The organism is Streptomyces sp. NPDC086147 (assembly GCF_040702165.1).
Lineage (GTDB): Bacteria > Actinomycetota > Actinomycetes > Streptomycetales > Streptomycetaceae > Streptomyces.
In genome coordinates, this window is sequence record NZ_JBFBJO010000013.1 from 1 (window position 1) to 54,775 (window position 54,775).

56 protein-coding genes and 1 pseudogene (1 of these 57 cut by a window edge) are annotated in these 54,775 nt (G+C 72.8%); 30 read left to right on the forward strand and 27 right to left on the reverse strand.

Annotation, left to right across the window (positions count from 1 at the left end):
* Window positions 1–250: 250 nt before the first annotated feature.
* A complete protein-coding gene (locus tag AB0398_RS24730) occupies window positions 251–1,054 on the reverse strand; it encodes an SGNH/GDSL hydrolase family protein (RefSeq protein WP_366377807.1) in 804 nt (267 codons plus the stop codon).
* A 799-nt stretch (window positions 1,055–1,853) separates the two neighbouring features.
* Between AB0398_RS24730 and AB0398_RS24735 the strand changes: the two genes are divergently transcribed.
* Together AB0398_RS24735 and AB0398_RS24740 are read left to right on the forward strand one after the other, a co-directional pair.
* The gene (locus AB0398_RS24735; RefSeq protein WP_366377808.1) at window positions 1,854–2,765 is read left to right on the forward strand and encodes a S1 family peptidase; all 912 of its coding nucleotides are present in this window, start codon (window positions 1,854–1,856) and stop codon (window positions 2,763–2,765) included.
* 162 nt (window positions 2,766–2,927) lie between these two features.
* Window positions 2,928–4,295, forward strand: a complete 1,368-nt coding sequence (locus AB0398_RS24740; RefSeq protein ID WP_366377809.1) for an N-acetylmuramoyl-L-alanine amidase — start codon at window positions 2,928–2,930, stop codon at window positions 4,293–4,295.
* Between the two features lie 70 nt (window positions 4,296–4,365).
* Here the strand turns inward: AB0398_RS24740 and AB0398_RS24745 are convergent, their stop codons facing one another.
* The 3 genes from AB0398_RS24745 to AB0398_RS24755 form a co-directional block, all read right to left on the reverse strand.
* On the reverse strand, window positions 4,366–4,857 hold the full coding sequence (locus tag AB0398_RS24745) for a hypothetical protein (RefSeq protein WP_366377810.1): 492 nt from the start codon (window positions 4,855–4,857) through the stop codon (window positions 4,366–4,368).
* A 48-nt stretch (window positions 4,858–4,905) separates the two neighbouring features.
* A complete protein-coding gene (locus AB0398_RS24750; RefSeq protein ID WP_366377811.1) occupies window positions 4,906–5,709 on the reverse strand; it encodes an MBL fold metallo-hydrolase in 804 nt (267 codons plus the stop codon).
* A 174-nt stretch (window positions 5,710–5,883) separates the two neighbouring features.
* Entirely contained in the window at window positions 5,884–6,621 is a 738-nt protein-coding gene (locus AB0398_RS24755; protein ID WP_366377812.1) for a 3-keto-5-aminohexanoate cleavage protein, read from the reverse strand.
* A gap of 200 nt (window positions 6,622–6,821) precedes the next feature.
* On the opposite strand from AB0398_RS24755, the gene AB0398_RS24760 reads away from it, so the two are divergent.
* The gene (locus AB0398_RS24760) at window positions 6,822–8,249 is read left to right on the forward strand and encodes a lamin tail domain-containing protein (RefSeq protein WP_366377813.1); all 1,428 of its coding nucleotides are present in this window, start codon (window positions 6,822–6,824) and stop codon (window positions 8,247–8,249) included.
* A gap of 123 nt (window positions 8,250–8,372) precedes the next feature.
* Here the strand turns inward: AB0398_RS24760 and AB0398_RS24765 are convergent, their stop codons facing one another.
* Complete coding sequence (locus tag AB0398_RS24765; RefSeq protein ID WP_366377814.1) at window positions 8,373–9,296, reverse strand: serine hydrolase; 924 nt, start codon at window positions 9,294–9,296, stop codon at window positions 8,373–8,375.
* Between the two features lie 197 nt (window positions 9,297–9,493).
* Here AB0398_RS24765 and AB0398_RS24770 point away from each other — a divergent pair, with 197 nt between their 5' ends.
* A complete protein-coding gene (locus AB0398_RS24770; protein WP_366377815.1) occupies window positions 9,494–9,724 on the forward strand; it encodes a hypothetical protein in 231 nt (76 codons plus the stop codon).
* Between the two features lie 67 nt (window positions 9,725–9,791).
* On the opposite strand, the gene AB0398_RS24775 is transcribed toward AB0398_RS24770, so the two are convergent.
* From AB0398_RS24775 to AB0398_RS24790, 4 genes are all read right to left on the reverse strand, one after another.
* Window positions 9,792–11,153 (reverse strand): carotenoid oxygenase family protein, encoded by a 1,362-nt coding sequence (locus tag AB0398_RS24775; protein WP_366377816.1) that lies wholly within the window; start codon window positions 11,151–11,153, stop codon window positions 9,792–9,794.
* A gap of 81 nt (window positions 11,154–11,234) precedes the next feature.
* Entirely contained in the window at window positions 11,235–11,675 is a 441-nt protein-coding gene (locus AB0398_RS24780) for an SRPBCC family protein (protein WP_366377817.1), read from the reverse strand.
* A gap of 78 nt (window positions 11,676–11,753) precedes the next feature.
* Entirely contained in the window at window positions 11,754–12,995 is a 1,242-nt protein-coding gene (locus AB0398_RS24785; RefSeq protein ID WP_366377818.1) for an MFS transporter, read from the reverse strand.
* A gap of 559 nt (window positions 12,996–13,554) precedes the next feature.
* Window positions 13,555–15,555, reverse strand: coding sequence for an ATP-binding protein (locus tag AB0398_RS24790; RefSeq protein WP_366377819.1), 2,001 nt, complete (start codon window positions 15,553–15,555; stop codon window positions 13,555–13,557).
* A gap of 526 nt (window positions 15,556–16,081) precedes the next feature.
* On the opposite strand from AB0398_RS24790, the gene AB0398_RS24795 reads away from it, so the two are divergent.
* The gene (locus AB0398_RS24795; protein ID WP_366377820.1) at window positions 16,082–16,369 is read left to right on the forward strand and encodes a hypothetical protein; all 288 of its coding nucleotides are present in this window, start codon (window positions 16,082–16,084) and stop codon (window positions 16,367–16,369) included.
* 78 nt (window positions 16,370–16,447) lie between these two features.
* Here AB0398_RS24795 and AB0398_RS24800 read toward each other — a convergent pair whose 3' ends face one another.
* Window positions 16,448–16,615: a hypothetical protein gene (locus tag AB0398_RS24800; RefSeq protein WP_366377821.1), complete on the reverse strand. Its 168-nt coding sequence runs from the start codon at window positions 16,613–16,615 to the stop codon at window positions 16,448–16,450.
* A 367-nt stretch (window positions 16,616–16,982) separates the two neighbouring features.
* Between AB0398_RS24800 and AB0398_RS24805 the strand changes: the two are divergent.
* From AB0398_RS24805 to AB0398_RS24815, 3 genes and pseudogenes are all read left to right on the forward strand, one after another.
* Window positions 16,983–17,371: pseudogene (locus tag AB0398_RS24805) on the forward strand (DUF2199 domain-containing protein).
* A gap of 110 nt (window positions 17,372–17,481) precedes the next feature.
* Window positions 17,482–18,576 (forward strand): barstar family protein, encoded by a 1,095-nt coding sequence (locus tag AB0398_RS24810; RefSeq protein ID WP_366377822.1) that lies wholly within the window; start codon window positions 17,482–17,484, stop codon window positions 18,574–18,576.
* A gap of 36 nt (window positions 18,577–18,612) precedes the next feature.
* The gene (locus AB0398_RS24815) at window positions 18,613–18,777 is read left to right on the forward strand and encodes a hypothetical protein (protein ID WP_366377823.1); all 165 of its coding nucleotides are present in this window, start codon (window positions 18,613–18,615) and stop codon (window positions 18,775–18,777) included.
* A 332-nt stretch (window positions 18,778–19,109) separates the two neighbouring features.
* On the opposite strand, the gene AB0398_RS24820 is transcribed toward AB0398_RS24815, so the two are convergent.
* Together AB0398_RS24820 and AB0398_RS24825 are read right to left on the reverse strand one after the other, a co-directional pair.
* A complete protein-coding gene (locus tag AB0398_RS24820; RefSeq protein WP_366377824.1) occupies window positions 19,110–19,640 on the reverse strand; it encodes a hypothetical protein in 531 nt (176 codons plus the stop codon).
* Between the two features lie 95 nt (window positions 19,641–19,735).
* Window positions 19,736–19,987 carry a hypothetical protein gene (locus tag AB0398_RS24825; protein ID WP_366377825.1) on the reverse strand — a complete coding sequence of 84 codons (252 nt, stop codon included), beginning with the start codon at window positions 19,985–19,987 and terminating at the stop codon, window positions 19,736–19,738.
* Window positions 19,988–20,734: 747 nt separating this feature from the next.
* On the opposite strand from AB0398_RS24825, the gene proP reads away from it, so the two are divergent.
* The 5 genes from proP to AB0398_RS24850 all read left to right on the forward strand — a co-directional run bounded on the left by proP (window position 20,735) and on the right by AB0398_RS24850 (window position 25,844).
* Window positions 20,735–22,273 (forward strand): glycine betaine/L-proline transporter ProP, encoded by a 1,539-nt coding sequence (gene proP / locus AB0398_RS24830; protein WP_366377826.1) that lies wholly within the window; start codon window positions 20,735–20,737, stop codon window positions 22,271–22,273.
* Window positions 22,274–22,443: 170 nt separating this feature from the next.
* The gene (locus AB0398_RS24835) at window positions 22,444–22,776 is read left to right on the forward strand and encodes a hypothetical protein (protein WP_366377827.1); all 333 of its coding nucleotides are present in this window, start codon (window positions 22,444–22,446) and stop codon (window positions 22,774–22,776) included.
* A complete protein-coding gene (locus AB0398_RS24840) occupies window positions 22,773–23,978 on the forward strand; it encodes a cupin domain-containing protein (RefSeq protein WP_366377828.1) in 1,206 nt (401 codons plus the stop codon). Before AB0398_RS24835 ends, AB0398_RS24840 begins: the two co-directional genes overlap by 4 nt.
* A 10-nt stretch (window positions 23,979–23,988) precedes the next feature.
* On the forward strand, window positions 23,989–24,885 hold the full coding sequence (locus AB0398_RS24845; protein WP_366377829.1) for a sucrase ferredoxin: 897 nt from the start codon (window positions 23,989–23,991) through the stop codon (window positions 24,883–24,885).
* A gap of 224 nt (window positions 24,886–25,109) precedes the next feature.
* Window positions 25,110–25,844, forward strand: coding sequence for an alpha/beta hydrolase (locus AB0398_RS24850; protein WP_366377830.1), 735 nt, complete (start codon window positions 25,110–25,112; stop codon window positions 25,842–25,844).
* A gap of 186 nt (window positions 25,845–26,030) precedes the next feature.
* Here the strand turns inward: AB0398_RS24850 and AB0398_RS24855 are convergent, their stop codons facing one another.
* The 6 genes from AB0398_RS24855 to AB0398_RS24880 all read right to left on the reverse strand — a co-directional run bounded on the left by AB0398_RS24855 (window position 26,031) and on the right by AB0398_RS24880 (window position 30,266).
* Window positions 26,031–26,354 (reverse strand): hypothetical protein, encoded by a 324-nt coding sequence (locus AB0398_RS24855; protein ID WP_366377831.1) that lies wholly within the window; start codon window positions 26,352–26,354, stop codon window positions 26,031–26,033.
* On the reverse strand, window positions 26,351–26,968 hold the full coding sequence (locus tag AB0398_RS24860; RefSeq protein ID WP_366377832.1) for a sigma-70 family RNA polymerase sigma factor: 618 nt from the start codon (window positions 26,966–26,968) through the stop codon (window positions 26,351–26,353). Before AB0398_RS24860 ends, AB0398_RS24855 begins: the two co-directional genes overlap by 4 nt.
* Window positions 26,969–27,189: 221 nt before the next feature.
* On the reverse strand, window positions 27,190–27,762 hold the full coding sequence (locus tag AB0398_RS24865; protein WP_366377833.1) for an antibiotic biosynthesis monooxygenase: 573 nt from the start codon (window positions 27,760–27,762) through the stop codon (window positions 27,190–27,192).
* Window positions 27,759–28,265, reverse strand: coding sequence for a hypothetical protein (locus AB0398_RS24870; RefSeq protein ID WP_366377834.1), 507 nt, complete (start codon window positions 28,263–28,265; stop codon window positions 27,759–27,761). The genes AB0398_RS24865 and AB0398_RS24870 overlap by 4 nt, the downstream gene beginning before the upstream one ends.
* A gap of 136 nt (window positions 28,266–28,401) precedes the next feature.
* Window positions 28,402–29,304: a serine hydrolase gene (locus AB0398_RS24875; RefSeq protein ID WP_366377835.1), complete on the reverse strand. Its 903-nt coding sequence runs from the start codon at window positions 29,302–29,304 to the stop codon at window positions 28,402–28,404.
* Window positions 29,286–30,266 (reverse strand): LysR family transcriptional regulator, encoded by a 981-nt coding sequence (locus AB0398_RS24880; protein WP_366377836.1) that lies wholly within the window; start codon window positions 30,264–30,266, stop codon window positions 29,286–29,288. The genes AB0398_RS24875 and AB0398_RS24880 overlap by 19 nt, the downstream gene beginning before the upstream one ends.
* Before the next feature lie 182 nt (window positions 30,267–30,448).
* Between AB0398_RS24880 and bla the strand changes: the two genes are divergently transcribed.
* Window positions 30,449–31,390: a class A beta-lactamase gene (gene bla / locus AB0398_RS24885; protein ID WP_366377837.1), complete on the forward strand. Its 942-nt coding sequence runs from the start codon at window positions 30,449–30,451 to the stop codon at window positions 31,388–31,390.
* 55 nt (window positions 31,391–31,445) lie between these two features.
* On the opposite strand, the gene AB0398_RS24890 is transcribed toward bla, so the two are convergent.
* Window positions 31,446–31,844: a VOC family protein gene (locus AB0398_RS24890; RefSeq protein ID WP_366377838.1), complete on the reverse strand. Its 399-nt coding sequence runs from the start codon at window positions 31,842–31,844 to the stop codon at window positions 31,446–31,448.
* Between the two features lie 96 nt (window positions 31,845–31,940).
* On the opposite strand from AB0398_RS24890, the gene AB0398_RS24895 reads away from it, so the two are divergent.
* Together AB0398_RS24895 and AB0398_RS24900 are read left to right on the forward strand one after the other, a co-directional pair.
* Window positions 31,941–32,336 (forward strand): helix-turn-helix domain-containing protein, encoded by a 396-nt coding sequence (locus AB0398_RS24895; RefSeq protein ID WP_366377839.1) that lies wholly within the window; start codon window positions 31,941–31,943, stop codon window positions 32,334–32,336.
* A gap of 320 nt (window positions 32,337–32,656) precedes the next feature.
* Entirely contained in the window at window positions 32,657–33,265 is a 609-nt protein-coding gene (locus tag AB0398_RS24900) for a response regulator transcription factor (protein ID WP_366377932.1), read from the forward strand.
* 7 nt (window positions 33,266–33,272) lie between these two features.
* On the opposite strand, the gene AB0398_RS24905 is transcribed toward AB0398_RS24900, so the two are convergent.
* Complete coding sequence (locus tag AB0398_RS24905) at window positions 33,273–35,135, reverse strand: histidine kinase (protein WP_366377840.1); 1,863 nt, start codon at window positions 35,133–35,135, stop codon at window positions 33,273–33,275.
* A 131-nt stretch (window positions 35,136–35,266) separates the two neighbouring features.
* Between AB0398_RS24905 and AB0398_RS24910 the strand changes: the two genes are divergently transcribed.
* Both AB0398_RS24910 and AB0398_RS24915 read left to right on the forward strand, forming a co-directional pair.
* A complete protein-coding gene (locus AB0398_RS24910; RefSeq protein ID WP_366377841.1) occupies window positions 35,267–37,231 on the forward strand; it encodes a serine hydrolase domain-containing protein in 1,965 nt (654 codons plus the stop codon).
* Window positions 37,232–37,370: 139 nt separating this feature from the next.
* Window positions 37,371–37,781 (forward strand): hypothetical protein, encoded by a 411-nt coding sequence (locus AB0398_RS24915; RefSeq protein WP_366377842.1) that lies wholly within the window; start codon window positions 37,371–37,373, stop codon window positions 37,779–37,781.
* Between the two features lie 76 nt (window positions 37,782–37,857).
* Here AB0398_RS24915 and AB0398_RS24920 read toward each other — a convergent pair whose 3' ends face one another.
* Window positions 37,858–38,799 (reverse strand): AraC family transcriptional regulator, encoded by a 942-nt coding sequence (locus AB0398_RS24920; protein WP_366377933.1) that lies wholly within the window; start codon window positions 38,797–38,799, stop codon window positions 37,858–37,860.
* Window positions 38,800–38,903: 104 nt separating this feature from the next.
* Here AB0398_RS24920 and AB0398_RS24925 point away from each other — a divergent pair, with 104 nt between their 5' ends.
* From AB0398_RS24925 to AB0398_RS24935, 3 genes are all read left to right on the forward strand, one after another.
* Window positions 38,904–39,593, forward strand: coding sequence for an NAD(P)H oxidoreductase (locus AB0398_RS24925; protein ID WP_366377843.1), 690 nt, complete (start codon window positions 38,904–38,906; stop codon window positions 39,591–39,593).
* Window positions 39,594–39,966: 373 nt separating this feature from the next.
* Window positions 39,967–40,536 carry an EF-hand domain-containing protein gene (locus AB0398_RS24930; RefSeq protein WP_366377844.1) on the forward strand — a complete coding sequence of 190 codons (570 nt, stop codon included), beginning with the start codon at window positions 39,967–39,969 and terminating at the stop codon, window positions 40,534–40,536.
* A 191-nt stretch (window positions 40,537–40,727) separates the two neighbouring features.
* A complete protein-coding gene (locus tag AB0398_RS24935) occupies window positions 40,728–41,261 on the forward strand; it encodes a DoxX family protein (RefSeq protein WP_366377845.1) in 534 nt (177 codons plus the stop codon).
* Window positions 41,262–41,344: 83 nt separating this feature from the next.
* Here the strand turns inward: AB0398_RS24935 and AB0398_RS24940 are convergent, their stop codons facing one another.
* Window positions 41,345–41,962: a LysE family translocator gene (locus AB0398_RS24940; protein ID WP_366377846.1), complete on the reverse strand. Its 618-nt coding sequence runs from the start codon at window positions 41,960–41,962 to the stop codon at window positions 41,345–41,347.
* A gap of 249 nt (window positions 41,963–42,211) precedes the next feature.
* Between AB0398_RS24940 and AB0398_RS24945 the strand changes: the two genes are divergently transcribed.
* A complete protein-coding gene (locus AB0398_RS24945; RefSeq protein WP_366377847.1) occupies window positions 42,212–42,793 on the forward strand; it encodes a hypothetical protein in 582 nt (193 codons plus the stop codon).
* Here the strand turns inward: AB0398_RS24945 and AB0398_RS24950 are convergent.
* Window positions 42,735–43,523, reverse strand: coding sequence for an aldo/keto reductase (locus AB0398_RS24950; RefSeq protein ID WP_366377934.1), 789 nt, complete (start codon window positions 43,521–43,523; stop codon window positions 42,735–42,737). The genes AB0398_RS24945 and AB0398_RS24950 overlap by 59 nt on opposite strands.
* A gap of 340 nt (window positions 43,524–43,863) precedes the next feature.
* On the opposite strand from AB0398_RS24950, the gene AB0398_RS24955 reads away from it, so the two are divergent.
* Together AB0398_RS24955 and AB0398_RS24960 are read left to right on the forward strand one after the other, a co-directional pair.
* Window positions 43,864–45,120 carry an extracellular solute-binding protein gene (locus AB0398_RS24955; RefSeq protein ID WP_366377848.1) on the forward strand — a complete coding sequence of 419 codons (1,257 nt, stop codon included), beginning with the start codon at window positions 43,864–43,866 and terminating at the stop codon, window positions 45,118–45,120.
* 37 nt (window positions 45,121–45,157) lie between these two features.
* The gene (locus AB0398_RS24960) at window positions 45,158–45,559 is read left to right on the forward strand and encodes an NTP pyrophosphohydrolase (protein WP_366377849.1); all 402 of its coding nucleotides are present in this window, start codon (window positions 45,158–45,160) and stop codon (window positions 45,557–45,559) included.
* 25 nt (window positions 45,560–45,584) lie between these two features.
* Here the strand turns inward: AB0398_RS24960 and AB0398_RS24965 are convergent, their stop codons facing one another.
* The gene (locus AB0398_RS24965; protein WP_366377850.1) at window positions 45,585–46,271 is read right to left on the reverse strand and encodes a TetR family transcriptional regulator; all 687 of its coding nucleotides are present in this window, start codon (window positions 46,269–46,271) and stop codon (window positions 45,585–45,587) included.
* Between the two features lie 117 nt (window positions 46,272–46,388).
* Here AB0398_RS24965 and AB0398_RS24970 point away from each other — a divergent pair, with 117 nt between their 5' ends.
* Both AB0398_RS24970 and AB0398_RS24975 read left to right on the forward strand, forming a co-directional pair.
* Complete coding sequence (locus AB0398_RS24970) at window positions 46,389–47,582, forward strand: cytochrome P450 (protein ID WP_366377851.1); 1,194 nt, start codon at window positions 46,389–46,391, stop codon at window positions 47,580–47,582.
* Window positions 47,579–47,803, forward strand: coding sequence for a ferredoxin (locus AB0398_RS24975; RefSeq protein WP_366377852.1), 225 nt, complete (start codon window positions 47,579–47,581; stop codon window positions 47,801–47,803). Before AB0398_RS24970 ends, AB0398_RS24975 begins: the two co-directional genes overlap by 4 nt.
* A gap of 150 nt (window positions 47,804–47,953) precedes the next feature.
* Here the strand turns inward: AB0398_RS24975 and AB0398_RS24980 are convergent, their stop codons facing one another.
* The 3 genes from AB0398_RS24980 to AB0398_RS24990 all read right to left on the reverse strand — a co-directional run bounded on the left by AB0398_RS24980 (window position 47,954) and on the right by AB0398_RS24990 (window position 49,601).
* Window positions 47,954–48,328: a hypothetical protein gene (locus AB0398_RS24980; RefSeq protein ID WP_366377853.1), complete on the reverse strand. Its 375-nt coding sequence runs from the start codon at window positions 48,326–48,328 to the stop codon at window positions 47,954–47,956.
* A gap of 129 nt (window positions 48,329–48,457) precedes the next feature.
* A complete protein-coding gene (locus AB0398_RS24985) occupies window positions 48,458–48,793 on the reverse strand; it encodes a metalloregulator ArsR/SmtB family transcription factor (RefSeq protein ID WP_366377935.1) in 336 nt (111 codons plus the stop codon).
* A 262-nt stretch (window positions 48,794–49,055) separates the two neighbouring features.
* Complete coding sequence (locus tag AB0398_RS24990; protein ID WP_366377854.1) at window positions 49,056–49,601, reverse strand: EF-hand domain-containing protein; 546 nt, start codon at window positions 49,599–49,601, stop codon at window positions 49,056–49,058.
* A gap of 312 nt (window positions 49,602–49,913) precedes the next feature.
* Between AB0398_RS24990 and AB0398_RS24995 the strand changes: the two genes are divergently transcribed.
* The 4 genes from AB0398_RS24995 to AB0398_RS25010 all read left to right on the forward strand — a co-directional run.
* The gene (locus AB0398_RS24995) at window positions 49,914–51,395 is read left to right on the forward strand and encodes a hypothetical protein (protein ID WP_366377855.1); all 1,482 of its coding nucleotides are present in this window, start codon (window positions 49,914–49,916) and stop codon (window positions 51,393–51,395) included.
* A 245-nt stretch (window positions 51,396–51,640) separates the two neighbouring features.
* Window positions 51,641–52,915, forward strand: a complete 1,275-nt coding sequence (locus AB0398_RS25000; protein WP_366377856.1) for a MoxR family ATPase — start codon at window positions 51,641–51,643, stop codon at window positions 52,913–52,915.
* A gap of 212 nt (window positions 52,916–53,127) precedes the next feature.
* Window positions 53,128–54,330 (forward strand): VWA-like domain-containing protein, encoded by a 1,203-nt coding sequence (locus tag AB0398_RS25005; protein WP_366377936.1) that lies wholly within the window; start codon window positions 53,128–53,130, stop codon window positions 54,328–54,330.
* 128 nt (window positions 54,331–54,458) lie between these two features.
* On the forward strand, window positions 54,459–54,775 hold the 5' portion of the coding sequence (locus AB0398_RS25010; RefSeq protein ID WP_366377857.1) for a ClpX C4-type zinc finger protein. 55 nt of this gene lie beyond the right edge of the window; 317 of the gene's 372 nt are visible here — the first part of the coding sequence; the start codon lies at window positions 54,459–54,461; the stop codon falls past the right edge of the window.

A 54,775-nucleotide genomic window follows, 5' to 3' on the forward strand; every position in this document is an offset into this window, starting at 1 on the left:
GAAGCGCTGAACATCGACGTGGCGGTGGAGTGGCTGATCTTGGTGACCGCGTGGGCCTCCCCGGCGGAGGTGAGGGCGCCGACGCCGGGCGCGAAGAGCGCGCCCAGGACGAGGGCGAGGGCGGTCAGGACGGAGCGGAGCTTCATCGGGGGTTCCTCCGGTGGTGGGTCGGACGGCGTGGCCGCGCCCGTTGCGCTACGCGCGTCACAGGAGGGCGCGGCCGCGCCTCGTGGAGTTTCGTGCGGGTGGGTCAGGCGACGGAGCGGAAGGCCGGCAGGTATCCGCCGGAGTGACCGGCGGCGGTGGGGTGGTAGCTGTTGGAGACGGGCACCGTGACGCTGTGGAGCCAGGCGTTGCCGGAGCAGATCTCGTGCCCGGTGAACTCGTCCACGACGCTGGAGTAGACGAAGCCCGCGTTGGCGGCCTGCTTGGCGAGCATGGAGTTGAGGGCGTCGCTGCCCCGGTTGATCGCGGTGCGTTCGGTCTCGCTCAGGCCGGCGATGCAGCTGCCGTTCAGCTGGTAGAAGCGCGGGTAGCCGAGGACCACGACGCGGGCCTGGGGCGCGCGGCTGCGGATGGCGCCGTAGAGCGACGAGAGGCTGCCGGGAAGGGTGCCGTTGACCTGTGCGATGGCGTTGTTCACCGCGTTGACGCAGGTCGCCTCGCTCTGCAGCACACAGGTCTGCATGACATTGGCGAAACCGACGTCGTTGCCGCCGGCGGTGACGCTGACGAGTGTGGTGGAGCTGTTGAGCGGGGCCAGCTGACCGCTCTTCACCGTGCCGGTCGTCGCCCCCGAGCAGGCGGTGAAGGCGAACGAGGCCGGGGCGTTGGCCGCCGCCCACAGGGACGGGTAGGCCTTGCTGCTGCGCTGGCAGCTGCCGCTGTCGGACAGGTAGCTGCCGGCGCCCACCCCGGAGGAGTAGGAGTCGCCGAGCGCGACGTAGCGCGCCCCGGCCGCCGCGGTGGCGGAGGCGGGTTGGACGAGGCCCACGGTAGCGGCCGTCAGAAGCAGAAGCGTCAGCAGACCGGACCTGAAGTGAGATGTGGACATGACAAGCGACTCCTTGAGGATGAGGGGCGACACTCTTTTAGCAGGCCACTTGGCTCAAGGGATAGATGTGCGGAGTAGTTTGCTCCTGTTCAGACCCTCCAGAGGTACAGACCACTCACCCTCCATGACGATCGCTCAGGAGCCTCGCTTCGCCCACGTTCGCCCGGACGGGCGAACGCTTCCTGTACGCACGGCGGACACCGGCGGTCGCACAGGGAAATCCAGCCCCGCCGCACCCCGATGCGCATGAATCCGGCCACTCGGCAGATCGGGTGAATGACCATCATTGCCGCGCTCCCGTGGAGTTCGAACCACCTCCGTCACCGACGCCCGAAGCCTTGAACAGGAAACCTTCACGGAGACCCAGGGGGATCACGCGGAGCGCCGGCCATCCGTCCACCGGCGCCCCGTGGTTGCACCAGCATCTTTTCGGATTCGACCACGGCAGATGGCGGGCCGGGGCCCATCCCCGGCCAGGACCGCACTTCCCGCCCGTTCGAGTCGGGCCGGGGCGGGGCAGGGGACGGAGAGGAACTTCCTTTCCGCAATCACCTTCTGCAACTTTCTGACGAACTTTCAGTGATGGGCGGAAAGATCGCTTCTCATTTGTTCGATCTTGTTGGGTGCGCTCCACGGTCCGGACGCGCGTAGAGCGGCCGAAAGGACACCTTGCGGCACCTCGGCACGGAGTCAAGGATTCCCCCAAGTAGTTGACAGGTTCATGGCGGCAACCACCGCCGACCCGTGCTCCAGCGGGCCCCTCACCCAAGCGGCCCGACCACCCCCACCGGAGGATCAAGTGAACCGATCGTCCCGTCGCGTCAGGATCACCCGAGGAAGCCGGCTGATCGCCGTGCTCGGCGCCTTCGTGGCCGCCTCGGCCCTGACCGCCCCCACCTCCTCGGCGCAGCAGGCCGACACCACGCGGGCCACCTCCGCGGCACTGGCCACCACCAGCAGCGCCGTCCTCCAGGCCGACGTGGCCGGCACCGCCTGGTACACCGACCAGGCCACCGGAAAGGTCGTCGTCACCGTCGACTCCACGGTCTCCCAGGGCGAGATCGCGACCCTGCGCGAGGCCGCCGGCGACAACGCCGGGAACCTGAGGATCGAGCGGACCGCCGGGAAGATCAACAAGCTCATCGCCGGCGGCCAGGCCATCTACGGCGGCGGCGGCCGCTGCTCCCTCGGTTTCAACGTGCGCAGCGGCAGCACCTACTACGCCCTGACGGCCGGCCACTGCACCAACGGCGGCAGCACCTGGTACACCAACTCCTCCCAGACCACCGTGCTCGGTTCCCGGGCCGGGACCAGCTTCCCCACGAACGACTACGGCATCATCCGTCACTCCAACGCCTCCGCCGCCGACGGACGCGTCTACCTCTACAACGGCAGCTACCGTGACATCACCGCCGCCGGCAACGCCTACGTCGGACAGTCCGTCCAGCGCAGCGGCAGCACCACCGGCCTGCGCGGCGGTACCGTCACGGGTCTCAACGCCACGGTCAACTACGGCGGCGGCGACATCGTCTACGGTCTGATCCAGACCAACGTCTGCGCCGAGCCCGGCGACAGCGGCGGCGCCATGTTCTCCGGGACCACCGCCCTCGGCCTCACCTCCGGCGGCAGCGGCAACTGCTCCAGCGGAGGCACCACGTTCTTCCAGCCCGTCACCGAGGCGCTCAGCGCCTACGGGGTCAGCGTCTTCTGATCCCTGACCCCTGATCCGGCAGCACCGGGGCGGTCCCGTTCGCGGGGCCGCCCCGTCCCGGCGGACAAGGGCAACGGCGTTCCCGCTCCCTCGCGTCCCGACACCCCTTCTCGTCCCGCAGCACCGTCTCCCCCAGGCACCGAGAAAGCGAGGATCCACCTCATGACTTCGCCCACTCGTTTCAGACGGGCGCGTACCGCGCTGTACGGCACGGCCCTGGCCGTCGTCGTGGCGCTGACCGGTCAAGCGCTGCCGGCAGCCGCGCACTCCGCAGGCGCACCCGCCACCGCGGTCGATCCGGTTTTCGCGCGGGCTGCCGCCGCCTACGACGTGCCCCGGGACCTCCTGGTGGCCGTCGGATACGGCGAGACCCGACTCGACCACCACGGCGGTCTGCCCAGCCAGGACAACGGCTACGGCATGATGCACCTGGCCAGCAACCCGATCCAGCACTCGCTGGAGAGGGCCGCCCGGCTCACCGGCGCGACCGTCACCGCGCTCAAAGAGGACCCCGCCGCCAACATTCGCGGAGGCGCCGCCGTCCTGCGGGCGCTGGCCGACGACGCGGGTCTGGGCCCCGCCGACAGGCGTCGCGTCGACGCCTGGTATCCGGTCGTCGCCCGCTACGGCGCGCCCCGCAGCGACGCGGCGGCCCGTTCGTACGCCGATGCCGTCTACGACATCCTCAACCGGGGCGCCCGTGCCCGCACGGCCGGCGGCGAGGAGATCGGCGTCGCTCCGCGACCGGTCGCGCCCGAGCGGGGCAGGTACGCCGACCTCGTCCCCGAGGGCCTTCAGGCCTCCACCGACTACCCGCCGGCCCTGTGGGTCCCGGCCTCCTCCAGCAACTACAGCGCAGGGCGCACCTCCGCCGTCACGAAGGTGGTCGTCCACGTCACGCAGGGGTCGTACGCGGGCTCGATCAGCTGGTTCCAGAACCCTTCCTCGCAGGTGAGCGCCCACTACGTCATCCGCTCCTCCGACGGTCAGGTGACCCAGACGGTGCGCGAGCGGGACACCGCCTGGCACGCCCGCTCCGCCAACGCCTCTTCGGTGGGCGTGGAGCACGAGGGGTACGTCAGCAATCCGGCGTGGTTCACCGATGCCATGTACCGCTCGTCCGCCGCGCTGACCCGCCACCTGACGAGCAAGTACGGCATCCCGCGCGATCGCGCGCACGTCGTCGGCCACAGCGAGGTCCCGGGCAACGACCACACCGATCCCGGTCCGAACTGGAACTGGAACTACTACATGAGCCTGGTGCGCGGCGAGACCGGTACGGGGAAGTCGTTCCCCACTTGGGGAACGGACGTGAACATACGGCAGCAGGCCACCAGCGCCTCCACCCGCGTGGCCACCCTGCCCGGCCCCACGACCGTCCGCGTCACCTGCCAGGTCCGCGGCCAGAGCGTCACCTACAACGGCCACACCAATGACGCCTGGTCCTACCTCCCCGACTACGGCGGCTACATCTCCAACCTCTTCATCGACGTGCCCGAGGCATGGCTCCCCGGGGTGCCCACGTGCTGACTCCGCCGGGGCGGCGGGACCACCGCCGCCCCGGTGGGTCTGCCGGACGTCTGCGGTCGCACGATGCCGGTCAACGGGGCGGGAAGGGCGCGAGGGCGAGCTCCCACTGGTCGGCGGCCCGGAGCAGGGCGTCCTTGTCCGTTCGTACTTCCACGGCGTACTGGTAGATGCCCGCGCTCTCGTCGCTCTGCCGCCATGGAGGTGCGGCCTCCAACGGCAGGTGAACGCGGATCACTGCTCCGCCCTCGCTTCGATCGCTTCGATCGGCGAGGCTGAAGGCCAGGACCGGCTCGATGAACCAGGTGTCCGGGGACAACTCGCCCTCGGGGTCGCGGCCGGTCACGGACACCGTCTCCGCCGCCATCGCGCGCAGCCAGGCGCCCACCTCACGCGCCTCGTCGGTCAGCAGACAGGGATCGGCGAAGGACCAGTCGCCCTCGGGAGTCGTCACCTTTCCACCGATGACCAGCCAGTTGTCGTCGTACGGATCGCCCGGGGCGGCCGGGAACCGGTAGCGGAGGGGGTGGAGTTCGACACTGCTCGTGTGATCGCTCAGAAGCACTGCCACAGGATGCCAGATCCTGCCCGGTGAGCCCGGGTCACGGGTGGATCAGCGGACGATGAACGGCTCGGTCAGGTGCGGGGTCGCGAGGTAGAGGGTGTCGGCGGTACGGCCGTGCAGCACCTGCCGCCTCGATGCCCTTGCCCGCTCGGGGTCCGTCTCGTGGACGTAGGCGATCTCGGGGTGGAGCAGCTGGATCGCGTGCACGAGCAGGTCGCCGGTGACGGCGACCAGTTCGCGCCCGGACTCGACGAGCACGCTCTGGTGTCCGGGCGTGTGACCGGGCGTGGCGAACACGCGCTCGCCGCTGCGCAGCGGGGTGTCGCCGTCGAGCAGCCGCAGCTGATCGGCCCTGCGGAGCGGTTCGATCACGGTGGACCGCAGCTGCGGGTTGACCTCCGCGACCGCGTCGAGTTCGGCCCGCTGCAACAGGTACTCCGCGTTCGGGAAGAACGGCCGTGCCTGCTCGCCGCCGACGACGGCCCAGCCGACGTGGTCGGTGTGGAGGTGCGTGAGCACCACGGCGTCCACGTCGGCCGGTTCGATGCCCGCGGCGGCCAGCGACGCCGGGAGTGCCCCGGGCACGGGCGCCCATGAGGCCGCCGGGCCGTCGGCCGGACCGATCCCCGCGTCGACCAGCGTCACCCCCCGGTCGCTGCGGATCGCGAACGTGCGGAACTGGAGCCGCCAGCGTCCGTCGGCGTCGAGCGCGCCGGGATCGAATCGGTCGGCCGCCGCCCACTGCTCGGTGGTGGCATCGGGGAACGCTTCCCCTCGGGGGGAGAAGAAGGGACCCGCGCCGTCGGCGAGCGCGATGATGGTGTAGGGACCGATCCGAAGAGAAGGCGGCATCTGCCAGATACTGCCATCGGTCGGAGGCCCGCGACCAGGGTGTTCGCCCCGGGGTTCACCGCAGGTCGTGGGCGGCTCTCGGAAGCCGTCGCCCCGCCGGCGGACGGCTCCGGACGATGGCCTGCCGTCTCGGTCGGAGGCCCGTGACTCCCTTGTGAGACCGAATCCGTGAGGTCAGGACCGCCGGACGCGGTGCTCGTCGAGGACCTTCCGCGCGACCCGCACGAGGTGGGCGTTGTCCTGTGCGTCCGAGCCGTCCGGCAACGTCAGTACGTCCTCCAGACCGATCCTGGTGTCCAGTCCCAGGCCGGCCGCCACGCGCAGCACGGTCCAGGCTCCGTCGTCCTCGCCGTGCAGCAGCAGGGGCACCGGCGGTCGGTCTCCCAGCTCGCGCACCAGGGCCGTGGCCGTGTCGGCGGCCGTGACGGGGTCGGTGTCGGTCACCTCGGCCAGTATCCGCAGCACCCGGTGGGCCTGTGGCCAGGCGCGGAACCGCCGGGCGCCGTCGGTGCCCGACCAGACACCGGCCTCGATGCCGATCCCGTGCTCCAGCAGCGCGTCGGCCACCGCTTCGGCGCCTTCCTCGTGCCAGTTCAGCGAGGCGTGGTCGGGCAGGACCGTCCAGGACCGGATCAGCTCGGCCCGCCTTCCCGGCTCCGGTACCGCCCAGGCTCCGGTGGTGACCCCGACCCGCACCCCTTCCGGGACGACGGCACGCACCGAGCTCACCGCCTCGCCCACCACCCGGGGCTCCAGCGAATCGACGCCGTCGGCCCCCTTGGGGTGCAGGTGGACGTCCTGCGCTCCGGCCTCCACCGCACGTGCGGCCTCGATCGCCAACTCCCCGGGGGTGACGGGAACCCGGCGGCTGTCGCTCCGCCTCCGCACTCCGTTCAAGCACACCTGCAGCATGGACCGAACTCTGCCAGACACCGTCGACGACGTGCACGGACCGTGCCCGACGAGCACGCGACGGCGCCCACGGCGGGAGGGGTCGCGCACGGAAATTCGCCGGCCGTTCGCGCGCCGTCCTCGCCGGGGGAGGATTCCCGTTCGGTCTGAGCAGGAACTGTCGGGCCGCCTCGTCCATGACACTCCCAGAACGGAATCCCGTGACTGCATCGACCGCCCGCCGCCGGCGTCGTGTCCTTCCCCGTCTCCTCGTCGCCGCGTCTCTGCTGGCCGCGGGCGCCCTGACCGGTGTGCCCGCGGCGCACGCGGCCGCGGCCGACGACATACGCGTCAACGAGGTGGTGACCACCGGCGACGTCAATGACTCGATCGAGCTGTTCAACAAGGGCGCTGCGACGGTCGACGTCTCGGGCTGGATCCTGAAGGACGACGACAAGAACCACGTCTTCAAGATCACCTCCGGGACCACGCTGGCACCGGGCGGGTACCGGTCGTTCGACGTCAGTGGCGCGTTCGGCCTGGGCTCTGCCGACCAGGCCCGTCTCTACCTGGCGGACGGCAAGACGCTGGTCGACGGCTTCTCCTGGAGCGCCCACTCCGCCCCGTCCTGGTCGCGCTGCCCCGACGGCACCGGCGCCTTCGGGCAGGCGGTGGCCGTGACCCTCGGCGCCCCCAATGCCTGCGGCACCGGAGGAGGCGGTTCCACGACCCCGGTGGCATGGCCCGGCGGCAGCGGCGTGTCCACGGCGGACGGCTCCGACGTGTTCGGCCAGGACCTCAGCGGCCTCTACCAGGAGGGCGGTGTGCTGTGGGGGGCGCAGAACAGCGGCAAGCTGTGGCGCCTGGTGCGGGACGGCTCAGGCGGCTGGAAGCCGGACACGGCCGGCGGCTGGTCCTCCGGCAAGGCCCTGCGCTTCCCCGGCGGCTCCGGCAGCCCGGACGGCGAGGGCGTCACACTGACCGGCTCGGGCTCGGCCGGCGGGGTCTTCGTCGCCAGTGAGCGCAACGGTGACGCCTCCGGCATCAGTCGCCTGTCGGTGCTGAAGTACGACGTCGGCGGATCCGGCTCGTCGCTGACCGCCGTCAAGGAGTGGAACCTCACCTCCGACCTGCCTTCGACCGGCTCCAACCTCGGTCTGGAAGGGATCACCTGGATCCCCGACACCGCGCTGACCGGTGCCGGGTTCAAGGACACCTCCACCGGCACGGCCTACGACCCGGCCCGCTACGGCGCCCACGGCGGCGGGGTCTTCTTCGTCGGCGTCGAGGGCACCGGCGCGATCCACGGATACGTCCTGGCCGACTCCGGCTCGTACACCCGCGTCGCCTCCTTCGGCAGCGGCATGTCCGGTGTGATGGAACTGCAGTGGGAGCCCCAGGCGTCGCGCCTGTGGGCGGTGTGCGACGACACGTGCGACGGCCGTCACCGGACCCTGCGGATCGACGCCGGCGGCACCTTCGTCACCGCCGCCGTCCACAACCGTCCCGCCGGCATGCCCAACTACAACAACGAGGGCTTCTCCCTGGCCGGGGCCGACGAATGCGTGGCCGGCTCCAAGCCCGTCTACTGGTCCGACGACACCAACGACGGAGGCCACGCCCTGCGCAGGGGCACCGTCACCTGCTGACCGCCCCGCCGTGTCTCCCGGCCGACAAGACGGGGGCACGGCTTCGTACGGCGCCGCCCACCCGGCGGAGCCGCACCCTTCGCAAGAGTGCGGCTCCTACCGGCGGCGCGGGGATCCAAGGCGTCAGCCCCGGGGCACCGCGATGTGCGCCTCCATGGGCGTGGTGGTCGGCGTGTAGCGGGACGCGGCGGGCGCGGTCGGGACCAGGTCCCGGTGGATCACCTTGGCCACGGCCTGGATCGTGCTCACGCCGTAGTTCATCGTGCTGTTGCCGTCGGTGAGCACGGAGACGGTGTAGTCGTGGCCGCCGCCTTTGAACGTGCCGATGCTGTGCACGCGCCAGCCGCGCGTGGCGCGCTGCAGCCAGCCGTTCTTGACGTGCACGGACACGGAGGAGGGCGCGCCGGCCGGGGTCCCCCACTTCTGGGAGGTGACGACGCTTCCCATGAGCTTGAGGATGTAGGCGCGGGAGTTGTCGCTCAGGACGGTGTTCTTGGCGGTGATCAGCGAGAGCAGCCGCTGCTCGTCGGTGACGTTGATCTGGGTGAGGCCCCAGTAGCCGTCGGCCCCCGGCACCGTCCGCGTCATGCCGGCGGCCGACAGGAAGCCCTTCACCTTGGTGATGCCGAGCTGCTTCCACAAGGAGGTGGTGGCGGCGTTGTCGGACTTGGTGATCATGGCGTTGGCGAGGTCGGACTCGCGTGGGGTCAGATAGCGGTTGGTCTTCTTGGCGTCCCACAGGAGCGTGGCAAGGACGGTCACCTTCACGACGCTGGCCGAGTCGTACGAGGTCGTGGCGCGCAGGGTGCAGGTCGTGTTCGTGGTGCGGTCGTGCAGGCCGACGGCGACGGTGCCGGTGCGCGTGGCGAGGGCCGCGGTGATGTCCTTCTGGAGCTTGGCGGCGAGGCCGGCCTTGCCGGACGTGCAGCTGACCTGCGGCGGGGCGGCGGAAGCGGGTGCCGCGCCCGCGACGGCGACGGGCACGAGGACCCCGGCGGTGATCACGGCCGGAAGCACACGGGTGCGTAGGGATATGCGGTGAGTCATGTGGATTCCCCCTGAAAACGGAACGAACACGCCTGCGGCGCACTCGCCCTACACGACTCTTGAGCGTGCGGATGGTTGTACGAATCCGTCGAATCTCGTGGTCGTGGTCGTGGTCGTTCAGGGTTCCCTGTCAGTGAACCCGGTCGCTCTTCGGCCCGATGCCTTTGGTCCCGGTCGAAGCGCGTGCCTGGTCGGGCGTGACGGCCGACGAGGTTCTCGCCGCGGTGGACGGGGATGAGTTCCTCAGCGTCGTCTTCCTCGCCGACCGCGACACGACGCGGTCACCGGCACGGGCTTTGCCGGCTCTGACGACCGTCTGGGAGGACGAGAGCGACCTCGATCCCGTCCCTTACCAGGAACTCATCGAGTCGCCGCAGCCCAGCGAGTTCCGCGTCGTATCCCGCCCCCATTCGCCAAGGCACTGGTAAGCGGCCTCGTGGAGCCCCTCTGCCGTTCAGGTGCGGGACGGATCGTCGGGTGGTGCGGGCGCCGGTGTCAGGACTCGATGCCGTCCAGGGCGCTGTCGGGGATCCAGGAGCCGTGGATTCCGGCGGTCACACGGCGGGGCAGGTGGACGGTGGCGACCCGGTCGAGGCCGGAGGCGTCCAGGACCAGCAACTGTGAGGCGTCCTGCTTGAGGTCGGAGACGACGGTGAGCAGATAGCCGTCGTCCTCGTCGGTGGCGCCGGCCGCGGGGACGAACACCGCCTCGCTGGGCAGCCGGGCGTCGCCGATCCGGTGGATGCGGCGCGCGCCGGTGACGCGGTCGTACTTGACGACGCCGTAGCCACCGAAGCCCTCCTGGTCGGGGAAGGACACGGCGTACTGGTAGCGGTTCTCGACGCCCGAGTAGTTCTCGTTGAGGGTCGGGAACTCCACGGCGAGGTCGTCGATGATCTGCTCGTCGACGGTACCGACGCTCGGGTCGACCACCCAGCGGCGGGTGTAGGAACGGGCGTTGGGTTCGGTGCCGCGTCCGGGAGCGCCGGTCCACCAGTTCCAGGAGAGTTCGAACCCCTCGTGGTCCACGGTGGGGCCTTCCAGGACGATGCGGCCCCGGCCGTCCTCGTACGCGTTGGAGACGTGCAGCATGTTGCCGGGCTCGATGGAGAACCAGCGGACGTGCCGGGCGCCGTCGTCGCCGCGCGGCATGACTCCGATGCGGGAGGGCTGCCAGTCGCTCCAGGAGTAGGGGATGCCGGAGTGCTCGGTGGGGTCGAAGGTGACGTTGCCCTCGACGAAGACCACGTGGTGGCGGGTGAGGGCGAAGTCGTGCTTGAGGGCGGCGGTCGCTCCCGGGACCTCGACGCTGCGGACGATCTCGCCCTTGGCGTCGGAGACGTAGTACATCAGGTGGGGCGGGAACGGCGAGGAGCCGAAGAAGTGGAGCTCCCCCGTACGGGGGTCCTCCTTGGGGTGGGCGGTCATGGCGGTGCGCAGCCGGCCGTCGAAGTCGTAGGCGCCGACCGTCTCCAGGTCCGGGGTCAGTTCGAAGGGGAGGTTCGCCTCGCACAGCGCGAGCAGTCGTCCCGCGTGCTCGATGACGTGGGTGCCGGCCGTGCTCGCGGTCAGGTCCGGGCCGTGTTCGGTCATGTAGGGGGCGCCGTCCAGGGCGGGGGTGCGCACCCAGCGGTTGCGGTACCACTCGGCGCGGCCCTCGCGGAGCCGGATCCCGTGGACCATGCCGCTGCCCTTGAACCAGTGGGCCGGGGTGACGCCGGGCTTCGGGTTGTGGCTGTTGCGGATCAGCCGGCCGGTCAGCTCGGTGGGCAGGGTGCCCTCGACGGTGAGGCCGGTGGCGGTGATCTCGTCGGCGACGGGGGTGTAGTGGCCGGTGAGGTAGGGGGCGCTGGTCATGTTCGGGTCCTCGGATTCTGTTGGCTGTCGTGGTGGGAGGGGTGGGGCGGTGTGGACGGTGGAGCGTGGTGGCGTGCGGGTTCAGGACATCTGCTCGGCACGGTCCTTGAGGCTGCCGAGCCAGCTCTCCAGGGAGGTCTTCAGGGCCGCGGCGAGTTCGTCGGTCGCGGCGTCGACGGGGGCGCCGCTCCAGGACTCCTCGGTACGGACGAGGACTCCCACGTCCGTCTGCTCGAAGGTCCACGCGTGGATGCCGACGATGCCTTCGACGGTTCCGCCCCAGACGATGCGCCGCAGGGGGAGGAGTTCGCGGAGGGTGGAGGTGATGTCCATTCCGTGGGTGCGCCAGGTGAAGGTGCTGCCGACGGCCGCCGGACCGTCGAGCTCGGCGCGGTCGATGCCGGTGTTCCAGGCCGGCCAGTCGTCGATGTCGGTGTGCAGCGCCCAGACGGTGGGGAGCGGGGCGTCGATCACCGTTGCCAGGCGGACGACGACGGGGGCGGTGGTGTCGATGGTGTGCATGCGTTTTCCTTGCCGGTGGTGTCCGGGTGGGGTCGGGTGGGCGGGGTCGGGCGGATTCCGGATCGCTGACCCCTGCTTTCAGGCGGCGGGAGGGCAGGGGACGGTCCGGTCCCGTCGGGGTGTCGCCGTGGGACCGGTGGGGGCGGTCGCGTTGTACGGGAGGGTGCGGCCGGTCCGGCGGACGAGCACCGGGGTGAGGAGCGCGGTGGCGGCCAGGACCGCCGCCGAGACCATGAAGGCGGCCCGGTAGCCGGCGGTGAGGGCCTCCAGAGGGGGCTGGTGGGAGGAGGCGCGGGTGGTGACGGAGCCGGCCAGGGTCGCCAGCACGGCGAGGCCGATCGAACCGCCGACCTGACGGGCCGTGTTGACTAGTCCGCCGGCCAGGCCCACGTCGTGGCGCGGGACGCCGTCCACGGCGAGCGCGGTGAGCTGGACGAAGGCGCCGCTCAGGCCGGCACCGATCAGGACGCTCGGGCCGAGGACGTCGGCGGTGTAGCTTCCGTCGGCGCCGATCCGCGACATCCACAGCAGTCCTGCGGCGGCGGTGAGCAGGGACGTGGTCGCGCCGGCGGTGACACCGACGCGCCGGGAGAGGCGGGGTGCCAGGGCGGAGCCGAGCATGCCGGCCACAGCGAGGGGCAGTTGGCCCGCCCCGGTGGCCAGGGGGGTGGAGCCGAGGACCTGCTGCTGGTAGAGCGGCAGGAAGAAGAACAGGGCGATCCACACGGACCCCAGCAGCGCCATCAGCAGGTTGCCCACGGCGACCCGGCCCACGGCGAACAGCCGCGGGGGCACCAGTGCGTTCGGCCGGCGGAGTTCGACCGCGACGAAGACCACGAGCAGCGCGACGGCGCCGAGGAGGGCGCCGAGCACCCGGGCATCCGTCCAGCCGGTGCCGCGTGCGCTGGTCAGACCCCAGACCAGGCCGGTCAGGGCGAGGGTGACGGTGACGGTGCCCAGCAGGTCGAACCGCCCGTCCGCCCGCTCGTCCTTCGGCTCCGCCGTTCTCGGTACGAGCGCCGTCACGGCGGCCAGTACCAGCGCCGTTCCCAGCGCGACGGCGTGGAAGATCCAGGGCCAGCCCCACGCCTGGGTGAGCAGGCCGCCCAGCAGCACGCCGCCCGCCCCTCCCGCGCCGGAGACCGCGCCCCACACCGCCAGGGCCCTGCCGCGCCCGGGACCGGGCGGGAACAGGTCCATCGTCAGGGCGAGCGCCGCCGGGGCGACGGCGGCGGCACCCAGCCCCTGAACAGCACGGGCGGCGATCAGTACGCTCGCGGAGGTGGCCAGTCCGGCGGCCAGCGAGGCCGTCGCGAACACGGCGAGCCCGGCGGCCAGAACTCCTGCGTCCGAGCAGATCGGCCGCTCGCCCGCCGGCCAGGAGCAGTGCTCCGAACGCCAGGCCGTAGGCGTTGACCACCCAGGTGGTGCCCTCGTCCGACAGGCCCGCTCCGGCACGGATCTGCGGCAGCGCCACATTCACGATCGAGGTGGCGAGCATGACGATGAACTGGGCCGCGGCGAGGGCGGTGAGGGCGGCTCCCGGCCGGGAGGAGGGGGCCGCTCGGCCCGTCTGGGTACGTCGGAGGTTCATGACGCAGAGCTTCGTGCGGGACGGTGTCCACTTCCCAGACCGGTCGGGAACGAGGACTGTCCACTCCTGTCCACGGGTGTCCACCCGCGCGGGCGTCCGCCTGCCCGACCGTTCACCCGCACGGACGTCCACCTGCCAGGCCTTCCATCTGCCAGGCCGTCCATCTGCCGGGTCGTCCGGCTGACCGACTGCCCAACCGGACGACCGGCCCCGCCCGCGCCTCCTCACGGCTGCCCGCCCGGCCGGAGGATCGGCCGCTCTCCGCGGCCGTACGTCCCGGGATTCCTATCGGGGCCCGTGCAGCTCCCTCTGCCACAGGGCCTCGCAGAGCAGGTCCAGGCCCTGGCGCAGATGACGTCGGTAGGTGCCGTACGGAAGACCGAGGCGCCGGGCGGCGGCCTCCTGGGTGGGCGCGCCGGAGAAGTGGCCCGCCGTCAGTGCGTCGCGGGCCCGTACTCCGCGGGGATCGCGACCGAGGTCGTCGACGGCCTGGCGCAGCAGGGTGCGCAGCTCCTCCGCCGGGTCGGTGAGGTCGGCCGCCAGACGGGTGCGCAGCAAGGCGCAGGCGGCGAAGGCGCCCGTGTCCCGCCAGTGCGTCAGGGCCTCGCGCACGGCCTGGTCGAACGCGGTGCGCGAGGTGCCCGACGGGCCGGAGCGGACCGGCACGTCGGTGGCGGATATGAGGTGCCGGAGCCAGGTTTCGACGGGCACCTGACGCCAGTCGATGCTGAACAGGCCGTACGTGTGCTCTCCGACCCGCGGCCGCGCGCCGGTGTCGCCCATGACGCCCTCGAAGCGCGCGGCCCAGGCGTCGGCGTCCCGGTACACCAGGAAGCCGTGCGCGCGGGCGCGGTCGCGGGCGGCCCCCGCCTGGGCGCGGGAGTTGCTCAGGTCGATGACGCGCGAGGGGATCTGGTACCGCTCGGGATAGACGGAGAAACGGGTCATGCCGATGTTCTCGCCGTCGCTCACCGGAGCGGTGGCGGCGGCGTGCTCCCAGGCGGCCGCGACGACGGGATCGGTGGCCACCTCGTCGGGGTCGGGCGGGGCCGGCAGGGTGAGCCGGGCGGTGAAGGCCACCGTCCGGCCGGTGGCCACGAGGCGGAAGACGCTGAACCCTTCCGGCTGCCGCCGGATCCAGTAGTGGACCAGGTCGCGGGAGGCCGCGCCCTCGGTCTCCTCGGCCATGGCCAGCACGGTGTCGATGTCGTCCGGTCGCAGGGGGCGCTCGTGCACCTCGTCCTCGCGGTCCCACGTGCGCAGCCGCGCCAGGCTCTCCACCTCCCTGAAGAGGTAGAAGAGTTCGTCGGTGGCGGCCCACACCTGCTCCTCGGGCGCCTCGCGCAGCATCCGCAGGTACTCCTCCGCCAGCCGTCGGCGCATCGCCGTGAAGGCGTGCGGGGCCCGCCAGCGCAGATCGGCGGCCAGCGTCTCGCGCGCCGCGTCGTGCGGATGGAGGCCCCTCTGCGTGGACTCCATGAAGGGCAGGTCCCTCAGCCAGGCGAAGAGCGGGTGCACGTCCTCCTCCGGAAACACCGAGGCCAGCAGTTCCTCGGACGTCGAGTGCGCCTGCGCCGCCACTTCCAGGGCGCGGCGGTGGGCCGCCGTGGGCACCTCCCCGATCAGCCCCGCCAGCAGGGTGCGCAGAACGTCGGCGGAAGGCGCGCGCCCCTCCTCCCCGCTCCAGCCCGCCGGTCCCGCGGCGGCGGCCAGCGACAGGGCCAGCGGATTGCCCCCGGCGAACCGCAGCACCCGGTCGCGCAGCTCGGGTCGGATCCGCGCCGCGGCCAGCAGGCTCATGGACTGCTCCTCGGAGAACGGCTCCAGTTCGTCGACGTGCAGCAGCCCGGCCCAGGCCGGATCGGCGGTCCACTGCGGCTGCGGCGCGAGGCGGCCGGCCAGTACGACCAGGGTGCCGTCCGCGGCGCGGGGCAGGAAGCGCTGCCACAGCCACCCCTCCAGCCACTGGCAGTGCTCGAAGGAGTCCACGAGGAGCACCGTGTCGGGGCCGTCGAGGAAGCACGCGGCCGCGCGCTCGAAGTCGGCCGGGTCCCGGCTGACGAAACGTCCGTCGAGTTCGAGGACGGGTCGCCCCGCCGCACGCGCTCGGTCCGCCAGGCACCGCAGCAGCGCCGACTTCCCGATGCCGCCCGGTCCGACCGCGTAGAACGCGAACGGGGCCCGCGGATCGCCGCTCAAGGCCTCTTCGAAGCGGCGGATTTCGGCCTCCCGGCCGATGAAGGCCCGTACGCGCGCACTGCTCAGTCTCTCTCCCACCGACACCATGGACGGCTCCTCTCCCCGGTTTCCCCTGTGCGCCGGGCAGCCTGCGCCCGGGCACTCCTTCTCGCCCCGTGGCGCGGTCACCGCCACGAGGTTCCGCCGTTGCTCGGCTCTCTGCCACGGCGTCGGCCACCGGGCCTCCACCGGCCCCTGGCCGGCGGCACCGCCGGATCCGCGCCGGAAACCGGGGCGGCGAGAGCCATGACGTGCGCCATCAGAACCGCTTCGGCCCATGAGGTCAACCCCGGTATACCGCGGCCCGGTTCGAGGCCGATGCGCGGCGCGGAGCGGTCACCGAGGACCGACGGTGCCGACCATCGGCGTGCCCTCTCGCGCAGGACGGCATCGGCGAAGGCGCGAGGTCCACCGCTCCGGGTCGGCCGGCCGACGCGGGCATGAGCCATGCGGAATGAGCCAGTTGCGTCTGAGCTGCGGTAATGCGGGTAGGCAGGGAGAACCGCCGCCCTTCCACACCTGGAGCGCGAGGATCTACGGCCTCGCATCCACGCCGCACGAGGAGATGCCCGCCATGAGCTCCACCACGGTCCTGCCCCTCCCCTGCCGTTCGGTGCGCACCACCTCTCAGACGTCCGCCACTCTTCCGCCTTCGGCGCTCGATGCGATGCTGGACGCCGTCTACGAGACGCACCGCCGTTTCCGGCACGGCGTTTTCGCCGAACCCTGCCCGACCTGCCACGTCCCGGCGGGCGAGCTCTGCCTGGCGCGTCGCAGCGTGCACGCCGCCCGCCGGCTGGCGCACCGGGTTCGGGTGGCGCAGGCCGGCCCGTTTGCCCGTACGGCCGTGGAGGCCCGCTGAGCGCACGGACGGACGGCAGCGGACGGACCTGGGCCGCGCCTGGCCGGCACGGGGCGGGGCAGGCGTCTCGCCCGGCCGCTACTGCGGCCCCGCCGGATCCGGGAAGTCCGGGGACCGCCGCTCCACGGCTGATCCGGAAAACGCTTCCATGGAGTCGCCGGGCAGCAGCCCTTGGTCGGAGAGGATGCCGCCGATGATGGAACCGGCGCCTCCCACGACGACCGGCACGCCCACGACGACGGCCACCCATCTGCGCCTTCCGCGCCTGCGGCGACCGGGTGTCGCGTCCGTGGCGGCCTGCCCGTCCGTGGCCGCGCCTGTATCCGAATCCGTCGTCATGTGCCCCCACTCCTCGTTCAGTTCCCTCTCGGGAGCGTATGGATCAGGTAGCTGTTGATCACCGGGGTTGCTTGAGCCGGGCGATCGGGCACGGCCGCCTCCGGCTCCGCCACGCCCCCTCCTGGACGTGTTCGTCATCCGCCCCGTTCCGTCCCCCGCATGAGGAGCTCCCCGCCCGAGGCGGTTCCGGCGCCTGTCACCAGGCTCCCGTGCCATGACCAGTGCTCTCGGATTCACCTGCGCGTGCTGCGGGACTCGGCACCCCGAACTACCGATGAACTACACGGCCGAGGCCCCGGCCGTGTGGGATCCGGCCTTCGTCGGCGCCGACGACTGTCTGCTCTCCTCGGACCAGTGCGTGGTCCGCGGAGAGCAGACAGTCGTGAGAACTTCTCCCGGGCCGCGGATCTGTGGGACAGGCCCGGTCGCGAGGCGGAGCAGCCGTACTCCGGCCGGCTCACCACCGACCTGCCGGTCTACTCGCCCACGACCCTCAGCCTGAAGACGCGTGTCCACACCCGCCCGGTCGGTGAACGCCCCTCCGTCGAACTGGAGCGCACCGACCATCCCCTCGCCGTCGAACAGCGCACGGGGATCACCTTGGACCGCGTACGGGAGATCGCGGCGGTCGTGCTCCACGTCGGCGGTGGCGAGCGACGGTGACGGCCGGCAGCCCCGTGTCACCGATTCCACAGGAGTGGTCGGTGACCGGCCTCGGGACATCACGACCAACGGGGTGGGAAAAGACTTCGCCGTCGGAAGCCGGGCCCGGCATGATTCCCGGCGTGCACGAGAGCGAAGACCACGGCAGGCGAATGCGGTACACACTGACCGAGACGGAACACGGGCATGCCTGGGGCGCCTGCGCCGAGGTGGACGGGCTGTTCGGGGAACCCCGGCGCGGGACCTACGAGTTGTTCGGCTGGGTTCCGCAGGCGGAGGTGGGTGGCTGGGTCGGCAACCGGGTCTGGCTGGTGCCGGACGACGAGACGCTCGGTCCCTGGTTGCTGGCGGACGCGGAGAGCCTGCGGCGGCCCCTCGGAACAGAGGGTCTCGTGCTCACGGGACTGGACGACTACGAAGGTCCGCCCGAGGGGCACAGGGGCCGCGTCCGCGTGCACGACGGGCACCGGTGGCTTGGCTCCTGCCGGGAATTCGCCCGTGTCCTGCCACGCAGACGGCCGGCGCCCCCGCTCGTCCTGAAAGGGCTCGCCGGGGGTGACCGGCTGCGGGCGGCACTGGCGAAGGGCACCCGGCAGGCGCTGGACCTGGAGGAGGCCGCCCTGGAGATGCGGGACGATCGGGGTGACCCGCTCGTCGAACGCCTGCTCTGGGCCAGAGTCACCGCCTGGCGCCCCTCCTCGTACGGGGCGGACCTGATCGATCTGGAACTGGACGGAGAGCTCTTCAGGCCCGTTCCCGAACACGCCCGGCCGGTCTGGGAGCGGTGGCTCGTCGGGCCGCCCGACACGACGGCCGCCTGGGCCGGCCTCGACACCCGGCTTCGCTGGGCCTGGCACGACCTCGTGCGTGAGCGAACCGCCTACCGGGCCCCCTTCGACCGGCCGGCCGGGCACGCCTACGCACTCGACGGCCGGTACGTCACCGACGAACCGGGCCTCTACCTGGCTCTCGGTGAGGCGGTGAACGGGCCGGGCGGCTACTTCGGCGGCTGTCTCGACGCCCTCGACGACTGCCTGGGCGGCACCTTCGGCTACACCGCCCCCGCGACTCTGCTCTGGCGGGACGCCGCGACCGCACGCGAGCACCTGTCCCGGGCCCTGACACCGGACGGCCAGGTCTACGACCTGTTCAGCGTGATCCTCGATCTCCTGGCCGAGGGCGGCATGCACGTCACCCTGGCGTGACGCACGGTCCGCCCACCGAGCCCCGACCGTCCCGGCATGACAAGGGAGTTCGACCTCGGCGCCTCGCTCGCCAGCGGTGTGGAGGGCCGCAGTGGCGCATGGGCCTTCGTCACGGCCGTCCTGGCCCGCGGCCGGACGGCGGAAGCCGTCGGCCGCGTTCGTGACCTGGTCCCGGGCGACTGGCTCAACGACTGTCGCTGACCGGCCCCGGCCCCCTGCCGACCGGGCTGCCCGCATCGGAGCCGGCCCGGGTTCCGCCGTTCGGCGCGGGCCCGGGTGTCGCAGAAGACCGGGTCGACCGGATCGGAATCACCAAGCGGCAGATGTACGGGTGAGCCGGCTCCGACTCTGCCGGGTGGGACGACACATAGGAGCCGTCGATCGCTCTGGCCTCGTCGTGTGCGGGAAGGCCCGGACCGGACGCGTTTTCTGTGTCTCGTCCGCAGCGTCCCGTGCGGCGGGGGCGGTTGCACGGTGGAGGACCGGGGCTTCCCGTGGGTTCCTCGCCGGGCGACCGGTCGATGCGGGCCGGCTCAGGAGAAGGAGAAGTAGAGCACCTCGCTGTAGAAGGACGCGAAGTGCCTCTGCCAGTCGGCTCGGACCGAGGCCAGCCAGTCGTCGTTCTGGCCGGCGATCGCCGCCTCGGCCCGGGCGACGGCGGCGGGGATGTCCCCGGACACCAGACGGCGCACGCTCTCCGCCGGATCGTCGTCCGTCATCGAGACGATCTCCCCGGTCTCGAGGACGAAGTACTTCGCCTGCTGCTTCTCCAGGTGGGCCGTGGTCCTGGCGACGCATTCGGCGAACTCGGCGTCGCCTTCCAAGCCTTCGCCGACCACGCGCAGGAGGTCGCGGAGCAGGGCCGCCCCGTCGGCGTAGTCCGCGGCGATGCCGATCGGAGGGTTCCAGATCATGGACGGGACGATCGTCGTGCCGCGTCCCACCAGGAGCTTGTGCGCGAGCGGGATGTCCCAGTTGTGCTCGGATATGCATCGGATCCGCTGGGGGACCTCCGCCTCGCTCGGCATCGAGTCCGCGGAGTAGAGATATGAACGGTTCGCCATGGTGGTGACGCTAGCACCGGGGTCCGACAACGCCGGCGTCGTCGGACCCCTGCTCCACGACCGGGCAGCGCAGAGCCCCGTACGGATGGAACGGCTCACTCGTAGACCGTGGCCGCCTGCAACGCCCGGGCCAGGAAGGTCCAGTCGCCGCCGTCGGGAAGCTCCTTCCCGGCGTTCCGGTACCAGCCCGGTGAGTCCTGCATCCAGGCCGCCAGAGCTTCGAGGAAGCCGTCGAGGGTCCGGTTCTCCCCTTCCTGCCCTTTTCGCAGGAAGTCCTGGTGCAGCTCTCGCACGAAGGAGACCAGTTCGTCGCGGTTGTGGACTTCGTCGTCGGGAGTCAGTGGCATGGAGCGAAAAGTACCTTGCGACTCGGTCGCGGAGCTCCTGGCGGTCAAGAGGAGCGTCAACGCCGTCTGCGCGGTGGCGCGGTGACCCGTCGGTCATGGTGTCCGTACCGGTGCGCTTGGATGCGCGGGTGACCGACCCGGCCGTGTCCCCGCCGTGCCCGTGGTCCAGGTCCTGTGGCCCGACCGGAACCACCGCCGGCCGTCGGACGAACGGGCCGGTCCGGGCTGCCGCGCGCAGCCGAGGCCGTGGCATGCGGTCGACGAGCATCCGGCCGGGGTCTGGACCGAGGAGGCCGCCGAACTCTGACGTCCCGTGCACCGGACGCGAGAGGGCTGTCGGCTCGTGGGAGAGGGTTTCTCCGGTCCGAGTCGATGAGATGGCACGAGGGAGTCTCGGTGATCACGCAGGGAGTTCAGGTGAGGGGCCGTTGTGATGCCTGCGGCGGCACGGTGGTCCTGGACGTCGCTTTCGGCTCCGTACGCACCTCCCCCGGTCCGGACACGCCAGGCGGCGGTCGGTGACCCGCGCCTGCCGCTCCCCCGGCTCCGCGAGGCGCCTTCACGGCCCCGGCCCCGGCGCCCCGCTCCAGCGCGGTCCGAGGCTCGGCAGCGCGCAGGGCCGTAAGGGGTCGATAAGTGTGCCCCAGCAAACTCGGGGAAGCGGTTCCGACGTGCACCCGGTGATCGACATGACGGACGATTGCCGGGTTGGTGCATCGCTTATCGAGACGAAAGGGGCGTCAGCGCGTGGCCCACGTACCTCCAGAGGACCCGACCGGCTCCCGGAGCCGCACACGCGTCCCGGAAACGATCGCGAACATTCCCGGTCACGTCCGTGAGGAGCTGGCGCGGCGGCTGCGCCGTAACAAGCGGGCCTACCGCGAGCAGGACATCCAGGTCGTCGAGAAGCCCCTCCTCAAGCGCGCGGTCGGGGCCTCGGCGCTCGGGAACTGCATGGAGTGGTTCGACTTCGGCGTCTACAGCTACCTCGCCGCGACGATCGGCAAGGTCTTCTTCCCGGGCGCCTCGCCGGGAGCCCAGCTGATCTCGTCCTTCGCGACGTTCGCCGCCGCGTTCGTGGTGCGCCCGCTCGGCGGCCTCGTCTTCGGCCCCCTCGGCGACCGCCTCGGCCGGCAGAAGGTCCTCGCCACCACCATGATCATGATGGCCGCGGGCACCTTCTCGATCGGCCTGATCCCCAGCTACGCCACGATCGGCATCGCCGCCCCCGTCCTGTTGCTGCTCGCCCGAATGGTCCAGGGGTTCTCCACCGGTGGCGAGTACGGCGGCGCCACCACCTTCGTGGCCGAATACTCGCCCGACCGCCGGCGGGGCTTCCTCTCCAGCTGGCTCGACTTCGGCACCTTCGTCGGCTACGCCCTGGGCTCCGCGCTCGTGACCGTGCTGAACACGGCGCTCTCGGACGAGCAGATGCTGTCCTGGGGCTGGCGCCTCCCGTTCCTGATCGCGGGGCCGCTGGGCGTCATCGGCCTCTACATGCGGCTGAAGCTGGAGGAGTCCCCGGCCTTCCAGCAGCAGTTGGACGAGCACGAGAAGAACCTGGCGCAGGAGTCGGTCGGCGGCGAGTTCAAGACCATCGTGCGCGACCACTGGCGGCCTCTGCTGCTGTGCATGGGCCTCGTCCTGCTCTACAACGTCACCAACTACATGGTCACCGGCTATCTGCCCACCTACCAGACGGAGACCCTGGGCCGGTCCAGCACGTCGGCCGACGTGCTGGTGCTCATCGGCATGGTGTGGATCGTCCTCCTCATCACCTTCCTGGGCCGTCTCAGCGACCGCGTCGGACGGCGCCCCCTGTACGCGGTCGGCGCGGTGGCGATGATCGTCCTCGCGATCCCGGCCTTCCTGCTCCTCAAGGCGGAGGGGACCTGGCTCCCGATCCTCGGCATGCTGATCCTGGCGACCCTGCTCGCCTGTTTCGCCGCGCCGAGCGCGGCGACCCTGCCCGCCCTCTTCCCGACGGCCGTGCGCTACGCCGCGATGGGCATCGGGTTCAACTTCGCCGTGGCGGCCTTCGGCGGTACCACCCCGCTCGTGACCGAAGCGCTGGTGAACGCCACCGGCAACGACATGATCCCCGCGTACTACCTCATGCTGGCCGGTGCGATCGGTCTGGTGACCGTCAGGTTCCTGCCGGAGAGCGCCGGGCTTCCGCTGCGCGGCTCCCAGCCGATGGTCGGCTCGCGGGAGGAGCGGAAGGAGCTGATCGACACCTCCCGGGACCTCGTCCGGTACGCCGGACAGGGCTCCCCGACGCCTTGAGCCCGTCCGCCCGCGGCACCGGGCGCCCTCCCGTGCCCTCTCCCCCGCCCTGCCGGGTCCCGTCCCGCTCCGGTTGCCGCTCCGGGCCGCACGAGTGAGCTTGTAAGGGGTACGGGGAGGTTCCGAGCGGGACCACCGATCCCCGACCGTCCGAATCCTCAGGAGGAGACATGGCTTACCCCCAGCAGGACCCGAACCAGCAGGAGGGCCCCGCGGACGGCGGCGCGGCCGGTACGCCCGGCGTCCACGACGGAGGCGCCGACGGCGGAGCCGAAGGCCCCGCGGACGGCGGCGCGGCCGGCACTCCGGGCGTCCACGACGGTGGCGCCGACGGTGGGGCCGAGGGCCCTGCGGACGGCGGCGCGGCCGGTACGCCCGGCGTCCACGACGGAGGTGCCGACGGCGGAGCCGAAGGCCCTGCGGACGGCGGCGCGGCGGGCACGCCCGGCGTGCACGACGGAGGCGCCGACGGCGCGGCCGACGAGACCGGCCACGGCGTTTGAGCACGGCCCCCACGACGTTTCGGGACACCGCCGCCGACACCGGCCGCGGTGTCCTCGAAGCGCGTCTGACGAACCTCAGCCGCGAGGAGTTCGCCCGGGACGTCTGGGGGCGCACCCCGCTGCTCACGCGCGGGGCCGGTGACTTCTCCGACCTGTTCTCGGCGTCCGCCGTGGACGAGCTGGTCTCCCGGCGCGGGCTGCGCACCCCGTTCCTCCGCGTCGCCAAGGACGGCTCCACCCTCCCCGAGTCCGCGTTCACCGCCTCCGGAGGGGTCGGCGCGACGGTCGCGGACCAGCTCGACGACACGGCGCTGTGGCGGAGCTTCGCCGACGGCGCCACCCTGGTCCTGCAGGCGCTGCAGCGCACCTGGGAGCCGGTCGCGGACCTCGTGTCGCGGCTCGGCACGGAGCTGGGCCATCCGGTGCAGGCCAACGCCTACGTCACCCCGCCGCAGAACCGCGGGTTCGACGACCACTACGACGTCCACGACGTCTTCGTCCTGCAGATCGCCGGCACCAAGCGCTGGATCGTCCACGAGCCCGTGCACCCGGACCCGCTGCGCGACCAGCCCTGGACCGACCACCGCGCCGCCGTCGCCGACGCCGCCCGGGGCGAGGCGCACCTCGACACCGTGCTCGGACCCGGCGACGTCCTCTACCTGCCGCGCGGCTGGCTGCACGCCGCCGAGGCGCAGGGCGAGGTGTCGATCCACCTGACGCTCGGCGTCCACACCTGGACGCGGCACGCGCTTGCCGAACAGCTCACGCGGGCCGCCCTCGCGCTGTTGCGCGACGACCTGGAGATGCGCGGCTCCCTCCCCCTGGGCGTGGACGGGCCGGACGGCGAACTCGCCCTCGTACGCCGGCGTCTCGTCGAAGCCCTCGGCGAGGCCGATCCCGCGCCGCTGTTCCACCGCGACCGGCGCGGCGGGGCGCGGCCCGGGCCCCTGGGGCCGCTGGCGCAGCTCGCGGCCGTCGACGGGCTGTCCGCCGCGACGCCGGTGCGCCTGCGCGAGGCGCTGGAGGCACGGCTCGACGGCGGGCGGCTCTTCACCCGCGCCGGCTGGCTCGACTTCCCGGAGACGGACCTGCCGCAGGTGCGCCGGATCCTCGACGGAGAGGCCCACCACGCCGGTGACCTCGGTCTTCCCTTCGTCGAACGACTTCTGCGGGCGGGCGTCCTGGTGCCTGCCGGGCCGTGAAGCGGGCGGAATGACGGCTCCCGGACGGTTCTTCTGCGCCGAGGCCGCCCGGCTGCGCGGCGACCCGCTCGCGGGCACCGCGCCGTACGGCTCGGTCTGGATCCTCGTCGAGCACCGGGCCGGCTGGCCGGTCAACGGCTTCGACGGCCTCGACCTCGACCCCGAGGTCAAGGCGCGGGTGTACGCCGCCGCCCAGGCGCTGCGCGCCCGCATGCTGCTGATCAGGCGCCACGGACGCCGCAGGCAGGACGATCCGCCGCGCTGGGCCGTCCTGCGGTACGACGGGGACGGCGCCCACCGCCAGAAGTGGGGCATCTGGCGCAACGACAAGGACCTGACGGAGATCGTCGACGCCCTGGACTCGCCGGGAGAACGGGACCACCCGCCCGTCGTCCTCGTCTGCGCCCACGGCACGCACGACGCCTGCTGCGCCGTCCGGGGCCGTCCGGTGGGGCGCGCGCTGAGCGACCGCTGGCCGGACCTGGTGTGGGAGTGCACGCACGTGGGGGGCGACCGGTTCGCCGCCAACGTCGTCGTCGCACCCGACGGCGTCTACTACGGCGGCCTAGACGCCGCCTCGGCGGTGACGGTGGTCGAAGGACACCTGGCGGACCGCATCGGCGCGGACCACCTGCGCGGGTACACCGACCTCGTCCCGTCCCAGCAGGCCGCCCTGTCCGCCGTGCTCCGGCACGCGGGTCCGTCGGGGCGGCACCACTACGCGATCGAGGAGACGGTCCGCGAGGGCGACCGGTGGCGGATCCGCGTCACCGGCCGCCTCGCCGGCCTCTCGGCCTTCGAGGTCGAGGTCCGTGCCCACCGGTCCCCGCCCCTCCGGCTCACCTGCCGCGGCCTGTTCCCCGCCTCGGCGGTGTCGTACGAGGTCGTGTCGCTCCGCGTCGGCTGATCCCGGCGAATCCGGCTGATCCGGCCGGTCCGGCTGCGGAGCCCGTCCGGAAAACCGTTTGGCGGACCGGTACGGGCGCTGTTACGTTTCCGACGGCCGTGCGAGAGAACGAGGAGGTGGTACCCGTGAACGCAGTATCGACATGGGTGCTCCCCTCCGGGGTCACGGTCGGGCGATAGGTCGTCCGGGAGCGCCGTTCCAGCGCACTCCCGAAAGGCACGACCGTGCACTTCACTTCCGAACAGCACCTCGACGACGGCGTCCTCGAACGCGAATTCGCCCTCGGCGAGATCCCCGGCATCCTGTGGACGCCCCCGTCACCCTCCGCACCGGCACCGCTGATCCTGCTCGGCCACCCGCCGCTCGGGCTGCGCGGGATGTACCCCCGTCTGGTGGAACGGGCCCGGCAAGCGGCGGCGGACGGCTTCGCCTCGGCCACCATCGAGCTCCCCGGGAGCGGTGACCGGCCCCGCTGGGCCGGTCTCGATCAGGCCCGTGCCGATCTGCGCCGGGCCCTGGAGGCCGGCGGGCCGGTCGACGGCGGGATCGTCGACGCCCTCGTCCTCCCGCTCGTCGAGAGGGCGGTCCCCGAATGGCGGACCGCCCTGGACGCTCTTCTGTCGCTGCCCGAGATCGGCGGCCCGGTCGGGTACTCGGGAGGAGTGATCTCCGTCGGCATCCGGCTCGCGGTGGTCGAGCCGCGCGTCTCGGCCGCCGTTCTGTTCGCCGGGAGCCTGGTGCCCGCCGTCATGTTCGAGGAGGCCCGCCGGGTCACCGTTCCGCTGCACGTCCTGTTGCAGTGGGACGACGAGGGGAACGACCGGCAGGCGGCCCTGGACCTGTTCGACGCCTTCGGCTCCGAGGAGAAGACGCTGCACGCCAACATGGGCGGACACACCGGCGTCCCTCGATTCGCGGGAGACGCCGCGGCCCGGTTCTTCACCCGGCACCTGAAGTAGGGCCGGGGCCGCCAGGGCCCCCGGCGGACGGCGCCCCGTGGTGACCGGGGCGCCGTTCCTCCGGCAGGCACCGCGCGCTCGGAAGCGGCGGTGCCTGCGCGGGCGGGTGGTACGCGCCGTGCGCGGCCGCCGGCTTCGGCGGTTCGCGAAAGCACCTCTGCGCCTCGGCCGAGTCGTACGCGATCGTCAGGTGCGTCGCAGTGTGCAGCTCCCCTCGATGCAGGAGCGGCGCAGCCGCCCGGCCGAAACGGTCTCCACGAGGCCGACGGCCCAGCACATCGGGCAGCCGCGCAGGGCGACCAGGCCGACCGGGGCGAGCAGCAGACTCACGGGGCCGACGACCGGGAGCAGAGCCAGTGACCCGATGAGCGCACCGAATCCGATCGCGCCGCGGGCCAGGTGGCGCGGGACGGTGGCACTGGCGAAGCCGCCGCGTTCGGGCGTGCCGTCGCCGGCAGGGGCGCCGGGCGGCGCGGCGCCCGGCGCGGTGGGGTCGGTTGTCGTCGTCATCGTTCTCGTCCTTTCGTACGGGCCGGCTCCTCGCGCAGCGTCTCGCGCACCGCCGAACGGGCCCGGTGCAGGCGGGACTTCATCGCGGCGGTGCTCAGCCCGAGCCGGTCCGCGACGGCGCGGCCGGGCAGGCCCTGGATGTCCCGCATGATCAGCACCTGCCGCTGGTCGGCGGGCAGGGCGGCGATCGCGGCCCCGACCCGTTCGGCCTCCAGGCGCAGCAGGGCGTCCTCCTCGGCGGACCGTACGGCGTCGCCGGACGCGTGGTTCCCGTCCGGCGACCCGTAGCGGCCCGAAGCGTCACCGGCCCCGCGCCCCGGCGAGGCCGGGCCGGGGGAGAGCAGGGTCCGGGTGCGGCGCAGACACTCGTTGCGGACGATCCGGAACATCCACGACGCCAGCGCCCCGGAGGCCCGCAGCATGCCGATCTTGCGGTAGAGGATGATCACCGCCTCCTGGGCGGCGTCCTCGGCGTCCTGGGGTGTGGCGCACAGGGTGCGCGCGAACCGGTGCACGTGCGGGTACGAGCCGTGCACCAGGGCGGTGAGCGCCTCCGTGTCACCGCGCTGCGCCGCGGCGATCAGGGTCTCGCCGGGCCAGGTGTGATCAGCCACGCCCACGCCTCCGGCGACGCAGCACGGTGACGGTGCACACGCACAACAGCAGCGCGGCGGCCGCGACGATGACGACGGTGGTCATGGGTTCCTCCCGGTGAGTCGTGGAGCGGGCGAGGTCGTCCGCACATGCATCAGAGGCGAGGTGGGCGCGAAAGGATTCACCTCGTCCCGGGAAACGTCCGTGTCCGAGGGAAACCCTCCTCGCACCCGTGCGGTGCCTACGGGGTGAGCCAGCCGCGCAGGACCCTGCTGACGGCCGGCATCGCCACGTACGTCATGAGCACGTTGAAGACGCAGGCCGTGACGGCGCTGCTGAGGAGGAGCGGGAGCGTGACCAGGTGGGGCAGGAGGAAGAGGCCCCCGAGGACGGAGATCGGATAGACGGCGAGGGTCGCGCTGATCGCCATCTTCCACCGGGGCGGCGCGGGCCGGACGGAACCCGGTTCGGCGAACCAGGTCTCCATGCCGGTCAGTTCCCGCCGGGCGACCTCGGTGTGGTGGTGTCCGGCGCAGTCCGCGAACCAGGCCGCGCGCTCGGGCGACTCCTGCCAGGTCCGGCACGCCCCGGCGTCCCGGAAACGGTGGACGAGGAACCACGGGGCGTCGCCGCCGGAGGAGCGGAAGAACCCGTACCCGAGGTGGCCGGGGAAAGTGGCCGCGGTGTCGAGGATGCCCTTCGCCCACCGTTCGAAGGCGGCTTCGTGGCCGGGGTCGACCCTGCGGGCTATCAGGAGGGTGACCTCGCCGGTGTCGGCGGGAACGGTGGCGCGCTCAAGGCTTGTCGCGGTCAAGACGGACTCCTCGTGATCTCGCCGCGCCCCCCGGTACTGTACGCGCCGTACGGGGCGGGCGTCGGCGCCCGGGCCGGGTGAGGGGCTTCAGAGGCCGGCTTCGGCGGTGATGCGGTCCATCCGCGCTCCGGACAGTACGGGGTTGGCCGCGGCGTGGTCGGCGAGAGGCCGTACGTCTCAAGCAGGGCTTCGATCCCGAGCCCGGCCCCGCTCTCCACCATGCTGCGGACGAAGTCCGCGAAGGCGTCGCGGATCGCGGGGTCGGGATGTTCCGCGATCCGGCGGCGCATCGCCGGGGAGACCCGGCGCCCGTGCAGGCGGACGGCCGCGTCGCCACGACCGTGGATCAGCAGGGCCTCGGCGACCGCGTCCGGTAGTTGCCCCTCGCGCCTCATCAACCCGCTTCGGCCCGCGGCATGCGTGGCCAGTCGTACCAACACGTTCGTCGGGGCGGCCGGGTTCCGCCCCAGCCCGGACAGCTGCGGCTGCTCCAGATGCACCATGCGCCCACGCTGGTCGAGTCGTGACGGCTGTTCGCGTGGGTGGCGGGCGAAATGGCGTGCGTAGCAACGCGGTTGTCGCGCCTTCAGCGCACGGAGAGGAAGCCGGTGCGCATGCGGCCGGCTCCGGCCCGGTCGGTCAGACGTGGCGCAGGTGGTCGCGCAGCGCACGGGCCGCCTGGCCCATCAGGGCGTCCGCGCCGGGCTGGACGGCGGCCGGTACCAGGGATTCGGTGAGTACGGCGACGGCGTAGGCGCCGCCGTCGGTGTGCTCCACCACGCCGATCTCGTGCCGGAGGTTGAGCAGGGTGCCGGTCTTGGACCACCAGGTGGTCGCGTCCGAGGCGAAGTCGGGGGTGAGGCGCTGGCGGAGCATGTTGTGCAGCATCAGTCCGCGCACCGCCTCCGCGACCCGCGGGTGAAGGGCCTCGGGCGCCCAGAGCTCCTGGAGCAGGTCGACCCATGCCCTGGCGCTGCCGGTGTTGGCGCGTGTCGTGTCGAGCTGCGGCACCCGGTGGCCGCGTCCACCGGTGCCAGCGTCGATGGCGAGCGCGTGCGCGAGGTGCGCCTGGTCGGTGTCGAAGCGTTCGACGGGGGTGTCGCTGAGTTCGTCGGCGGTGTGGCGCACGGAGATGCCGTGGATGCCGAACTCCCGCAGGAGGGCGGTGACCCGGGCGGGTGGCGTGAGGCCGAAGAGGGCGTCGGCGGCCCGTTCGTCGCTCAGGCACGTACTCAGGTAGAGCAGGTCGTCGACGGCGATCCGCGCGGGATGGCGAAAGCGGGTCAGGCCGGTGGGCCCGGGGACGGTGCTGCGGCCCGGGGCGACGTCGAGCGGGGTGGAGCCGTCGAGTTCGCCGCGCCGGATGCGTTCGAAGGTCGCCACCGCCAGGGGGACCTTAACCAGGGAGGCCGAGGGGAGGACGGTGTCCGGGTCGACGCCGATCTCCTCGCCGGTGCGCAGGTCCCGCACCAGGAGGTAGCCCCGCAACCCGCCGTCCGTCAGCCGCCGTTCCACCTCGTCGATCAGTGTGCCGGTGCGCACGTGCCCGCCTTCCGCTCCTCGTCCGTTCCGTCCCCGCTCGTGGGTGTGGCCGTGGGCGTGCTCGTGCTCGTGGCCCCTGTCGGGGTTCCTTCCGGGTCCGCGCCCAGGCAGCGGGCGAGGGCGCGGCCCAGGCGGCTGACCGTTCCGGCCGGGTCCCCGCCGTCCGCCGCGCCGAGCGCGAACCCCCGGACCGGGGACAGTTCGCCCATCGGGCGCCAGTGCAGGCCGAGCCCGGCGGCCTCCTCGGCCGAGCAGAGCAGCAGGTCGTCCCCGTACAGCACTTCGGCCACCGCGTCCGTCAGGTCGGTCGCCGCGGCGAACTGCGCGGGCCGCAGCCCGACCGCGTCCCGCAGTCGGGCCAGCGGGTCGCGGACGTGCGGCACGTCGTCCTCGGGCTGGATCCACAGCCTCCGCGCCGGGCCCCGGTCGGTCCGGCCGATCCGCAGGGTCTCCAGCCAGAAGCGGCGCGCGCCGGGGTCCGCGGCCGTGGCGACGCCCAGGGGCACCGACCAGACCGCTTCGTCGGGCGGCACCGCCAGCACCGCGGCCCGCACCTGCCGGGCCCGTACCAGGTCCCGGCGTTCGGTGGGCGGCGCGATCCGCAGGTCGAGGGCGATTCCGAGGGCCCGGGCGTCGGCGACGAGGCGCGCCAGCGCCACCGTGCCGCAGACGGCGGGCACCGCGATCCGCCACGGTCTGCGCCGTGCCGTCTCGGCCTCGTGGAGCAGGACGTCGGCGGCGCGCACCAGGGCCCGCGCCGACGGCAGCAGGTCCCGGCCGAACGGGGTGAGCACCGCGCGGCGCGACGTGCGTTCGAAGAGCCGCTCGCCCACGTGCTCCTCCAGCGCGGCGACGCGGCGGCTGGCCACCGGCTGGGACATGCCGGCCGCGGCCGCCCCGACGGTGAAACCGCCGTGCTCGCTGACGCTGACGAAGGCTCGACTCGCTGCCACCAGATCCACACCCCGCACCCTATGCGCCGCCGCGTTCCATGCCGATTCCGCATGGAACGGCGCGTGGCGGCATTGGACCGCATGGCTGCGGCGGGCGAGTGTGGTCCGGTACTCATGACACGCACCGGGCCGGTGCCGTGCGGGACCGGCCCCTACGCGCCCCTGCCCGGGGCGCACCGGAGGTCCGTACCATGCAGCTCACCCGCGCCAGGCGCGCCCTCACGGGATTCGCCGCCGCGCTCGTCCTCGCCCCGCTGACCGCCTGCGTCGAGCAGAGGGCACAGGCCTCCCCGCCCTCCCCCGCCTTGTTCTCCGTCGGGACGGCGTCCGTCCCGGATGCGGCCGGCGCGTCCCACCGACGTGAATTCCGCGCCCTGGAAAACGCCTTCGACGCCCGGCTCGGGGTCTACGCGATCGACACCGGCACCGGACGCGAGATCGCCTACCGGGACCGCGAACGGTTCCCCTACGCGTCCACCTTCAAGGCGCTGGCCGCCGGTGCCGTGCTGCGCGAGGAGAAGCTGAGCGGCATGCGGCGCGTCGTGCGGTACACGAAGGACGAGCTGGTCGACCCGTCGCCGGTCACCGAGAAGCACGTCGACACGGGGATGACGCTGGACGCCCTCGCCGACGCCGCCGTCCGGCACAGCGACAACACGGCGGGCAACCTGCTCTTCGAGGAGCTGGGCGGCCCGAAGGGCCTCCAGGCCGTGCTGCGGTCGCTCGGCGACGACGTGACGCGGATGGACCGGATCGAGCCGGAGCTCGGGGACTGGCGGCCGGGCGAGGTCCGGGACACCAGTTCGCCGCGGGCGCTCGCCGGCGACCTGCGCGCCTTCGTCCTCGGTGACGTCCTGCGGGCCCCCGAGCGGGAGCGGCTCACCACCTGGCTGAAGACCAATCTGACGGGGGACGAGACCATCCGTGCCGGAGTGCCCGACAGCTGGGTGGTCGGGGACAAGACGGGGACGGCGACGACGTACGGCGGGCGCAACGACATGGCCGTGGTCTGGCCCCCGGACGGGGCTCCGATCGTGATGGCGATCCTGTCGACCCGTTCCGACCGCGAGGCGGAGCCCGACAACCGGTTGATCGCCCGGGCCGCCTCCGTGGTCGCCGGGGCACTGCGCTGAGCCAGCGCTCCGGACGCCGGGGGGCGCGTCGGTGAGGGCGGGGGCGCCCCGAAGGTCATTCCGTCGGAGGTTCCGACGTGTGGGCGAGCAGCCTGCCGAGCAGCTCCGCGTTCCACTCGACGTACTCGACGCCCGCTCCGTCCGCGTGGCGGGCGTAGAGGAACCGCCCGGTGGGGCCATCGGTCGCGGGGGTGGTGAGGGTGGCGCCGGCGGCCTTCAGGATCTCCTGGAGGGCGTCGAGGTCCCGGACGACGACGGTGGCGGAGGCGTGGGCGTACTTCGCGCGTTCCTCGGCCGGGCCCGCGACGACCAGGAAGTCGCCGATGGCCGCGAGGGCGACCGCCTCGAACGTCAGCCGCAGGTGGGGCTGTTCGCCCGTGAGCCGCTCCAGGAGCGGCAGGGCGCGGTCGAGGTCGTCGGCCCACAGGCGCGCGTAGGTCTTCAGGATCGTCACGGCTTCGCTCCCCCGGATCTCTTCCAGTTCCCCGGCAACCGTAGGTGAGTATGTTCCGACGTGGGAGAACGAACTTTCCAGTGAGAGAGGCACCTGATGGAAACCGAGCAGGTCCAGCCCGAGGAGGCGGACGTGACGCGTGTCCATTCCCTGGCACGCGAGATCTTCTCGGGGGTGGCCGGCAAATGGGCCCTGCTGATCATCGACGCCCTGGGCTCCCGGACGCTGCGGTTCACCGAGGTGAGGGCCGAGGTGGCGGGCATCAGCCACAAGGTGCTCACGCAGACCCTGCGCGGGCTGGAACGGGACGGGGTGGTGCACAGGACCGTGTACGCGACGGTCCCGCCCCGCGTGGACTACCGGCTCACCGAGGCGGGCGAGGAGCTGCGCGACACGGTCAACGGCATGTGCGCCTGGACGCGCCGCCACCTGGGCGAGGTCGAGGCCGCACGGCGCCGCTTCGCCGAACAGGAACACGGCACGGGACGGTGAGCCGTGGCTCCGGGCCGATCGCGCCGAGCCGGTGTCGCCGATCCCGATCCCGATCCTGATCCCGACCCCGAGGCGTGAACGGGCCGTTCCGCGCGACGTACCGCAAAGGCGCGTGCGGAGATGTGCGGCACGGCGAGGACGACTTGTTCGGCATCCGCTCGTTCGACGTCCTCGCCCCGCTGCCCGACCCGCGGGAGGTCACCTTCGTGGAGGGCGGCGACTTGGCCGTGCCGGACGCGGCGGAGGTCTTCGCCGCGCGCGGCCTCGACGCCGACCGAACTCCGGGCGGCCGGTACGATCCCCCGAGGGGAGGGACCACCATGATCCGCGTTCTGTTGGCCGAGGACATGCACATGATTCGCGGGGCGCTGGCCGCCCTGTTGAGTCTGGAGGCCGACATGGAGGTCGTCGTCGAGGTGGCCCGCGGGGACGCCGTCGTGCCGGCCGCGCTCGCCCACAGGCCCACCGTCGCGGTCCTCGATCTGGAGATGCCCGGCGGCGACGGGCTCTCGGCCGCTCGTGATCTCCTGGTCTCCCTGCCCGAGTGCCGGGTCATGATCCTCACCGGTCTGGGCCGTCCCGAGGCGCTGCGCTCCGCGCTCGCCGCACGCGTCGGCGGCTTCGTCCTCAAGGACGCCCCGCCGGACCAGCTCGCCGCCGCGATCCGTCGCGTGGCCGCCGGGGAGCACGTCATCGATCACCGGCTCGCCGCCGCCGCGCTGACCGCCGGGAAGAACCCGCTCACCGCCCGTGAGACCGACGTCCTGCGGCTGGCCGCCGCCGGGGCCGGGCTCGACCAGATCGCCGGCGAACTGCACCTGTCCCAGGACACCGTGCGGAACTACCTCGGCGCGGCCGTCGTCAAGCTCGACGCCCGCAACCGGCTCGACGCCGTGCGGATCGCCCGGGAACAGGGCTGGCTGGAGTAGCGCGGCGTCATCCGCCGGCGGGTACGGCCACGGGACCGAGGAGGGCGGTCAGGACGTAGCCGTTCGCGGTCTCCTCGGTGTTCAGCCTCCCGCCGAGCGCCTCTGCGCGCTCCCGCAGGTTCCGCAGCCCGTTGCCCCCGGGAGCGCCCCCGGCAACGGCCGCAGCGGGGCTCTGTCGCGGGACCGGCGTCGCACGCCCGTCGTCCGCGACCCGCAGCAGGTCCGGGCCGATCTCCACCGCGCACCGGCGCACTCCGGCGGCGTGCCGCAGGACGTTCGTCACCGCCTCGCGCAGCACGGTGGCGAAGAACTCCTGTCGCGTCGCGTCGGCGAGCCGCGTCTCCCCCCGTACCTCCAGGCGGACGCCCGCGGCGGCGAGTACCTTCCGGGCGGACTCCACCTCCTCGGGCAGGGTGAGCCTCGTGCCGTCCTCCGGGATCGTCCGGAGGTCCGCCAGGACGCGTCCGGCCAGGGCCGCCGCGTCGGCCAGGTGGGCGCGGGCCCGCGACGGGTCCGGGTCCCGGGCCGCCAGCTCGCCCTTGAGGGCGATCGCGGAGAATCCGTACCCCAGCAGGTCGTGCACGTCCCGGGCGATGCGTCGGCGCTCCCGTGCCACGGCCAGCGCGGCAAGCGCCTCCCGGGCCTCCCTCACCTGGTGGACGAGGCCGGTGAGCAGCGCGAGGCCGTAGAAGACCAGGGCGATGACCACGATGTCCAGGATCAGGAGTACGGCGTCCCGGGCGTCGGTCCCTTCCGTCCGCGCCGACACCACGAGGGCGGCCAGGGCCGTCAGGGCCCCGGCCGCCGGCCAGGCGACGCGCCCCGGGAGGACGATCAGCACCGACGCCGTCGCGAAGGCGATCAGTTGGGGGTACGGGCCGCCCGGAGCCGCGAGCACGCCGAGGGCGACGGCGAGCTGCGCGCCCAGCGTCCACACGGCGCCTCGGGGCCGCGTTCCCGGAGGACGCGGCAGCGAGTGGTACGCCTGCAGTCCGACGCCCGTCACCAGTGCGGCCGTGTAGGCGACGAGTACCGCGCCCCGCTTCCCGTCGCCGAGCAGGAAGGCCACGCCCACGATCAGGTACTCGACGTGGGTGGCCAGGACGATGGGCCACACCAGCCGGGGAACCGGGGTGCCGGGGGCGTCCGTCTCGTCGGCCGACTGCGCCGGGGGCACGGTCCGCACGCGTTCGGCCGCCTCCCGGGCCACGGTGACCAGTTGCCGCACGGCCCGTGTGTCCTGACCGGCCAGGCGGATGATCTCCGCCAGGGCCGTGCCGAGCGCCGCGTCGAGGACGCGTCCCGCGTGTTCGCGCTCGGCGGTGATCCGGGCGCGGGCCAGTGCCCGCTGCGAGACGCGGAGCTCCGCGTGCAGATCGGTGAGCCGGGTCAGCGCGTAGATGACGAGGCCGTGGGCGAGGGCGTTGCCCATGCCGTTGAGTACGGAGTGCGCACCGCCGTCCCCCGTCGCGAGCAGTCCACCGGACAGGACGACGACCGCGAACAGGGCCCAGCGGACGCGGTGCCCGACGATCAGCAGCACGGAGGCGCCGACGAAGCCGGGCAGGCCGGACCAGGGGGCGAGCAGGATCTGGGCGGTCAGGACCCCGGCTCCGCGCAGCCGTCTCGTCGCGGGCAGGCAGACGACGAGCTGGAGCAGCAGCATGGGGAGGGCGGCCGGGCGCGGCAGGAGTACGCCGGGTTCGAAGGAGAAGCCGAGGACGACGCCGACGAGGACGACGAGGACGACTGCGGGTGTCGGGGCCGGGGCGGAGTCGTCGGGCGTGGGCCCGATCGCGTCGTCGGCGGCGTCCTCGACGCGAGGGGGCGTGGCCTCGCGCCCGCTCGCCCTGCCGTGCCGTAGTGCCATGCCCCACTCCTTCACGAGGGTCGCGGTGGACGCGGGCCCGTGCGCCCCGCCCGCGCCACCCGTGCGAAATGCACAGGGGGTGGTGTGTCCCGCACTGCCGTCGGCGCACCGCCGGGCGAGATCGTCGTCCCATGCGCATGACACCGATACGGGTCCTCGCCGCGAGGGCCGCCATGATCATAGTGATGGCGACCGCCGTCGCGTCGGGGTCCGTCACCGCCCCCGCTCCCGCTCACGCGGTCGTGCCGGCCGAGCCCGGTTCGCTCCCCGCTTCCCGCCTCGACTCCCTCGGTTCCCTCGTCGACACCGCGGTCACGGGCTACCTGGCGGACGACCGCATCCCGGGAGCGGCCGTCACGGTCGTCGCCGGCGGCCGGACGGTCCTGTCCAAGGGGTACGGAGTCGCGGACGTCGGCCGCCGGACCCCGGTCGACCCGGATCGCACCGGCTTCTTCCTCGGCTCGCTCGCCAAGCTCTTCACGGCGCAGGCGGCGTCCCAGCTCGTCGCCGACGGCAGGGTCGACCCGGGGGCCGACGTCAACAACAGCCTGCGGGCGGTGACCGTCCCCGACACCTATCCCGGGCGTCCGGTCACCCTGCACCATCTGCTCACCCACACCGCCGGATTCGACAGCCACCTGGTCGGCCGCACCAAGGTCCGTCCGGAGGACGTGGAGCCGCTCGCCGAGAGCCTCACGGTCCGCCGGCCGCCCCGGGTCCGCCCTCCGGGCGTGGTCGCGGCGTACGACAACTACGGTTACGCGCTCGCGGGCCAGCTCGTCGCCGAGGTGTCCGGCCGGTCCTTCCCCGCCTATATCGACGAGCACGTCTTCAAACCGCAGGGCATGACGCGTTCCACGCTCGCCCAGCCGCAGCCGGACGCCGTCGCGGCGCGGCTCGCCCGTGGCTACCGGCCCGACGGCAGCACCGGCTGGGTGGAGAACAGGGGCCAGTACGGGGCGTGGACCCCGTCCGGTCCGGGAGCCGTCAGCACCGCCGCCGACATGGGCCGCTGGATGACCGGCCGGCTGGCCGGAGCGTCGGCGGCGGACCGCCTCATGCGGCAGGTGCGGTACCGGCAGGATCCCCGGTCGCCCGGCCTCGGGTACGGCTTCGAGGAGTGGCGGCGCGGCGGGCGGACCGGATGGTTCAAGGACGGTGACATCTCCGGCTTCCACTCCAACCTGCTGCTCGTGCCCGACCGGGGTGTCGGGGTGTTCGTCGTGTTCAACGGCGACGGCACGGACGGCCGTGCCGGGTGGAACGGCAAGGAGTTGATCCACCGCATCGTGGACGCCCTGGTTCCGGCCGGTCCGGTGTCCGCCCCGGCCCCTGCCGTCGATGCCGCCGTCGACTCCTACACCGGCACCTACCGTCCGGCGCGGGTGAGCCGCACCGGCCTCATGGCGGTGGAGGGCCTGGTCTCGGCGGTGACCGTCGAGAGGGACGGCGGGAGCGGTCTGCGCACCGTGGGGCTGTCCGCCGACCCCGACCGGCCGGAACAGAGGTGGTCGGCCCTGGGCGGCGGGCTCTTCCGGGAGCGCGACGCCGGGGGCGGGACACTCGCGTTCACCGGGGACGGGTTGCTGGTGTCCTCGGCCACGCCTTCGACGGCGTACGAGAGGTTGGCGTGGCACCAGTCCCCCGCCCTGCACGCGGGGTTGCTCCTCTTCGGCCTGGGCGTGCTCGCCCTGGGCGCGATCGCCTTCCCGGCGACCGCTCTGCTGCGGCGTTCTCGCGGCCGGACCGGTCATCCGCCGGGTGCCCGGGCGGCCCGGGCGCTGGCCGCGACGACCGGTCTGGCCGCGGTCGCCTTCGCGACCGCGCTCGCGGCCGTCGTCGCCGACGGCAACAGGATGATGGAGATGGTCCCCCTGGGGTCGGCGCTCCTCACCACCGTGACGGTTCTGGGGACGGTGCTGGTCGTCCTGACCCCGGGCCTGGTGGCGGGAGCGCTCGCGGCCTGGCTCCGGGGATGGTGGTCCCTCCCGGGCCGTCTCGTGTTCGGCTGTACGGCGGCGGCCGCGCTCGCGACGGCCGTCATGCTGGTCCACTACCACCTGGTGAGCGCCCCCTTGGCCCGGCTGACCGCGTGACCTCGTCCCCGGACCGTCCCGGCCCCGTCGCGCCGGGAGGCGTCCGACGGCAGTGGATCATTAGCGGAACGCAAGCGACGGACGGCAGGCTCGACTCGTCAGCGGGTCCGCCCGCGCGTCGTAGCGAGGAGCAGGAAAAATGAAAAAATTCAGGGCCGCCGTCGTCGCGGCCGCCGTCCTGGCGGGTCTCGCCACGACGGCCGCGCCCGCCCAGGCGGTGAGTCACTGCAGCCGGAGCGGCGGCGCCGTCTACATCTGCGAGTACGGGGTCACCGTTCATCCGCTTCCCGACGGCACGAAGCAGGAGTTCCTGGTCGGCACCGACTCGGCCGTGTGGACCCGCTGGAACGACAAGCGCGGGAAGTGGACCGGCTGGCAGTCCATGGGTGGGATCGTCTCCGGCGAGATCGCCGTCATCGACCGCTTCAGCGGGGGCGACCCCTGGCGGTTCGCCCTGAGCGTGCCGACCCCCGACGGATGGCGCTACGTCAACATCCGCAGCCACGACGGCGCCTGGAGCGGCTGGCGGCCCATGCCCGACCCGGACTGACCGGTACGGGGCCGGGCCGTCCGGTCCACGTCGGGCGAACGGTCCCCCGGCGTTCGCGCCGTCGTCGGACCGGGACTCAGGCGGCCGCGGCGCGAAACGTGCTGGGGCTCAGGCCCCTGTGGCGTTTGAACGCGGCGCTGAAGCCGAAGGCGTCGGCGTAACCGACCGACGTCCCGATCTGGGCGATGCTGAGGTCGGTGTCGGTCAGGAGCGTCTCGGCCTCGTCCATGCGGCATTGAGTGAGGTAGGCGAGGGGCGGGCAGCCCATCAGCTGGGTGAAGCGCTTGGCGAAGAGCGCCCTGGAGACGCCGGCCCGGGTGGCCAGCGACGCCACCGTCCACGCCTCGGAGGGCCGGTCGTGGAAGGCCTGCAGGGCGGGTGCGAGGACCGGGTCGGCGAGGCCCCGGTACCAGCTGGGGGCGTCGGCGCCCGCCCGGTCGAACCAGCTGCGCAGCGTGCACACCAGGGCCCAGTCGAGGAGCCGGTCCATCAACGCCTGTGAGCCGGCCGATGATCGGGCGGCGTCGACGGCGGCCGTCTCCAGCCAGGCGCAGACCTCGGCGTCCTCCCTGATCACCAGGACGGGCGGCAGGGCGCGCAGGAGCCGCTCGTGGCGGTGGCCCGAGGCGCGGTAGGCGCCCACGATCAGCGCGGTGGCCTCCTCCGAGTCGGCGCCCCAGTGGATCCCGCCGAGTTCCCGGGTGGCGCCGCACTCGGGGTCCCCGGTGAAGCAGGCGATCTCGTAGGCGCAGTGAGGGCCCTGGACGGTGGCGGGGCGGTCCGCGAGGTGGAACGGCGCGGACCCGCTCACGATGGCCGTGTCGCCCGCGCCGATCTCCTGCTCGGTGCCGTCGGACAGCATCAGGGTGCCTCCGCCGCGCAGGACGCTGATCATGGTGAGGGGCGCGTCGTCGATGAAGCGGATGGTCCAGGGCGCCGTCAGTACGGCGTGGCTGACGACCGACCCCTCGGCACGGATGCCGCTCAGGAGCGAACTCAAAGGATCCATGGAGGGCAGCGTAGACGATCTCCTATGTCCTGGAGCGTTTCTCCCATGGATCATCCACGCCGCCACAGCTGTACTGGACCCATCGAACCGACCGACACCAGCCGGGAGACACCGTGACGCAGCACGCGCAGCACGACAGCCGTACCAGGACCGCCCTCGTGGTCGTCGCGCACCACCGCACCGATTCCCTCACCGCGCACACGGCCCGCCGTGCCGCCGCCCGCCTCGAAGCCGCCGGCTACCGCATCGACCTGCTCGACCTGCACGCCGAGGGGTTCGACCCGCGGATGAACACCGCCGACCAGCCGGACTGGGGCAACAGGGACAAGCCCTACTCGGACGAGGCCCACGCGCACATGGAGCGCATCCTCGACGCCGACGTCGTCGTCGCCGTCTTCCCGGTGTACTGGCAGAGCGTGCCCGCCGTCCTCAAGGGCTGGATCGACCGCGTGTGGAACTACGGCTTCGCCTACGGCCGCAGCAAGCCCCGTCTCGCCGGCAAGCGCATGCTGTGGCTGGCCCTGGCCGGCGCCACCGGCGACGACCCCTTCGTCAAGGACATGCAGAGCGTCCTCGAAACCAACCTGAGCGAGGGCATCGCCTACTACTGCGGCTTCTCCCACTCCACCGTCGCCCTGCTCACCGACGCGGAGGAGCGCCCGCAGCGCGTCGACGCCGAAGGCAGGCTCCTGGTCGGCGAAGCGGTCTCGGGCGCCGAGCGGGAGGCGCAGTACGCCGACTTCGACCGGCGTGTCGGGGAGTTCGTGGAAGGGTTCGTCGCCGAGGGGCTCGTGGCGGCCTGACCGTCGCTCGTACTCCGCGCGTCGCGGAACCGGGCTCCGCTGATCACGATGCCGCCCGCGCCCGGGCCCGGACGTACATGCCGAGTCCGTCCGGGCCCGGGTCCGGGGTGAGCCCGGCACCACGTCCCACGCGGGAGAGGACCGTCGTACAAGCTGTCGCATCCCGCCGAAACCATCGTCCACGGCCGTGTTCTCCTCGCTCGATCCACCCGCGCGGCGCGGACTCCGCGAACGGAAGGCAGACCCCGGCCCCCGCGATCGGCACCCGGGCGACCGCAGGGCGTTTCCCTTTCGGGCCGCTCGTCGTTGCCCGAGCGGCAGGGTGCGTTCCCGCACCTTGTTCTCGGCGTGTGCGTACCTGCGAGGAGCGATGATGGCCGGCAAGGACTTTCTGACGGCGAAGATCGAGCGGGGCTTCGACCAGCTCGACGTGAACGGCAACGGCGTCCTCACCGAGGACGACCACGTGGAGATGGGCCGCCGGGTGGCGACCGCCCTCGGTCACGCCGACGACTCCCCGGAGACCGACCGGATCGTCGGCGCCTACACGGCGATCTGGAAGGAGGTGCACCTGCCGTTCCTGCCGGTCGGCGGCCGGGGAATCCCCAGGGAGCGGTTCGTCGACTCCACCCGCGCGCTCGCCGAGGACCCGGAGGCCGCGCGGGCCACCCTCGGCCGGATCGCCGAGACCTACCTGCGGATCGCCGACATCGACCAGGACGGCCGGATCAGTCCCGCCGAGTTCCTCGCCTTCCAGCGCGGGCACTTCCCGGGACTGACCGAACAGAGCGCGGCCGAGGCGTTCCGCCACCTCGACACCGACGGCGACGGTTCCCTGTCGCCGACCGAGTTCACCGACGCGGTCATCGAGTTCTGGACCAGCTCGGACCCCGACGCCGCCGGCAACTGGTGGATGGGACACCCCGTCGCCCCCCGCGCCTGATCCGACCGCACCACGGCGTCTCGACCGCCGGCGCCGGCGGCCCCTCCTTCCGGCGTCCTGGTACCCGTACTCCCCCGGCTCCGGTGCCGGTGGTCGTGGTGTTCTCGCCGGATGCCGAATGGCGGCGTTCTGTCCGGGCACCCGATACTTCCAGCAGGTACCGCGTCCCTTGTTGTTCCGGAGGCACCGTCATGAGTCTTCTGCGTATCGTCGGCCGTCCCATGCTCGCCTCGATGTTCATCGCCGGCGGCATGAGTTCCCTGCGCAATCCCCAGCAGGTCGCCCCTGTGGCCGAATCCGTCACCCGGCCCGTGAGCGAACGGATTTCCGTACTGCCGGACGACACCGAACAACTCGTCCGGCTCAGCGGTGCCGTACAAGTCGTGAGCGGCGTCCTGCTCGGGCTCGGCCGCTGCCCCCGCCTCTCCGCGCTGGCCCTCGCCGCGACGCTGGTGCCCACCACTCTGGCGGCGCACCGTTACTGGGAGGTCAAGGACCCCTCCGAGCGGGCCCAGCAGCGCATCCATTTCCTCAAGAACATGTCCATGCTGGGTGGCCTCCTGATCACCGCCGACGACACCGGCAGCGCGCCCTCGCTGCTGTGGCGCGGCCGCCACGCCGCCCAGGACCTGCGGCACGACGCACACCTGGTGCACCGCTCGGTCCGGGCCACGGCACGTCCCGCGGCGGCGGTCGGCAGCGGCCGGGCCAAGCTGGGCATCTGAGCCGGAGCGGAGCAGGACGGGTCAGGGCCACGGCCCTGACCCGTCCTGCTCCGCGGCCCGGGTGTCTCCGGTGTTTCAGCAGGTCAGGGCTGGGAGGTGGCGACCTTGACGCCGAACCCGATCAGAACGACGCCGGTGACGCGGTCCATGGCGCGCCGTACGGAGGGCCTCGCGAAGAAGGTTCGGGCCCTGGCCAGCACCATCACGTAGCCACCGAGCCAGGCGAGCGTGAGGACCGCGTGGAGGAGAACCAGCAGGGTCATCCCCAGGTGCTGTGGCAGAGCGGAGGGCGCGAGCGTGGGCAGCAGGCCCGTGTAGAAGACCGCGATCTTCGGGTTGAGGACGTTGCCGACGAATCCCATACGCCACGGACTGCCCGAGGGGGCCGGCACGGCGGCCGATGCCTCCGGGCCGCCGCGCTTGCTCCGCAGCAGGGTCTGGACGCCCAGGAAGCCCAGGTAGAGAGCGCCGACGAGCTTGACGACCGTGTACGCCGTGGCCGAAGCCGCCAGGACGGCGGCCAGGCCGACCACGGTCAGCACGCCCCAGACGAGCAGGCCCGCCACGATGCCGCCGACCGTGCGCAGACCGTCCTGCGGGCCGGACGCGATCGCGCGTTTCGTCACCACCGCCATGTCCGGGCCGGGAACCACGGTCAGAACCGCGAGGACGCCGGTGGCTGCCAGGAGCTGAACGAACATGGGCCCAGTCTCGCATCGGGGGGCGCGGGGCAGGACGGTGGGGCTTCTCGTCGAGCCGATCCGGAGCCACCTCGGCGGGACCGGCCCGGGCGCGCCTGCTGGAGCGCACGCGATCCGGTGCCGGGGCGACGCGTCCGTGCCGGGGCAGGGCGTCGGCTCCCCCAAGGGGTTTGCGCTCGGCGTCCGTTCCGGGGAGAGTTCCGCCCGGCGGACGCCGTTCGGGCGAGAGGGCGGGGCAGAGCGATGTGTGTGGTGGACCCGGCGGTCAAGGAGGCCGCCGTCGCCCGGTTCCTCCGTGAGCATCCGGAGGTGGAGCGGGCCGTCCCCGACCATCCCGCGCTGCGGGGCTGTGCCGACGTCGACTGGTCGGAGGTCCCCGGGTGTCCTGCCGGGATGCCGGTCGTGCTCCGCGGTCTCCTGGACGAGGCGGCCGGTCCCGGGGCGCTGGCCGTGCTGGACAACGTCCTGATGAACGGCGTCTTCCACATGAGCCCCGTGATGCCGGTCGCCCTGCCGTTCCTGATCCGGCTGGCGGCCGTTCACGGCACCGCGGTGCGGCGCGACCTGATCGAGATCCTGATCGTCGCCGCCGAGCTGTCCTCGCCCGCCGACACCGAGCACCAGGTGCTGCTGGTCGGGGAGGAGCGCGATCACCCGGAGCGCGGGGTGTGCAGGGCCGCCTTCAGGGCGCACGCCGCCGCTCTGCGCGCGTTGCTGGAGGACGAGACCCTGCCGGACGGGCTGATCGGCGCGGACGACCGCGAGTGCCTGCTCAGGGCCGTGGAGTCGTGGCCGCCGCACGGTCGAGGCGCTGCCGCCGGGAGTCGGTGAGCCGGAGGTCCGCCGCGGCGAGGTTCTCCTCCAGATGGGCGAGCGAGGCGGTTCCGGGGATCGGCAGGACGACCGGGGAACGGGCGAGCAGCCAGGCGAGCAGGACCTGCGGAGCGGTGGCGCCGAGTTCGGCGGCGACGGCGGCGACCTCGGAGGACGGGCCGGATTCGGCCGCCACGGCGACGGGGCGCCAGGGCAGGAAGGCGATGCCGGCGGCCTCGCACGCCTCCAGAACCGGTTCGTGCTCCCGGTCGAAGAGGTTGTAGCGGTTCTGCACGCTCGCGATCTCGGCGGTCCGCCGGGCCTCGGCGAGCTGCTCGACGGTGACCTCGGACAGGCCGATGTGCCCGATCTTTCCCTCCAGTTGGAGTTCGCGGAGCGCGCCGATCTGGTCGGCGACCGGGACCTCGGGGTCGATCCGGTGCAGTTGCAGGAGGCCGACGCGCTCGGTCCGGAGGCGGCGCAGGCCCTGCTCGACCTGCTCGCGCAGGCTCTCGGGCCGTGCGTCGTACGCCCATCCTTCCGGTCCGTCGTTCCGGAGGATCCCGACCTTGGTGGTGATCAGCAGGTCGTCCGGGTACGGGTGCAGGGCCTCGGCCAGCAGTTCCTCGTTGGCGCCCCATCCGTACAGGTGGGCGGTGTCGATCAGGGTGACGCCGCGTTCGACGGCGCGGCAGGCGACCGCGACGGACGCCTCCCGTTCGGCGCCGGGTCCGGTCGGCAGGCGCATGGCGCCGAATCCGATTCGCCCCACCCGGTGTTCGCCGCCGATGGAGAACGTGCTCGTCGTGCCCTGAGCGTTCGCCGTGTCCTGGGTGTTCGTCGCGCCCGGAGTGTTCCTCGCGTGCGAAGTCATCGGTCCTCTTCCCCTCGTCGGCCCGACGATACCGAGGACGGTGCGGTCCGGACCAGTACCCGCATATTCGAAAGCACCATGCGGAAACCTTTCGCTTGGAGTTATGGCACAACCGTTCGGTAGGGGGCGCAATTTGCCGCCTGAGCAGGAAGAATCCCGGTCGCACCACCCAAAGGACTCAGAGGAAATACTCGTGCGACCAAGACTCTTCGGCATGACCGCTTCCGTGGCCGCGTTCGGACTGCTGGGCTCCCTCGTCACCGCCTGCGGCGCGTCCGGGAGCGGCGGGACGACGCTGCGCCTGGTGGCACCCGAGTACGGCAACGGTGCGGCGAGCGGTTCCCGTGCGTACTGGGACGGGCTGGCCGCCGCCTTCACCGCCGCCCACCCCGGCAAGAAGGTCGAGGTGACGCTCTACCCGTGGGCCGAGGTCGACCGCGAGGTCACCCGCATGGTCGAGGAGGGCGACGCTCCGGACGTGGCCCTGCTGGGCGCGTACTCCGACTTCGCCGCGCAGGGCCGCCTCTATCCCGCCGAGGAGGTGCTGTCGATCAGGGCGGAGGCGAACTTCCTGCCGCCGCTGGTGAAGGCGGGCTCGATCGACAACACCCTCTACGGCCTGCCCTTCGTGGCCAGCAGCCGGCTGCTCTTCTACAACGAGGAGCTGTTCGACGGGGCCGGTGCGAAGCCGCCGAAGACCTGGTCGGAGCTGAAGCGCGCCGCCGAGGCGCTGAAGGAGGCGGGCGTGGCCTCTCCGTACGCGCTGCCGCTCGGCCCCGAGGAGGCGCACGCCGAGGCCCTGATCTGGGAACTCAGCAACGGCGGCGGGTACACCGACGTGAGCGGGAAGTACAGCCTCGCGTCCGAGCGGAACGCGCAGACGTTCCGCTGGATCAAGGACAACCTGGTCGGGCCGGGACTGACCGGCCCGGTCCCGCCGGCCGAGCTCAACCGGCAGGACGCCTTCGCCGCCTTCCTGCGCGGCGACGTCGGGATGCTCAACGGCTACCCCTCGCTCCTCCACGAGGCGAGGGCGAAGGGCATGAAGGTCGGCACGCTGCGCATGCCCGTGTCGGACACGCTGGAGGACGGGGAGGTGCCGCCGACGGCGGGCGTCGCCGACTGGATGATGGCCTTCAGGCACGAGGGCAACCGCGAGCTGGTGGGCTCGTTCCTGAACTTCGTCTACGAGGACGAGAACCTCAACAAGTTCGCCGAGCGCTACCACCTGCTGCCGTCGACGGTGTCCGCCACCCAGGCGTCCCGGGGCACGGCGGCGGACCCCAGCACCGAGCAGTTCCTGGGCGCGCTGCGCAGCGCGCAGCTCTACCCGGTCAACGATCCGTCCTGGTTGCAGGTCAGCAACACCATCAAGCGGAACATCGGCAAGGCGGTCGCGCCGTCCGCCGACCCGAAGGCCGTGCTGGAGCAGATCGCCCTGCAGGCCGAGGAGGCGGCGCGGCCGGAGTGAGCCGCGGGCCGGGTCCGGGTCCTGACATCCTGGGGCGATGAACCCTGAGGATCCACTCCCCCGCCCCCTGCTGGTGGTGGACGGTGCCAATGTCGTGGGATCGGTGCCCGACGGCTGGTGGCGCGACCGGCGCGGGGCCGCCGAGCGGTTGCGCGACCGGCTCGCCGCCACCGGCGGCCCGGCCGACGGCCCCCACCCGGGCCCGTACGACGTCGTGCTGGTCGTCGAGGGGCGGGCCCGGGGCGTCGCTTCCGTGCCCGGTGTGCGGGTCGAGGAGGCTCCCGGCAGCGGTGACGACCTGATCGTCGAGCTGGTCCGGGGCGCGAACGGGCGACCGTGCCTGGTCGTCACGGCCGACCGGGAACTGCGCCGGCGCGTGGAGGAGGAGGGCGCCCGCTGCATGGGCCCGGGTGGTCTCCCTCCGGCTCCCGCCCGCTGATCGTCCCGGAAGCGGATCCCGGACCTCAGTCGCCGGTCGCGTCCCCGGGAAGGCCGTCCAGGAGGTGGCCGAGCGTCCCGAGGACCAGTCGGCAGACCTCGTCCGGGTCCGCCTCCGCCAGGGGCCGCTTGCCCACGACCACCCGCGTCAGGCCGATGCCCAGCAGCCACGACAGGGCGAGGTCCGCCCGCAGTGCCGCGTCGTGCCGCGTGCTCAGCTCCGCCAGGGCCCTGGCGTACGCGTCGCCCAGCGCGGCCACCGCCGCGGAGACCTCGTCGCCGCCGCCCACCGAGCGCAGCATCGTCTTCAGCGACCGGCTCGCTCCCGGAGCGCCGGCCGGGTCCGCCGGCGGATGGAGCAGGCTGCGCAGCACCGCTTCCGCCAGCCGTTCCGGCGGGGTGGTCCGCAGCTGCTCGTGGCCGCCCTGCGCGACCACCTCGCCGAACAGGGCCTGTTTGGAGCCGAAGTACCGGAACAGCAGGGCCTGGTTCGCCCCGGCCCGGGCGGCGATCTCCCGTACCGTCGTCCGGTCGTACCCGCGCTCGGCGAAGAGGGCCGACGCCGCGGCGAGCAGCCGCTCCCGGGTGGCGCCGCCCCGCGCGCCACCGGCCCGTATCCCCTCCTCCGGTGCGCCGTCGTCGGGCGTCCCGGCCTCCCGTACGGGCCGCTCCGCTCCGGCCGTCCCCGTGCCCCCGGCTCTTGTCCGCGCCATCCCCGCCACCTCCGCGCCCCGCCGTCGGCCACCCGAACGGCGCGAACGGCCCCATTGACCGCCTCTGGCGACCACCCTAGGTTCTGTAAGCACTCGCTTACACAACGGAGGCGTCCCATGACCGCGACGACCGACCCCACTCCCCTGGCCTATCCGTTCAACGAGCCCGAAGGACTCGGCCTCGCCGAGGCGTACACCGAAGCGCTGGAGCGGCCCGGGCTGTTACGCATCCGGATGGCGTACGGCGAGCCCGCCTGGCTCGCCACCCGCTACGCCGACGCCCGCCTGGTCCTCGGCGACCGGCGCTTCAGCCGCGCCGAGTCCCTCAAGCACGACGAGCCCCGCCAGTCCGAGGCGCAGCAGGACACCGGCATCCTCGGCATGGACCCGCCCGGCCACACCCGGCTGCGCACGCTGGTCGCCAAGGCGTTCACGGTCCACCAGGTCGAGAAGCTGCGGCCCCAGGTGCGCGAGCTGGCCCACGGGCTCCTCGACGAGATGGAGGCCGCGGGACCGCCGGCCGACCTCGTGGAGTCGTACGCGCTGCCCATCCCGGTCGCGGTCATCTGCCGGATGCTCGGCGTACCGGAGGAGGACCGCCCGAAGTTCCGGGTGTGGAGCGACGCGGCCCTGTCCACGAGTTCGCTGACCGCCGAGGAGTTCTGGCGCAGCCGCGAGGAGCTGCGCGCCTACATGGCGGCGCTCGTCGAGGACCACCGGGCCCGTCCGCGCCCGGATCTGATGACCGGTCTGATCGAGGCCCGCGACACCGGCGACCGGCTCACCGAGCTGGAGCTGATCGACCTGTGCGTGGGCATCCTCGTCGCGGGGCACGAGACGACGGCCAGCCAGATCCCCAACTTCGTCCACGCCCTGCTCGACCACCCGGACCAGCTCGCCCTGCTGCGCGAGAGGCCCGACCTGATCAAGGGGGCCGTCGAGGAACTGCTGCGGTTCGTCCCGCTCGGCAGCGGCGCCGCCTTCCCCCGCTACGCCACCGAGGACGTCGAGGTGGGCGGCACCCTGGTCCGGGCCGGAGAACCGGTGCTCGTGGCGATCGGCGCCGCCAACCACGACGCCCTGAAGTTCACCGGCCCCGGGCGGCTCGACGTCACCCGCACCGGCGTCCAGCACCTCGGCTTCGGGCACGGCGTCCACCACTGCCTGGGGGCGCCGCTCGCCCGTCTGGAGCTCCAGGAGGCGATCCTGGCGCTCCTGAACCGCTTCCCCGGACTGCACCTGGCGGGGGACGTCCGCTGGAAGAACCAGATGCTGGTGCGCGGTCCGCGCGAGATGCCGGTGGGCTGGTGAGCGCGACGGGCTGGACCACCGAGGTCGACCGGGAGATGTGCATGGGCTCGGGCATGTGCGCCGGGCTCGCCCCGGACCTGTACCGGCTGGAGGGTGACACGGCGGAGGCGGTGCGTCCGGAGATCGCCGAGGACGAACGGGCCCTGGACGCCGCCGACTCCTGTCCGGCGCTCGCCATCACCGTCCGCGCGGGCGCCCGGACGGTGGGCCCCCGCCACTGACGGAGCCGGCCGACGGGAGGGGCGGGCGCGTCCTTCCCGTCGGCCGTCGTGGGCGGGCCCGTGCGGGCCGAGCCTTCAGACTTCAGGAAATCCCTTCGTAGAGAATTTCAAATTTTTGCAAGTCTTGGGCATGTGAAGGACGGAAGGGGGTCAGACCTCCATCTCCTCTTCGACGCGGCGCAGTTGGTGCCGGGCCATGGCGAGGTTGGCCTTGTGCTTGTCGAGGACGAGGTAGAGGAAGAGATTGCTCTTGCCCCGCCCCTTCCCGAGGGTGATCAGGTGGTATTGGTTGCCCAGGGTGATGAGGATGTCGTCGATCTGCTCCTGGAGGCCGAGGAGTTCCATGGTGTGGACCTTGGCCCGGATCACGTCGGTGTTCGCCGCGACCGCGACGTGGACGTCGAAGTCGCGTCCGCCGCCGAGGGACCCCAGGGTCATGCCGCTGGTGTGGTCGCCCACCGCGGCGGCGAGACTGCCTTCCACCCGGGTCATGATCTCCTTGAGAGAGACTTCCACGTTCGCCATGGGCTGCCGCCTTCCGTAGTGGATATGCCGGGCGTCTTCGCGCGCCCGGTCGGTGCGACGCTACCCACCCCGCCCGTTCGACGGAGGCGTTTCGCCCGAACACGTGGGCAGGGCAGCCCCGTCGGGCGGTCAGCGGCGGGCCGAGGCGTCCAGGTCCGCGAGGAGCGCGGCCTGGCCCTGGAGCACCCCGGTGAGGATGCCGCGCGCGACCCGGAGGAGCTCGGCGACCTCGTCGTTGACCAGGCGGTAGTACACGCTGACGCCCTCGCGGCGCGTCAGGACGAGGTTCGACCTGCGCAGCACGGCCAGTTGCTGGGACAGCGCCGCCGGCTCCACGCCCACTTCGAGGAGCAGCTCGGAGACGGCGTGCTCGCGGACGCTGAGCAGCTCCAGGACCCGTATGCGGACCGGGTGGCCGAGGGTCTTGAAGAACTCGGCCTTCAGCTGGTAGAGCGGCGTGCTCACCTCGGTGGCCGGTTCGCCGCCCGCCGCCCTGGGTGCGCGTGTTGGCACGGTGGGCCCCTCCCTGGCTACGGGCGGCCGTCGTCGATCCGCCGATGCTGTCGCCCCCACGATCCCAGACTCCCGCACCGCGGCACACCCGTCTTCGCACATCGGAGTCGCCCCCGCGCCCCCGGAGCCGCCCCCGTTTCCCTCGGAACCACCCTCGTGCCCTTCGGCGTTCCGTGCCGGGCGCGGCCGTCGAGCGGAGTGCCGGGCGGACCCGTCAGGTGCGGGTCGGCACCGTCCCGCACAGCTGGTTGCCCGGCTCGGCCGGGTCGTCGCTGATCCAGAACTGGACCCACAGCTCGGTGAACTCCGGCCGGCTGAGGTAGCCGTCTCCGTCCTGGTCGAGGAGGTAGAAGACGTCGGCGACGTCGACGCGCCCGCCGTGCCAGGTGTCGACCAGCCGCTGGTGCTCGGCGGGGGAGATCCGGCCGTCGCCGTTCTCGTCGACGGCGTCGAAGACGGTCTCGGCGGTCGCGGCGACGACCTCGCGCATCGTGGGCAGCAGATCCACCATGGCGAGGAGTTCGTCCAGGTCGATCCTGCCGTCCCCGTCCGTGTCCACATGGGCCGCGAGGTGGTCCCACCAGCCCAGCATGAGCGCGTCCACGCGCGCGGCCAGTTCGGAATCCGGTCGCACGCGGGGCAGGGCCCTCCAGCGTTCCGCGAGGGCCCGGAAGTCGCCCTGGTCGAGGTAGCCGTTGTCGTCGGCGTCGAACGCGCGGAACATGCCGACGAGCTTGTCGCGCTGGAACTCACTTGCCACGGTGGGCCTTTCTGTCGCTGTCCCCGGCGATCCTGCCCGTGGAGGGTCGCGCCCCAACGGCGCCCGGTGGCGCGAGGGGGCGTGCCCGCGGCCCCGCTCGTACGCCCGGTGCTCCGCGCGCCCCGTTTGACCGCCCGGGATCACCCGCGAGGGTGAGAGCCGTCCGCCGGGTGTCGTCCGACCTCCGGAGAACCGCCTTTCGCCCTCCGAAAAAACCGCAGGTGGAATCGAACGGCGTCGGGTTACGATGCGGGGGATGAAGAACTTCTCCTCGTACCGATTGGGGGACTCGTTCACGCAAGGTGAGTGCTGATGGCACACCACCTCGCGAACGAGATTCCGACCCGCCTTCTGATGTGGCAGCGCGTACGCCGGTACGCCGTGCCACCGTCCATGATCGAGACCGCGACCGCACGCCGTGCGGTCGGTGACTGGGCGGGGGCCTGCGCCGCCGCCCGCATCGACGTCGACTTCGATCTGCGCGCCGTGGCCGACCGCCACGGCACTGTTCGAGCAGCTCGGCTCCGTGCCGATCTGCGGCGCCTGGCACCGGACCTGCTCCGCTGGCACATGCCCCGCATCACCCCCGACGGACGGCTCCGGCCCGGTCTCACCACGGTGCTGGCCCGTTACGGGGACGCGGGTGCCGTGCCGCTGAGCCTGGTGGTCCGCACCCCGCCGGCCTGGGCGGACGCCGGACAGCGGATGTCGCTCGCCGTGTGGGAGGGATCCGGGAACGACGTTCCCGGCCGCACTCCGTACGTCCACCCGCACCCGCATCCCGACCGGCGCTTCCGGCTCGACCTGCACCGGCACCTCTGGGACGCGGAGCGGGCCGGTGACCTGGCGCGGCGGTGCGGCGCGGACGGACCGCCGTCCACGGCGCCGCCGCCCGCGTGGCTCGACGCCTCCTTCGCCCGGGACGGCTCCTGGGCGGTCGCCCGGTGGGCGGCCGAAGCGGAGTCGCTGTCGCGGGCCGAGGGGTTCGGCCCGCGCGGGGCCTTCACCGTACGGTCCGGTGCGGGGCGGCGGGCCGTGTTCCGACTCGTCGCTCCCGACGACGGCCACGTCCCGGTCCTCGCACCGCGGCGGGAGCCGTTGCCGCAGCAGGTGGTGGCGGCGCTTCCCGTACTGCCGGAGGCGGCGGCCCGGACCCTTCCCGACCTGGAGCTGCTGCGCGCGGGGCTGATCACGCCCGAGCGGCTGCACCCCCTGGTCGCCGGGGCCCTGGCGGGGTGCGTCCCCGCCGTCCCTCCGGTGGCGTCCGGTCTCTTCCACGAGCCCGACGATCCGCACCGGGTGGAGTGCCGGGGCGAGGTCCACCGGATCGCGCTGAGGAACGGGGTGCTGGCCGCGATCGACCACGATCCGGTCACTCTGCGCCGGGAGGAGCTGCTCGTGGCCCTCGGCGGTCCGGCGCTGCCCTGCCTGCGGGTGATCGACGGGGTGCACCGCAGCCCGGAGGCCCTGCCCGCGGTCCGGGAACGGCTCGGACACGGCGACGTCTCCGGGGCGCTGGCCGTCGTGACGGGTCTCCTCGGTCCCGACGCGGTCCTGCGCGACGGCCCGCTCCGGGAGGAGCTGGTGTCCGCCGCGGCCCGGCGCGTCGACCACGGCCTCTTCCGCGCGGGCCTCGTGCCCGAACACCCCGCCGCCGGTGTGGGCGCCGGCGCGGCGGACGGCGGAAACGCCTCGGAGACGGGCCGGCGTCCCCGGCTCGACCGCCGCACGCCCCAAGTGATGCGCCTCAAGCGGAACGGCCTGTCCCGGCCCCGGACCGCGCTGTTCCGGTGACCGGCTCGCCCACTCTCCAACCCCTCTGAACTGCTCCGATCCCCCTCGGGGTCCTTCCGGACTCTTACAAGTTCCTCCGCCCTCTTACGAGTTCCTCCGGACCCTTCCGCCCTCTTGAGTTCTTCCGGCTTCCGGGCTCCTCCGCTCCCCGGGCTCCTCAGCCCGTACCGCGCTTCGAGCGCTTCCATGTCCCACACCGTCCGGGACGGGTCGTCCCGTTCCCTCGATCCCCTCAGGTGATGCCCATGACGTTCAGTACCCCCGTGCCCGCCCCCGTCCCCTCCCCCGCGGTCGGCACCCGCCTCGCCCTGGCCGACGACCTCCTCGGACTCCTGCGGACGACGACGACCGAGCCCCGTCCCGACGAGCAGCTCGAAGCGCTCACCCTGGCCGTCGCCGCCGACCTGCCCGTCCTGCTCTGGGGCGAACCCGGCATCGGCAAGACCGCGGCCCTGACCCAGCTCGCCGACTCCCTCGACCTGCCGCTGACCACCGTCATCGCCAGCGTCCACGAGCCGTCCGACTTCTCCGGGCTGCCCATCGTGGGCGACGACCCGGAGGTGCGGGGGGTGCCGATGGCCCCGCCGCAGTGGGCCGTGGAACTCGTGCGCGCCGGGCGGGGCCTGCTCTTCCTCGACGAGCTCTCCACCGCCACCCCCGCCGTGCAGGCCGCGCTGCTCCGGGTCGTCCTGGAGCGGCGGGTCGGCACGCTGCGGCTGCCGCCGGGCGTGCGGATCGTGGCCGCCGCCAACCCCCGGGCGTCGGCGGCGGACGGATGGGAGCTGAGCCCGCCGCTGGCCAACCGGTTCGTGCACCTGTACTGGGTGCACGACCAGGAGGTGGTGGTCCGCGGTCTCGGCGGGGTCTGGCCGCGGGCGGAGCTGCCCCGGCTGGCTCCGGAGAGGCTGCCGGAGGCGGTGGCCTTCGCCCGCCGCGCGGTCTGCGGCTTCCTGAAGGTCCGGCCGACGCTGATCCACCGGCTGCCGAGCACCGAGACGCGGCGCGGGGGCGCCTGGCCCTCGCCCCGGAGCTGGGAGGCAGCGCTGACCCTCCTCGCCTTCGGAACGGCGGCCTCCGTGTCGCGGGAGGTGCTGGCGCTGCTGGTACGGGGAGTGGTGGGGGACGGTCCGGGGCTCGAACTCATGGCCCATCTGGACCGGATGGACCTGCCGGACCCCGAGTCGCTGCTGGCCGATCCGGCCTCCGCCGAACTGCCGGGGCGCGGCGACCTGCGCCAGGCGGCGCTTGAGGCGGTGGTGGCCGCCGTCGGCGCGCGCCCTGAGCGGGAGCGGTGGGAGGCCGGCTGGGCCGTGCTGGTCCGGGCCCTGGAGACCGGTGCCCCGGACCTGCTCGTCGCCCCGGCGACGACGCTGGCCGCGCTGCGTCGCGACGACTGGGAGATCCCCGCGTCGGTGGAGCGGCTTGCCGGAGTGGTCGGTCTCGCCCGGCGCGCGGACCGGTCGGTGGGACGGGCCACCGCCGCGGCCGGCGCCGGGCGTACGGCGGGGGCGCACCGATGACGGGGACCGCGCGGTCCCGGGCGCCGCACCGGAAGCTCCCGCCCCCGCTCCCCCGTCCGATGGCCCCTCTCCCGCCACCGCGCCCGGTGCGGGCCACCGCGTCGATACGGCCGGGCGATTACGGCGGGCGGGGCGGTTACGGCGAGTCGGCCGGGCCCGACGGCGTGTCCCGTTCCGGCGGGTCGGCCGGTGCGGCCGGACCCGCCCTGGACATTGACAAGTTGCTGGCCGCCCGGCTGCACGCCGTCAAGGTGCGGCCCTATCTGGCGGGTGCGCTCTTCGCGTTGCACGTGGTGGAGGACCGTTCGGTGCCGACGATGGCGGTGGACGCGTACTGGCGCTGTTACGTCTCCCCGCGCTTCGTGGCGTCCACTCCGGTGGAGGAGCTGGCGGGCGTCTGGGTGCACGAGGTCTCCCACCTGCTCCGGGACCACCACGGCCGGGGCGAGCGGTACGCGAAGGAGTCCGGCGAGCACGGACCGGGAGAGCGGCTGCGGCGCAACATCGCCGCCGACTTCGAGATCAACGACGACATCTACGGCGACGGGCTGATCCGGCCGGCCGGAGCGGTGCTGCCGTCGCTGCTGCGGCTGCCCGAGGGCCTGCTGATGGAGGAGTACCTGCGGACGGCCTCGCTGTCCGGGCTCGCCGGCCTGGCCTGGCTGGACTGCGGCAGCGGCGCCGACGGCCACGGGCGGCCGTGGGAGCTGGGGCCCGACGGGGCCCACGGGCTGAGCAGGCAGCAGCGGGACGCGGTGCGCTTCCGGGTCGCGGAGGGCATCAAGGGCCGGCCGGGCGACGCGCCGGAGGGGTGGCGCCGGTGGGCGGAGGAGGCGTTCCACACGCCGCAGCCGTGGCGGCGCCTGCTGGGGGCCGCGATCCGTTCGGCCGCGGGGGCGCCCGGGGTGGGTGAGAACCACAGTTACCGGCGTCCGTCCCGGCGTTCGGCCGGTGTCCCGGACGTGGTGCTGCCGAGCCTGCACCGCATGCCGCCCAGGGTCTGCGTGGTCATCGACACCTCGGGGTCGGTGAGCGACGCCGAACTGGGCGGCGCGCTCCTGGAAGTGGCGGCGATCTCGCGGGCGGTGGGCGGGCGGCGCGACCTGGTCTCGGTGATCTCCTGCGACGCGGCGGCCGGTGTCGCCGTGCCGCTCTGCCGTGCGGAGAACATCGAGCTGATCGGTGGCGGCGGCACGGATCTGCGCTCCGGTTTCGCCCGGGCGCTCCGTGCCCGGCCCCGCCCGGACGTCATCGTCGCCCTGACGGACGGCCAGACGCCCTGGCCCTCCGCGCAGCCGCCCTGCCGCACCGTCGTCGGCCTCTTCCCACGGTGCGCCCGCGCCGTGAACGAGGAGGACCCCGACTACGTCCCCGACACGCCCCCCGCCTGGGCACGCGTCGTCACCATCGGCTGACGCCCGGCCACGTGGCGCGCGGGCGCCGGGCAGCGCGTCCACTCCGCTTGTCAGGCCGTCCCTGACGTCCTTAAGCTGGCCGTCAGGGACGGCCTGACAAGCGGGTCGTCGGTGGAGGAGGTTGCGCCGTGCTCGCCGAAACGACGGACCGGGACGGCCGGGCGTGCTCGTTCTGCGCCAAGCCCGAGGCGGAGGTGACCAAGCTGGTCGCCGGGCCCGGGGTGAACATCTGCACCGAGTGCGTGGACCTGGCCGCCTCGATCGTGGCCGAGTACCGGCCGGGCCCGACCGAGCTGCGGATGCCGATGTGGGGCGAACTGACCGATGCCCAGATGCTGGAACGGCTGCCGCGGGTCGCGGCCGTCGCCGACCAGATCGAGGCCGATCTGCGCATGTGGGTCACGGAACTCCGGCGGCGCGGCGTGACCTGGGCCAGGATCGGCCA

Excerpts from the sequence above, each read along its gene's own strand:
- AB0398_RS24780 (WP_366377817.1), bottom strand. The coding sequence starts at position 11,675 with ATGCACACCATCGACACCACCGCCCCCGTCGTCGTCCGCCTGGCAACG.
- AB0398_RS24855 (WP_366377831.1), bottom strand. The coding sequence starts at position 26,354 with ATGACGACGACAACCGACCCCACCGCGCCGGGCGCCGCGCCGCCCGGC.
- AB0398_RS24965 (WP_366377850.1), bottom strand. The coding sequence starts at position 46,271 with ATGGCGCGGACAAGAGCCGGGGGCACGGGGACGGCCGGAGCGGAGCGG.
- AB0398_RS24995 (WP_366377855.1), top strand. The coding sequence starts at position 49,914 with ATGGCACACCACCTCGCGAACGAGATTCCGACCCGCCTTCTGATGTGG.
- AB0398_RS24845 (WP_366377829.1), top strand. The coding sequence starts at position 23,989 with ATGACGGCTCCCGGACGGTTCTTCTGCGCCGAGGCCGCCCGGCTGCGC.
- AB0398_RS24815 (WP_366377823.1), top strand. The coding sequence starts at position 18,613 with ATGACAAGGGAGTTCGACCTCGGCGCCTCGCTCGCCAGCGGTGTGGAG.
- AB0398_RS24955 (WP_366377848.1), top strand. The coding sequence starts at position 43,864 with ATGACCGCTTCCGTGGCCGCGTTCGGACTGCTGGGCTCCCTCGTCACC.
- AB0398_RS24935 (WP_366377845.1), top strand. The coding sequence starts at position 40,728 with ATGAGTCTTCTGCGTATCGTCGGCCGTCCCATGCTCGCCTCGATGTTC.
- AB0398_RS24970 (WP_366377851.1), top strand. The coding sequence starts at position 46,389 with ATGACCGCGACGACCGACCCCACTCCCCTGGCCTATCCGTTCAACGAG.
- AB0398_RS24940 (WP_366377846.1), bottom strand. The coding sequence starts at position 41,962 with ATGTTCGTTCAGCTCCTGGCAGCCACCGGCGTCCTCGCGGTTCTGACC.
- AB0398_RS24740 (WP_366377809.1), top strand. The coding sequence starts at position 2,928 with ATGACTTCGCCCACTCGTTTCAGACGGGCGCGTACCGCGCTGTACGGC.
- AB0398_RS24810 (WP_366377822.1), top strand. The coding sequence starts at position 17,482 with ATGATTCCCGGCGTGCACGAGAGCGAAGACCACGGCAGGCGAATGCGG.
- AB0398_RS24930 (WP_366377844.1), top strand. The coding sequence starts at position 39,967 with ATGGCCGGCAAGGACTTTCTGACGGCGAAGATCGAGCGGGGCTTCGAC.
- AB0398_RS24980 (WP_366377853.1), bottom strand. The coding sequence starts at position 48,328 with ATGGCGAACGTGGAAGTCTCTCTCAAGGAGATCATGACCCGGGTGGAA.
- bla (WP_366377837.1), top strand. The coding sequence starts at position 30,449 with ATGCAGCTCACCCGCGCCAGGCGCGCCCTCACGGGATTCGCCGCCGCG.
- AB0398_RS24795 (WP_366377820.1), top strand. The coding sequence starts at position 16,082 with ATGAGCTCCACCACGGTCCTGCCCCTCCCCTGCCGTTCGGTGCGCACC.
- AB0398_RS24835 (WP_366377827.1), top strand. The coding sequence starts at position 22,444 with ATGGCTTACCCCCAGCAGGACCCGAACCAGCAGGAGGGCCCCGCGGAC.
- AB0398_RS24870 (WP_366377834.1), bottom strand. The coding sequence starts at position 28,265 with ATGGTGCATCTGGAGCAGCCGCAGCTGTCCGGGCTGGGGCGGAACCCG.
- AB0398_RS24750 (WP_366377811.1), bottom strand. The coding sequence starts at position 5,709 with ATGCCGCCTTCTCTTCGGATCGGTCCCTACACCATCATCGCGCTCGCC.
- AB0398_RS24825 (WP_366377825.1), bottom strand. The coding sequence starts at position 19,987 with ATGCCACTGACTCCCGACGACGAAGTCCACAACCGCGACGAACTGGTC.
- AB0398_RS25000 (WP_366377856.1), top strand. The coding sequence starts at position 51,641 with ATGACGTTCAGTACCCCCGTGCCCGCCCCCGTCCCCTCCCCCGCGGTC.
- AB0398_RS24905 (WP_366377840.1), bottom strand. The coding sequence starts at position 35,135 with ATGGCACTACGGCACGGCAGGGCGAGCGGGCGCGAGGCCACGCCCCCT.
- AB0398_RS24765 (WP_366377814.1), bottom strand. The coding sequence starts at position 9,296 with ATGACTCACCGCATATCCCTACGCACCCGTGTGCTTCCGGCCGTGATC.
- AB0398_RS24755 (WP_366377812.1), bottom strand. The coding sequence starts at position 6,621 with ATGCTGCAGGTGTGCTTGAACGGAGTGCGGAGGCGGAGCGACAGCCGC.
- AB0398_RS24915 (WP_366377842.1), top strand. The coding sequence starts at position 37,371 with ATGAAAAAATTCAGGGCCGCCGTCGTCGCGGCCGCCGTCCTGGCGGGT.
- AB0398_RS24910 (WP_366377841.1), top strand. The coding sequence starts at position 35,267 with ATGCGCATGACACCGATACGGGTCCTCGCCGCGAGGGCCGCCATGATC.
- AB0398_RS24895 (WP_366377839.1), top strand. The coding sequence starts at position 31,941 with ATGGAAACCGAGCAGGTCCAGCCCGAGGAGGCGGACGTGACGCGTGTC.
- AB0398_RS24900 (WP_366377932.1), top strand. The coding sequence starts at position 32,657 with ATGATCCGCGTTCTGTTGGCCGAGGACATGCACATGATTCGCGGGGCG.
- AB0398_RS24960 (WP_366377849.1), top strand. The coding sequence starts at position 45,158 with ATGAACCCTGAGGATCCACTCCCCCGCCCCCTGCTGGTGGTGGACGGT.
- AB0398_RS24950 (WP_366377934.1), bottom strand. The coding sequence starts at position 43,523 with ATGCGCCTGCCGACCGGACCCGGCGCCGAACGGGAGGCGTCCGTCGCG.
- AB0398_RS24730 (WP_366377807.1), bottom strand. The coding sequence starts at position 1,054 with ATGTCCACATCTCACTTCAGGTCCGGTCTGCTGACGCTTCTGCTTCTG.
- AB0398_RS24775 (WP_366377816.1), bottom strand. The coding sequence starts at position 11,153 with ATGACCAGCGCCCCCTACCTCACCGGCCACTACACCCCCGTCGCCGAC.
- AB0398_RS24790 (WP_366377819.1), bottom strand. The coding sequence starts at position 15,555 with ATGGTGTCGGTGGGAGAGAGACTGAGCAGTGCGCGCGTACGGGCCTTC.
- AB0398_RS24820 (WP_366377824.1), bottom strand. The coding sequence starts at position 19,640 with ATGGCGAACCGTTCATATCTCTACTCCGCGGACTCGATGCCGAGCGAG.